Origin of the sequence: Rhodococcus sp. NBC_00294, assembly GCF_036163995.1 — a bacterium.
In the GTDB taxonomy this organism is placed as follows: Bacteria; Actinomycetota; Actinomycetes; order Mycobacteriales; family Mycobacteriaceae; genus Rhodococcoides.
Map to the genome: position 1 here is coordinate 3,940,297 of NZ_CP108043.1, position 57,200 is coordinate 3,997,496.

A 57,200-nucleotide genomic window follows, 5' to 3' on the forward strand; every position below is an offset into this window, starting at 1 on the left:
CGACGGGCAGATCGTCCCCCCGGAAGATGCCGGATCCGGCACTGGACCGGGACAGGGCGTCGGCCGCCAGAATCATGGCTCCGGTGGTCCACGTCGTCCTCTCGACGGGCCACCGCTTGCCGTCCGCGTAGACCAACCCGGTCCAGTACGACCCGTCGTCGTCCCGCAGGTGCTGCATGCTTCCGAGCAGGTCCGTCGCCACGTCGACCCGGTCCATCGCGTCGAGAGTCAGAACCAGCTCACACGTTTCGGCACCGGTGACCCACGGTCGGTCGTCGACACAGCGGATGCCGAGCCCCTCCACGACGAAGTCCGACCACCGGTCGTCGATGCGCCGCCCGGCCGCCGGTCCGCGCACGGCGCCGCCCAGGATCGGGTAGTACCAGTCCATGGAGTACGACGGCTTCGGCGTGAAAGCCGAGAGGTGATGCCGCAGAACGTGACCCAGCCGGCCGACGGCGACCTCCCAGTCCGGCTGCGGGTCGCCGATGTACGCCGCGAGGGCCAGCGCGCACCGCAGACTGTGGTGGATGCTGGCGTTCCCGGTGAGCAGGGCCTCGGCACGCGATCCGTTCGGCCCTGCGGCCCAGGCGATCTCGCCGCGGTCGGTCTGCAGACCGAGGACGAAGTCGACGGCGCGGCGCACGGTGGGCCACAGGGCCAGGGCGAAGTTGTCGTCGCCGGTGACGAGGAAGTGGTGCCACACTCCCACGGCGATGTATGCGCAGAAGTTGGTGTCGGCGCCGGCGTCCTCCACGACGTCGCCGCGCAGCCGGATCGGCCAGGTGCCGTCGCTGCGCTGCGTGCGCCGCGACCACTCGTACGCGGCGTCGGCCTCCTCGACGAGGCCCGCGGCGCTGAGCGCCATGGCCGATTCGACGTGGTCCCACGGGTCGAGGTGCCCGCCCTCGGACCACGGAATCGCCCCGGACCGGACCTGGACGGCGGCGATGCTGCGCGCACTGGCGAGACACTGCTCGGCGGACAGGATTCCGGGAACCGACGGGGTCACGTGATCAGTGAGCGCCACGTCCGGCCCCCGGTCCGCCGATCCCGGTCTCCGGCTTGCGCAGGTAGATCACCACGGACTTGCCGATGACGGGATTCAGGACCTGCTCGAGCACTCGGGTGGTGCGCGGGGCCTTCATCATGTCCCACACCAGCATCGAGTGATAGCCGCGCACCAGCGGGTGATCGTCGTTCCGCACCCCGACCGCGCACTTGAGCCACCAGTACGGAGCGTGCAGTGCGTGCGCGTGGTGGGTGTGCGTGACCTCGAGGCCCGCCGCGGTGAGCGACGCCGCCAACTCACTCCCACGGTAGATCCGGACGTGGCCACCCTCGTTCGCGTGGTACTCGTCGGAGAGGGACCAGCAGACCCGCTCGGGCAACCAGCGCGGGACACTCACCGCCACCGTGCCGCCGGGGCGCACCACGCGCGCGATCTCGGCGATGGCCGACGCGTCGTCCGGCACGTGCTCGAGCATCTCGGACACGATCACCCCGTCGAACCACTCGTCCGGGAACGGCAGGGACAACGCGTCGCCGACGACCGTCTCCGCCGTGGCGGACTCCGGTACCTGCTTCTCCTCGGCCATCGCGCCGAACATGACCTTGACCTCGTCGAGTTCGTCCGCGTTCTGGTCGAAGGCGGTGACATGGGCCCCGCGGCGGTACAACTCGTAGGAGTGGCGCCCCTGGCCGCACCCGATGTCGATGACGCGATCGCCCGCACCGAAGCCGAGCCGGTCGAAGTCCATCGTCAGCATGTCGTCTCTCGATTCCCTCGTCCACGGCGATCGGCGATCGCCTTCTCGTACTCCGCGACGGTCGCGGCGGCCACCGCCGGCCAGCCGTAGGTCTGCGTGGCCCGTTCCCGCCCGCGCTCGCCCATGGCGCGTCGGCGGGGCTCGTCGTCCAGCGCGCGCATCAGGGCCCGCGCCAGGGCGTCGCTGTCACCGGGAGGCACCAGATCGGCGCAGAGCCCGTCGGGCCCCACGACCTCGGGGATCGCCCCGGTGCGGCTCACCACGAGGGGGGTCGCGCAGGCCATGGCCTCGATGGTCGGGAGCGAGAAGCCCTCGTACAGCGACGGCACGCAGGCCACGTCGGCCGACGCCAGCACGCGCGCCAGTTCGGCGTCGTCGAGACCGCTCCGCGTCCGCACGATGTCGTCGATACCGAGATCGTCGATCAACGTCCGGGTCGGCCCTGCGGGGTCCACCTTCGACACCAGTTCGAGTTCGACATCCCGCTCGGTGCGCATCTTCGCGACCGCCTCGAGAAGGTGCCGCACACCCTTGAGGGCGACGTCGGCACTCGCGACGGCGACGATGCGGCCGGGAACTCGCGGCGCCGCGCCGGGGGTGAACACGGTGGTGTCGACCCCGAGCGGGACCACCGTTACCGCACCCGGAGCGACCCCGAACGCGTCCACGATGTCCACCGCGGACGAGCGGGACACGGTCAGCAACCGCGGGATCCGGCGCGCCACCCGCCGCTGCATGGTGAGGAAGCCGTACCAGCGCCGCACGGTGATCCGTCGTCGCCACGGCGCCGCCGCGAGGTCGAGGGCACGGTCGCGGGTGATGGGGTGATGAATGGTGGCCACGAGCGGCAACGGGATGCGCAGCAATCCGTAGCTCAGCGATTGGTTGTCGTGCACCACGTCGAACTCGTCGGCTCGCGCGCGCAGCATACGAGCGGCGCGCGCCCCGAACGTGCGGGGCTCCGGGAACCCGGCCGTCCACATGGTCAGCACCTCGGACACGTCGACCAGGTCTCGGATCTCGGAGGGCCGCGGGGTGCGGAACGGATCGTCGTCCCGATAGAGGTCGAGGCTCGGTACTCGCGTGAGCCGCACCCGCGGGTCGAGATCGGGATAGGGCTGACCGGAGAACACCTCGACCTCGTGCCCCTCGTCCACCAGCGCTCGACTCAGACGCGCGACGTAGACACCCTGACCGCCGACGTGGGGCTTGCTCCGGTAGGACAGCAGAGCGATACGCACGTGGGTCCCCCGAGCTGTCGCGGCAGTGTGATGGCAGACACCCTCGCCGCGGTGGAACCGGCGATCATGTCCCGATGTGTCTACCACCTTCCGTTCTTCTCGAATCCACACGACCGACGACCAGCACTGATTCACACTGGACCTCCCCGCCACCCGAGATCGAGGAGACGACGATGACCGGAACCGGCGACAGGGCGCTGCACATCTTCTCACCGGCGGGTCTGCCGTTCATCGATGTCCGGCGCGAGTTCGACGCACCCGTGTCCGCGGTCTTCCGGGCGCACGCGGAGCCCGAACTGGTGTCCCGCTGGCTCGGTCCCGCCGGCTACGAGATGTCGGTCGAGGAGTACGACTTCCGCGGCGGTGGCCGGTACCGCTACGTCCACCGTGATCCCGGCGGTGCGGAGTACGCGTTCCACGGCATGTTCCACACGGTGCGGACGAACGAGTTCGCCGTGCAGACCTTCGAGTACGAGGGCTTCCCCGACGTGGTGAGCATCGAGTTCCTCACGTTCGTCGACCTGGGTGACCGCTGCCGGCTGGAGGGCCACTCGGTGTACCCGACACTGGAGGCGCGGGACTCGATGGCAGCGAGCGGCATGGAGAAGGGCATGCGGGAGGGCTACGAGCGCCTGGACGATCTGCTGGGCTGACCGGGTGGTCACAGGCGCAGCGCGGGGTCCATCCGCTCGATCAGGGTGTCGAGAGTGATGGGCAGGTCTCGCACCCGGACACCGCACGCGTGGAACACCGCGTTGGCGATGGCAGCAGGCGACCCCACGATGCCGATCTCGCCGATCCCCTTGCTGCCCATCGGGTTCAGATCGTCGTCGTGCTCCTCGACCCAGATCGCCTCGATGTCGGCGACGTCGGCGTCCACCGGGACGTGGTACTCCGCGAGGTCGGCGTTGAGGAAGCCGCCGTGTCGTCGATCCACTATGCCCTCCTCCATGAGTGCCATGCCGATACCGAACACCATGCCGCCCAGGAGCTGTGACCGAGCCAACCGAGGGTTCAGCACACGGCCCACGGAGAAGACGCCCAGCATCCGCGTCACGCGGACCTCCCCCGTGTCGACGTCGACGTGCACCTCGGCGAAATGGGCGCCGAACGCCTGCCGCGCCAGCGCCGCACGCTCCTCGAGGTCGTCGGTGGTGTCCGCGGTGGCCGTCGCGCCCGGTGCGAGGTCTCCGTCCGCGCGCAGCGCACGACAGGCCTTGGTCACCGCCCAGCCCCACGACGAGGTACCCGAGGACCCGCCTGCGCCGGGCGCCGTGGGCAGCGCACTGTCCCCGACGTGGATGTGGACCCGGTCCAGCGCGACCTCGAGCGCGTCGGCGGCGATCTGGGCGAGCACTGTTCGTGCGCCGGTACCGATGTCCGACGCGGCGACGGACACGTCGACCGTCCCGTCGTCACGGACGGTCGCCCGCGCCGTGCTCGGCGACGTCATCGCGGGGTAGGTCGCCATCGCGACACCGGTCCCGACGAGGGTGCGTCCTTCTCGGCGTATCGCGGGCCGCGGGTCACGACCGGCCCAACCGAAGCGCCGCGCGCCCTCCTCGAAGACGGCGCGGACGGTACGTGAGCTGTAGGTCTGCCCGTCCGCGGGATCGACCGAGGGCTCGTTCCGCAGCCGCAACTCGACGGGGTCCGTTCCGAGCGCGTGGGCCAGTTCGTCCACCGCGCACTCCAGAGCGAACATGCCGGGCGCCTCACCGGGAGCGCGCATCCAGCGCGGTGTCCCGACGTCCAGCGCGACCGCGCGATGCGTGGTCGAGACGTCGTCGATGTCGTACACGTGGCGACTGCCCTCGGACGTCTGCTCCACGAACTCCATCACGGTGGAGGTCTGCTGGAGCGAATCGTGCAGCAACGCCGTCATCGAGCCGTCCGCGTCCGCCGACAGTCGGACCCGCTGGATCGTCGGCGTCCGGTAGCCGACGAAGTCGAAGGTCGACCGGCGTGGAACCGGAAACGAGACCGGCCGACCCACGACGGACGACGCCATGGCCGCGACGACCGCGTTCGGTCGCGTGCTCCCCTTCGATCCGAAGCCGCCGCCCACGTGCCGGGCGATGACGCGCACGGCGTCCGAGTCGACGCCGAAGAGCTCGGCGAGATCTCCGGCCACGCCGGACGGCGCCTGCGTCGAGTCCCAGACCGTGAGGGTCGACCGGTCCTCGCTCCACGCGGCGATCGACGCGTGCGGCTCCATGGGCGCATTGTGTTCGGGCGGCGTCGTGTAGCGGACGTCGACGCGCACCGCGGACTCCTCGAAGCGCCGCTCCGGTTCCCCGGTGACGACATCGGTGTCGAAGCCCGCGTTCACCTGCTCGGGTGCGTAGATGCCCGGGTGATGCTCCCGTAATTCGTTGTCGCACTGGCGACTCTCGTACGTGACGTCCAGAACGGAGGCCGCACACGCCGCCTGCTCCGACGTCTCCGCCACGACCACGGCGACGATCTGCCCGCGGTAGGCGACGACATCGGACTGGAGCACCTGCAACTCGCCGTCCCCGGCGGACCCGAGCGTCGGAGCGTTACCGTGCCACAGCACGGCGAGGACACCCGGAAGCGTCAGCGCCGAAGCACGATCCACGTCCAGCACACGCCCCGCCGGAACGGCGGCGCCGACGATCGCCGCGTGCGCTGGTTCTCCACCGACGTCCCGGTACTCCGCCGCGTACCGGGCGGCTCCGGTGACCTTGTCGCGGCCCTCGAGCCGCTCGACCGGTGTTCCCGTGACGGTCATCGGGTGGCCGCCTCGTCCGCGGCCGCGTCGGCGAGGGACATCACGGTGGAGGCCACCGTCGACGCGAGGAGTGACAACTTGTAGTCGTTGTCGGGGAACGTGTGTGCCGCGGCGAGCTCGCGCTCCATCGCAGCGATCACGCCGCTCCGGGACGGGATCGCCCCGAGCAGCTCGGACTCGGCGACCGTGGCCCGCCACGGCTTGTGAGCGGCTCCGCCCAGCGCGATGCGCGCCGTGGTGAACACCCCGTTCTCCACGACCACGACGGCGGCGACGGACACCCTCGCGAAGGCGTAGGACGCACGGTCCCGCACCTTCCGATAGGTCGAGCGCGCACCGGGTGGAAGCGGCGGTATGTCGAGGTGCGTCACCCACTCGTCCTGCCGCAGAGTCGAATCGCGTTCGGGTGCGGACTCGGGAAGCCGATGCAGATCGGCGAACCGGATCTCGCGTACTCCGTCGGTGCCGACGACGGTGACAGTGGGATCGAGCACCGCGAGGCCCACGGCCATGTCCGAGGGATGGGTGGCGATGCAGTGCTGCGATGCGCCCAGCACCGCGGCGTTGCGCCGATCGCCGTCCAGGGCCGAACAGCCCGAGCCCGGTTCACGCTTGTTGCACGCGGTGTCGACGTTCATGAAGTACGGACAGCGGGTGCGCTGGAACAGGTTCCCACCTGTGGTCGCCATGTTCCGCAGTTGACCGGACGCACCCGAGAGCACGGCGCGCGACAGGACGGGGAACTGCGAACGCACGACGGGGTCGGCGGCCAGATCGCTGTTGCGAACGAGGGCCCCGACGCGCAGACCCGGCACCCCACCGCCACTGCCGTCGTTCCACTCGATGTCCGCCAAGGCCAGACCCGTGATGTCGACGAGCCGGTCCGGGGTCTCGATTCCCAGCTTCATCAGATCCACGAGGTTGGTTCCGCCGGCCAGCACGCGGGTGGACCCCTCGGCGAGTGCGGACGCGATGGTCGACGCGTCGGCGGCACGGTCGTACGCGAATGTTCTCACCGGTCCGCGCCCGTCTCCGTCGTCGTTGCAGATATACCGTCGATGTTCTCTCGCACGGCATCGACGATGTTGGGGTAGGCGCCGCACCGACAGATGTTGCCGCTCATCCGTTCTCGGATGTCCGCGTCCGAGGCCGTCGGCACGCCGTCGAGGTCCTCGGTGACGGCGCTGGGCCATCCGTTCTTCACCTCGTCGAGCACGGCGACGGCAGAGCAGATCTGACCGGGGGTGCAGTAGCCGCACTGGAATGCGTCGTGCGCGAGGAACGACGCCTGCACGGGATGCAGGTCCTCGCCGTCGGCGAGCCCCTCGACGGTGGTGATGTCGTCGTCCTGTGCCGCGACGGCCAGCGTCAGGCAGCTGACCACGCGCCGACCACCGGACAGCACCGTGCACGATCCGCACTGACCGCGGTCGCACCCCTTCTTGGACCCGGTCAGCCCGAGCCTCTCACGCAGCGCGTCGAGGAGGGTCGTCCGGACGTCGCACTCGATCCGGTGCTCCTCGCCGTTGACCGTGAGGCGTACTCCGACATCTCCTGTGACGAGGCTCATGCTCCGGGCTACCCTGCGCTCCCGCCACCAAACCGCCCCCGGTGCCGGACTTACAGAGGCAGTGCGGTCTCGCGCACGGCGCCGGGCGCGTCGACCGGGGGCACGATGCGTCGGAACCACTCGGTGCCGAACGCGGACGCGAGATCCTCGTCCGACATGGGGATGAACGGGCCGAAGTCACCGATCTGCGACTCGTGCACCACCATCGCCGCACGCTTGGCGGCCAGGACACCGGACACGTCCACCGCGGTGGTGAGTTCCGACTCGGGCAGGCCGAACGCCTCGATGTCGAGCTGCGAGGCGTCCTCGTTCTCGCCCGGATCCCAGTTGGGGTTCGCCGTCATCATCTCGCGCATGCGATCACGGTTCATCGTCGCCTCGTAGACGAACGGCACCTCGGCGATGGCCGCGGCGCGCACCCCCACGTGGTGCACCTGCACGTGGTCGGGATGGCCGTAACCACCGTGCGAGTCGTAGACCGTCAGGACACGGGCCTGCTCCTCGACGAGAACGTCCGCGAGCCGCCGAGCGGCCTCTTCGACATCCACGTTGGCGAAGGCGTGCGGGTTCGTGTTGCCCTCGGTCCCGGCCATCCCCGAGTCCGCGTATCCCAGCACGACCACGCGCTGTGCCCCCAGCACCTCGGCCGAGCGCTCCAGTTCACGCTGCCGCCGATCGTGCAGCGACTCGCCCTCGGTCAACAGGCCGTCGGGCACCTCACCGAGCGCACCGTCGGTCGCCGTCACCAGCACCACTCGGTGGCCGGCGTCGGCCGCCGACCGCATGATCCCGCCGGTGCCGAACACCTCGTCGTCGGGATGGGCATGGAAGCACACCAACACACTCATCGGCAGATGGTCGCACGGGCGCGGTGCGCGGGCTCGATCACGTCCGGTGTCGACCCCTCACGTCGCGTACCTGCGCAGCGCGGCGATGCCGTCGCGGGGATCGATCCGCTCGTCGACGCGCAGCACCTCGGCGTCGAGGTGGAGCGCACCGAACGGGACGGCCTCGTCGGCCCGCAGCGTGCGGGCGGGAGAGACACCGAACACCGAGAGCGCGTCGGGCTCCGGCGCGATCATGGTGGGCGACGAGTCCGCGACCACGGTGACCTCCGGGAGATCCCCGACGAGCAGCGTCTCCAGGCTGCCGTCGCGCACCGCTGCGCAGACGTCGTCGAGACCGTCGATCGCGAGCCCGGACCCCCGGCCCGTCTCGGCCGACCACCTCCGGGCGGCGTCGTCCATCGCGGCGAGTCGTCGACGCTCGACCTCCTCCTCGATCGCGTGCGCCAGTTCCTCGTCGTGGTCCCCACTTCCGCGTGCCCCGATGTCGAGCTCGACCACGACGTCCGCCGTGCGTTCCGGGAGCGCGCCGCGCAGATCGGATCGCGAGCGCACCTCCCCGGCGACGAACGCGACGTCGAGCCGTCGCTCGTCGATCAGGTGCGTCACCCGGTCGGCCACGGCGCTCACGTTGCGGCGCGCGGCGTCGTCCGTACGGCGCTGCGGGGTGCCGTAGCCGGCGGACTCCGCCCCGGCTGCCTGGTGAACGGGTCCGGACACGGCGTCGACGGTCTCCTCGTGCACTCCGCCGGGTCCGTGCACGGTGATGTCGGCTCCCGCGTGATCGACCCACGCCACCAGGTAGGTCAGGTCCACGGGGCCGTGGTCGACGAGGGGAACGAGGTAGGGCAATTCCGACACCCGCACCTCCGTCCGGACGGGCGGGCCGAGGAGGCGCTCGTCGACGAGCACCGTCGCCCCGGCAGCGATGAAAGCGCGCCCACTGCGACCGACGGCGGGCGGTGCGTCCAGCACCGCGGACCGGAGGGCCTCCACGGCCTCGTCCGGTGCGGACCGCTCCCGCAACTCCTCCTCGATCCCGCGCCAGCTGAGCTCGAGGCGCGTTCGCGCGTCCTCGGTGTCGTGCGAATCCTCGAAGTACACGGACACGAAAGGTCCGGTGTACTCGGTCAACGCACGGAGTGAGTTCGGATACATCGGTTCCTCCCACGGTGTGTCCGACGGGTGTTCGGTCGACTCGTCCGGAGGTCTGCCCGTCAGGACGGACGTCAAACGACCGGGATTGCCGCCCTCGCTTCCGGGGAACGCGATGCGTCATGACGAAGAAGAACGAGACGGTGGACGACGTGTGGGACGACTGGAAGGACGCGGTCAACATGACCAGGAAGGAGCTCGAGGACTGGCTGACGACCGACGAGTCCCGCTCCGTCGGTGACTCGAAGGACGGTGAGTCGACGGGGCACGAGATGGGGCGGCGCATCACCTCGATCCTGGACACGAAGAAATCCGATCTCACGGACGACGACGTCGCCGCGATGCGAAAGGTCGTCGGATACGTGCACCGACATCGCGCCCAGGGCCCCTCGAAGGACGTGGAGCACTCGCGGTGGCGCTACTCGCTGATGAACTGGGGAAACGATCCGATGAAGTGACCTCGGCGTGAGATGTGGGACAAGCATTCGGAGCTGAACGCCGTCCGGATGTTTTTTTCCTTCGATCCGGGTTATCCGAGCGGTATGTCCCAGTCCTGTTCGGTGCTGCTGTGGCACGTGCACGGATCGTGGACGTCCGCCTTCGTCGCGGGTCGACACCGGTACCTGCTCCCGGTGAACGACACCGGTGACGAGTGGGGGCGCGGACGGTGTGGGCGACCCTGGTCGGATTCCGTGATCGACGTACCGGTCGATCGTGCGCCCGCGCAGGATGTCGACGTCGTCGTGCTGCAACGCCCGCAGGAGCTCGAGCTGGCGGAAGCGATTCTGGGTCGACGACCCGGCCGCGACGTCCCGGCGATCTACGTCGAGCACAACGCGCCACGACCGAGTCCCGTGCACTCCGTCCACCCGCTGGCGGATCGGAGCGACATCCCTGTCGTGCACGTGACCGAGTTCAATCGCCTCATGTGGGACACCGGCGTCGCGCCGACGACGGTGATCCCGCACGGCATCGCCGACCCCGGTCCGCTCTACACGGGCTCGCTGCCCCGAGCCGTCACCATGATCAACGACCCGGTCCGACGCGGACGCGTGGTGGGAACCGACCTCCTCGGCCCGCTGGCCGGCGCCGCACCGCTCGACGTGTTCGGGATGGGAACCCGCGAACTGGACGAGCCGACCGCGAACGTCCGCGGCCTCGGCGACGTGCAGGGCCACGAGCTGCACCGCGAGATCGCTCGACGCCGCGTCTACGTGCACACCGCACGATGGACGTCGCTGGGACTGTCACTGCTCGAGGCGATGTACCTGGGCATGCCCGTCGTGGCGGTGGCGACGACCGAGGTGGCGGCCACTGTGCCGCCCGAGGTCGGCGTCCTCTCCAACGACGTCGACGTCCTCCGCGCCGGAATCAGCGAACTCGTCCACGAGCCGATCGCAGCCGAGCTCGCCGGCAAGGCGGCACGCAGCTTCGTCTCCGCACGACACGACCTCCCGACCTTCCTCGACCGATGGGACAGCGCACTCGCCGCCGTCCTCCCCTGAAGCCGCTCACCCGACCAGACCATCTCCACCCGCTCCACCGACCGAGAGGGACGTCGTTCAGTCACCAGCGACGTCTCGGAACGCACGATCCGAGGGACGGATTCCTCATGCGCATCGCCATGGTGTCAGAACACGCAAGCCCGCTCGCCGCGCTCGGCGGAATCGACGCGGGGGGCCAGAACGTCCACGTCGCGGCGCTGGCCGCGGCCCTGGTCGACCGCGGCCACGAGGTGTCGGTCTTCACCCGGCGCGACTCCCGCGACCTCCCCGACGAGGTCACCGTCGATCACGGCTACCGCGTCGTGCACGTTCCGGCAGGTCCGCCCGAGCCGGTACCGAAGGACGAACTACTGCCCCACATGGGCGACTTCGCCTCGCACCTGGCCGAGCACTGGACGCGAGACCGACCCGACGTGGTCCACGCCCACTTCTGGATGTCGGGGCTCGCGACCCAGCTCGCGGCGCGTCCGCTCGCGATTCCCACGGTCGTGACCTTCCACGCACTCGGTGTGGTCAAGCGTCGGCACCAGGGCACCCGCGACACGTCGCCGCCGAGCCGACCGAAGATCGAGCGGCTCATCGCACGCGGAGCCGATCACGTCGTCGCGACGTGCTCGGACGAGGTCACCGAACTGGTCCGGATGGGCATACCGCGCCGGCGGGTGTCGGTGGTGCCGTGCGGCGTGGACCTCGAGAAGTTCCAGCCGGCGCCGGTCAGCTCTCCCGACCCCGCGCGTCGGCGGCGGCTGGTCGCCGTCGGCCGACTGGTGCCTCGCAAAGGATTCGACCTGGCGATCGCGGCCCTCGCGTCGATTCCGGACACCGACCTCATCATCGCCGGCGGCGAGCGCAGCGACGTCTCGGACGACGACGAGGCTCGACGCCTGAAGCAGATCGCCGTCGCCCACGGTGTGGCCGACCGCGTCCGCCTGGTCGGACAGGTCTCCCACGAGACGATGCCCGACCTTCTCCGCTCCGCCGACATCGTGGTCTGCACTCCCACGTACGAGCCGTTCGGGATCGTGCCGCTCGAAGCGATGGCGTGCGGGATCCCGGTGGTGGCCGCCGCGGTCGGTGGCTTCCTCGACACCGTGATCGACGGTGTCACCGGAGTTCTCGTCCACCGACGCACGCCTGCCGCCGTCGCCGACGCCGTCCGTCGCCTGCTGAACGACGAGGGTCGGCGGACCGGCTACGGCATGTCGGCCGCCGATCGCGCTCGTGCGCGGTACTCGTGGGAGCAGATCGCCGTCGACACCGATCGGGTCTACCGGTCACTGCTTCCGGAGCCGGCCGCCGCCGACACCGCGGACGGATCGGGGGACGACCAGCTGGACCGGGTGTGAGGCCCGGTCGAACCCGATCTCGTCAGCCCCCGAACTTGTCACCCCACGTAGCGCCGCGCCACCGACCGCGACTGCGGCTCCTCGAGGAGTACGAGGCCCCGTTCGACGAACGGCGGCACCACTGTCCGCTCGCGTGCCACCCATCCGGCGGACCGCATCGCCTCCCACACCGCCGACGCCGTCGCGCGGTCCCGGGGGGCGGACCGCACCACCGCGACGGTACGGCGGAGTGCGCTGCGCACCGGCCGGCGTAACCACAGCGTCCACAGAGTGTTCCGGATCCCGAGCTGACGACGGCGGGTGGAGTCGCGGCTCACCGACGGTTCGTGTTCGATGACCATGCCCTCCTCCCAGACCATCCACCAGCCGGCCGCGGCGAGGTCGAGGGCCAACAGTTCCTCCTCGCCGCCGAGCCACATCTTCTCGCAGAATCCGCCCACTCTCCGGAACGCCGACACGCGAATCATCGTCAGCCCCGCCATGATCCCGAGAAGAGCAGGACCGGGAAGCCAGGCGGGACCCTCGATCGGGCTCTCCCGGAACTCGGGAGTGATCGGATCCTCGACCAGCGACGGCGCGACCAGACAGCGGCCCGTGACCGTCGCCAGGGCCGGATAGGCGTCGAGTCGCACCGCCCCCAGTGTCAGTGCGCCCTCCTGCCAGCGCGTGTCGTCGTCGCAGAAGGCGACGTACGGCGTCGTCACGAGATCCACCGCACGGTTCCGGGCCACCCCGCCCAGGTTCTCCGACAGGGCGAGAAGCCGTACCTCGGGGAACAGTTCCCGCACCATGTCCGCCGTACCGTCCGTGGAGGCGTTGTCCACCAGGATGATCGGGGCCGCGTCCGAGATCGACGTCATGTGTTTCAGCGTGCGGTGAAGCTCGTCCCGTCGGTCGTGAGTGATCATCACGACGGTGACACGATCGGCTGTCTCGGTCATGCTCGAACCTCCTCGTCGGGGTGCCCGGACGCCGCCGGTGTGGTCTCGAGAGCGCGAGCGGCCCGCTCGACGTCCGGGGGCAGGGTCTGTCGGTGCCACAGTGCGGTCGGGGCACGGAGCGCCGCGCCCACGAGAGCCGGCGTCACGCGAGGATCGACGAGTGCGCGCGCCACCAGCGTCGTCACCGACCGGACGCACTCACCCACCGGTCGGCGCATCAGTGCCGTGAGAACTGCATTGCGCGACTCCAGGTTCCGTCGGGCGATCGTCGCCATGCGTCGGGTCGACGGGTGGTGGTGTGCGATCACGTCGCACACGTGCACCACCCGATGACCCGCCGCCACCAGATCGAAGGCGAGCAGGGTCTCCTCACCGCCGAACTGCAGGACCGGAGAGAAGCCGCCGACGGCCAGGAAGGCTCTGCGCCGCACGATCGCAGCGCACGCGAGAAATCCCAGCACCGGCGGACCGGGGTCGTCGACGTCGGCACTGCCGGACGCCAGAGGGCTGACGTGCAGGGCCGCGTTGACGGGGTCGTCCCGACACTCGGGGCCGACCACCGTCCGCGCTGCGACGAGGGCGATGTCCGGATGGACGTCGAAAATTCGTTCCGCGGTCGTCAGCGCCGCCCGCTCCCACCACGAGTCGTCGTCCGCGAAGGCGACGAACTCGGTCTCGGCGGCCCATACGCCCCGATTGCGGGCCGCGGCACCCTCGTTGCGCGACAGTGGAATCGAGCGCACGTCCGCACCCTCTTCGACTGCCCGCCGTACCACGTCCGCGGTGCCGTCCGAGGAGGCGTTGTCCACGACGATCACCGGCGGTCGCGGCCGCAGCCGCGTCAGGTGGTGCAGCGTGGTGGCCAGTTCGTCCGCACGGTTGCGTGTCGCCACCACCACCGTGGTGCGCGACCTCTCCTCGCAACCGCTCGTCTCACTGCCCGACACGCGCCCGGTCTACCCGGAACGGGTCCGGACAAACGCGTTTGCCGGGTGCACTCACGGGTATCTGCCGCGCCATGTCCAAGGGAGCTGGATCGAATCGAACTGGCAGGTCGTCGAGAAGCGCGGTCGTGTTCGGCGGCGCGGGATTCGTGGGATCACATCTCTGCGAGGCTCTTCTCGCCGACGGCACCGCGGTGGTCTGTGTGGACAACCTCGTCACGGGGTCGCTCGACAACATCGAGCACCTCCACCGCGAGGCGCGGTTCCGTGTCGTCGAGCACGACATCACGGAACCGCTGCCCCGGTCGATCACCCGTGCCGACCCGGGACAGGTCTTCCATCTCGCGTCCGCGGCCTCCCCCGACGACTATCACCGGCTGCCTCTCGAGACGTTGCACGCGGGTGCCGTCGGAACCGAGCGGGCTCTCGAGCTCGCCCGCGAGCACCGTGCCCGGTTCCTGCTGGCGTCGACGAGTGAGGTGTACGGCGATCCGCTGGTCAGCCCGCAGTCCGAGTCGTACCACGGGAACGTCAACCCCACCGGTCCGCGCAGCGTCTACGACGAGGCGAAGCGCTACGCCGAGGCGCTCACCGCGGCCTACCGGCGCACGCACGGCGTCGACACGGCGATCGCCCGCATCTTCAACACGTACGGCCCGCGCATGCGCCGCGACGACGGGCGGATGATTCCGAACTTCGTGTGCCAGGCCCTGGAGGGCCGCTCGCTGACCGTCACCGGCTCCGGCCTGCAGACCCGGTCGGTCTGCCACGTGGACGACACCGTTGCCGGGCTGCTCGCACTGGTCCGGTCGGCGCATCCCGGGCCCGTCAACATCGGCAACCCGGACGAACGGACGGTGCTCGAGATCGCGCGCGCCGTGGCCGAGGTCGTGGGGTGCGACCTCACCGTGGCACCGTGCCCGCCGGTCGAGGACGACCCCCAGCGCCGCTGCCCCGACATCACCGTCGCGCGCACTGCTCTCGGATGGAGCCCGACCGTCGACCTGGCGGACGGTCTCACCCGCACGGTCCGGTGGTTCGCCGACACCGCTCCGTCATCACGACCGAATCCGAACACGGTGTTTACCGGCGCGGCCGGCGGGTAGATCGGGCCTCACCGGCGCGGCCGGAGGATCGATCGGACGAAGAGGAGGTGAGTCATGCGCGTGCTCGGGATCAACGCGGTGTTCCACGATTCGGCCGCCGTGGTCATGGTCGACGGCCGCACGGTGGCCGCGGCGGAGGAGGAGCGCTTCTCCCGACGCAAGCACGGGAAGCGGCCGGTTCCGTTCTCCGCGTGGGAGCTTCCCGAGGCGGCGATTCGCTGGTGCCTCGATCACGCCGGCCTCGACGCGTCGGACATCGATGCCGTCGCGTACTCGTACGACCCCGCCCTGGTGGACCACGACGCCGTGCACGGAGATCGCCACGGTGGCCTCGATCCACGGTGGGAGGAGCTGCGTACGACCTATGCCGAGCGCGCTCCGCACTTCCTGTCCACCGTTCTCGGCGGGGCACCCGTGGGGTCGTTCCACCATGTGCGGCACCACGTCGCGCACGCCGCGTCGGCGGGGCTGCTGGCTCCGTTCGGCGGCTCCTGCGCGGTACTGGTGTCCGACGGCCGGGGCGAGAGCACCTCGATGCTGTCCGGCCGCTACATCGACTCCAAGCTCGAAGTGCATGCCACGCAGAGCCTTCCGCACTCCCTCGGACTGCTGTACGAGGACCTCAACGAACACCTGGGGTTTGCTCGCTCGAGTGACGAGTACAAGGTGATGGCACTGGCCTCGTACGGACGGCCCCGGCACCTCCCTCTGCTGCGTCGGTTCGTCCACGTCACCGACGACGGCGGCTTCCGCACCGAGTGGATCGACTGGGAGCAGCTGGTGCCCCGCCGTGCCCCCGACGCGCGGTTCGACGAGCGCCACGCGGATCTGGCCTGCAGTGTGCAGGCCGTCGTGGAGGAGGTGCTGCTCGCCCTGACCCGCGAACTCGCCGACAGGACCGGCGAACACCGGTTGGCCATGGCCGGCGGAACCGCACTCAACTGTGTGGCCAACACCCGTGTGCTCGCCGAGGGTCCGTTCGACGATATCTGGGTCCAGCCGGCCGCCGGTGACAGCGGAACCGCGTGGGGCGCAGCAGCGACGGTGGCCGCCGAGGCCGGTGACACCATCGCGCCCATGACGACGGCGGCTCTCGGTCGCCGATGGAGCGACGACGAGATCGCCGCCCAGCTCACCGTGGCCAAGGTGCCGTTCGAGCGGCCCGTCGACATCGCCTCCGCCGCGGCGGAGGTGTTGGCGGACAACGGAATCGTCGCGTGGTTCCAGGGCCCGTCCGAATTCGGTCCCCGCGCGCTCGGCCACCGCTCGCTGCTGGCCCATCCCGGTCATGCCGGAAACGTCGAGCGCCTCAACGACGTGAAGGGGCGCGAGCAGTTCCGGCCCGTGGCACCCATGGTGCTCGCGCATCGCGCTCCCGAACTGTTCTCCCGCGGTCCGATTCCCAGCCCCTACATGCTGTTCGTGCACGACGTCGACCCGGCGTGGCGCGATCGGCTCCCGGCCGTGACCCACGTCGACGGCACCGCGCGCATCCAGACCGTGGAGGACGGTTCGGGGCCGACCGCGGCGATGCTGCGCGAGTTCGATCGCCGGACCGGCATCCCGGTCGTCGTCAACACGAGCCTCAACACCGCGGGCCGACCCATGGTGGACAGCCCGCACGACGCCCTCGAGCTGTTCGGATCCTCTCCCGTCGACGCGTTGGCCATCGGACCGTTCCTCGTCCGGCGAAGCCGATGAGCGCGCCGGCCCACAGCGAGCCGACGTGGTCCGTCGTGATCCCGACGATCGGTCGGCCCGGCCTGGCCACACTGCTGCGTGCGCTCGACTCGGGAACGGGTCCGACACCGGACGTCGTGGTGGTGGTCGACGACAGGCCGCGCAGTGCGACCGAGCCCCTCGACCTCCCCGCACTCGATCTCACCGTCCGACCGGTCCGCTGCGGTGGGCGTGGACCAGCCGCTGCACGCAACGTCGGCTGGCGCCACACGAGCAGCGAGTGGGTCGCGTTCCTCGACGACGACGTGACGGTCGCGTCGACGTGGCGGGACCACCTCGTGCGCGACCTGCGCGGACTGCCGTCGTCCGTGGGGGCGTCGCAGGCCGTGATCGACGTGCCACTGCCGACGGACCGTCGGCCCACCGACGACGAACGCCGCACCGCGGCGCTGTCCACGGCGCGGTGGATCACTGCCGACATGGCGTATCGACGCACGGCGTTGCGCACGGTGGACGGCTTCGACGAGCGGTTCCCACGGGCGTACCGCGAGGACTCGGACCTGGCGGTCCGCGTTCGCCGTGCCGGGTACGACATCGTCACCGGCACCAGGATCACCACGCACCAGCCCGCCGTGAGCGCGGACCCGTGGGCGAGTCTGCGCGCGCAACGTGGCAACGAGGACAACGCGCTGATGCGCCTGAAGTACGGCGGCGACTGGCGCTCCGAGATCGGTGAGGGTCCGGGCATGATGCCCCGCCACGTCGTCACGACGCTGACGGCCGTCGTCGCCGTGCGATCCGTGTCGAGGGGCCGGCGAAGGATCGCCGCCGCCGCCGCGTCGGCCTGGGCGACACTCACCGCGGAGTTCGCGGCGCGCCGCATCGCCGCGGGACCTCTCTCGTCACGGGAGTGCGTCTCGATGGCCGTCACGTCGGTGCTGATCCCGCCACTCGCCGTGGCGTACCGGGCACGCGGGGAGCTGCGTCATCGTCTCGTCCGGTCGGACGCGTCCACGGGTCCGGCGCGGGCCGTGCTGTTCGACCGCGACGACACCATCATCGTGGACGTCCCCTATCTGGCCGATCCCGACGCGGTGACACCCGTCGACGGGGCGCGCGAGGCCCTGGACCTGTTGCGCGACAACGGTATCAAGGTCGGCGTGGTGAGCAATCAGTCCGGCGTGGCCCGCGGTCTGGTGGCACCCGAGCAACTGGACGCGGTGAATGCACGCGTCGAGACGTTGCTGGGTCCGTTCGACACATGGCAGGTGTGTCCCCACGGCGAGGCCGACGGGTGCGGGTGCCGCAAGCCCCGCCCCGGCATGGTCGATGCCGCCGCACGGGAACTGGGCCTGTCCCCAGCCGACTGCGTCCTCATCGGGGACATCGGCGCGGACATCGGCGCAGCACAGGCTGCGGGTGCACGCGCGATCCTCGTGCCCACGCCCCGCACCCGTGCGGACGAGGTGGACCATGCTCGCCGTCACGCCGCGGTGGCGCCCACCGTGGCGGCCGCCGTGTCGGCCGTGATCGCAGGTGCCGTGTGAGTGGGCGAAGTTCGGAAGGCAGACGGGTGCTCGTGGCTCGCCTGGACAGCATGGGCGACGTCCTGCTGACCGGCCCCGCGGTGCGTGCGATCGCGCGGGAGGACTCGGTGACCATGCTCGTGGGTCCCGGCGGGCGCGCTGCGGCGGAACTCCTTCCGGGCGTGCAGGAGGTGATCACGTTCACCGCACCGTGGATCGTTCTCGATCCGCCGGCCGTCGACCGCGCCGAGATGGATGCGCTGGTCTCGAGACTCGCCGACGGAGCGTTCGACCGGCTGCTCGTCTTCGGCTCGTTCCACCAGTCGCCGCTCCCGCTCGCGCTGCTCGGCCGACTCGCCGGGATCCCGTGGATCGGCGCGCACTGCGAGGACTACCCCGGCTCGTTGCTCGATCTGCGTCACCGAGCACCCGACGAGGACGTTCCGGAAGCGGAGCGTGCCATGTCCCTGGTGCGCGCGGCCGGGTACGAGTCCGGTGGCAGCGCCCTGTCGGTGCGGCGCCCACTGCCGGACACCTCGCACCTGACCGGTCCCGAGAGCTACGTCGTCGTGCATCCCGGCGCCGCCGTGGCGGCCCGTCGGCCGGGACCGGACCACAGCCGGGCCATCGTGTCCGCGCTCGTCGCGGAGGGTCATCGCGTGGTGGTGACGGGAGCCGCGGAGGAGGCCCGGCTCGCAGCCCACGTGGCCGACGAGGACGCGGCGAATCTGGCCGGACGCGTCGACCTCGCCGAACTCGCGGACGTCCTCGACCGCGCCGACGTCGTGGTCGCCCCCAACACCGGGCCGGCCCATCTCGCGGCGGCCGTCGGCACCCCGGTGGTCTCTCTCTTCGCGCCCGTGGTGTCGTCCGTCCGATGGGCGCCCCACGGGGTGCCTCGCGTCGTTCTCGGCGATCAGACTGCGGCGTGCCGGGGTACGCGAGCGCGGCGCTGTCCGGTGCCGGGGCACCCCTGCCTGGACGGCATCGACCCGGGCGACGTGGTCGAGGCCGTGCATCGCTTCACCACCCGGCGCACAGCCGTTCCCGCACCAGATCCCACACCCATTCCCACACCCGGAGGCGGACGATGATCGAGGAACACTTCGCAGCCCTGCAGACCGCGGCCCGGCAGGCGTCGGGCGCGGCCCCGGTCCTGTCCCGGTGGGCGGCCCACCTCACCACCGTGTTCGACGGCGGTGGTCGGCTCCTCGCGTGCGGCAACGGCGGGAGCGCCGCGGAGGCGCAGCACCTCACGGGCGAACTCGTCGGCCGCTTCCGGCACGATCGACACCCGCTGTCCGCCATCGCCCTGCACGCCGACACCTCGGCCACCACCGCCATCGTCAACGACTACGGCGAGGAGGAGGTCTTCGCGCGCCAGGTCCGTGCCCACGGCCGCTCGGGGGACGTCCTCGTCGCGCTGTCCACCAGTGGCTCGAGCCGGAACGTGCTCGCAGCGGCGAAGGCTGCGCAGGAGATCGGCGTCACCGTGTGGGCTCTGACGGGCCCTCCTCCCAACGAACTCGCCGCCACGGCGGACGACGCGATCGCCGTCGAGGCACCCACCGTCGCGACGGTCCAGGAGATCCACCTGGCACTGGTGCACGGGCTGTGTCTGGCGCTCGACACGGCACTGGGAGTGCGGACGTGAGTGCGGCGCCTGATCCCGGTCCGCTGGTGATCGTGGGCGACACGTTGCTCGACGTCGACGTCGAGGGTGTCGCGGAGCGGCTCAGCCCCGAGGCGCCCGTTCCCGTCGTCGACGTCGCCCGGAGCTGGTGTCGCCCGGGTGGTGCCGGGCTCGCCGCGCTGATCTCGGCCCGCCACGGCGTGCCCACGGTGCTCGTCACCGCGGTGGGAGTCGACGCCGGTGCGGACACCGTGCTGGACCTGCTGGAGCGCGACGTCGAGGTGGTGACGATGCCGCTCGACGGTACGACGGTGCGCAAGACCCGTGTGCAGGCGTCCGGACAGCCCCTGCTGCGCCTGGATTCCGGCGACGGGCGGGCGTCCCGCGCCGACGTGCCGACCCGGGTGTCCGACGCGATCGCCTCCGCGGGAGCCGTTCTCGTGTCCGATTACGGCCGCGGCGTGGCGGCCAACCCGTCACTACGGGCATGTCTGGACGCAGCGGCCGAGCGCGTTCCCGTCGTGTGGGACCCCCATCCTCGAGGGCCCGCGCCGGTGCGCGGCACCATGCTCGCGACCCCCAACCTGGACGAGGCTCGGCGAGTCACGGGCGCGCAGGACCAGGAGGCGGTGCTGGACCGGGTGGCCGCGGCTCTGCACGCCGCCGGTGTCGCCGTCACCACCGGTTCACGTGGCGCAGTCCTCGTGGAGGGCGACGATCGCACCGAGGTACCCATCGGCGCGGACGTCGGCGCCGCAGGGCGGGGCGCCGACACGTGCGGCGCCGGTGACCGGTTCGCGACCGCGGCCGCAGCCGCGCTGCTGGGCGGTGCCACCCTGCTCGCCGCCACCCGGGCGGCCGTCGACGCGGCGGCCCGCTTCGTCGTGTCCGGCGGCGCCGTCGGCTTCTCCCGATGCGAGGGCGAGATCCCCGCTGCCGCGCTCACGACCGTTCCCGAGGACGCCGAGACGACGATCGACCGCGTCCGACGTGCCGGCGGTCGGATCGTCGCGACCGGCGGGTGCTTCGACCTCCTGCACACCGGCCATGTCTCGTTGCTGCGTCAGGCCCGACTGATGGGCGACGCCCTGGTGGTGTGCCTGAACTCCGATGCCTCCGTCGCCCGCGCCAAGGGACCTGCGAGACCGGTGGTCTCGCAACGAGATCGAGCGCGCGTGCTGCTCGAACTCGGCAGCGTCGACGCCGTGGTGGTGTTCGACGACGACACCCCCACCGCCGTCCTCGACCGCCTACGACCCGACGTCTGGGTCAAGGGATCCGATTACGCGGAGGCGACGTTGCCGGAGGCGGAGACCGTCCGTCGTCATGGCGGCGACATCGTGCTCGTCCCCGTGGTCGGCGGGTACTCGACCACTCGGCTCGTCGACGCGGCACGTGCACGCCCTGCCTGACCCGTCCACACGATCGACCATGGAAGGAACTCTCATGACCCCCACTCTCGGAACCGTTCTCGTCACCGGTGGTGCATCCGGCCTCGGCGCCGCCGTCGTCGACGCCGTCCTCGACGCCGGTGGCACACCGCTGGTCATCGACCGCGTCGCACCGGAATCCGGTGTCGAGCACGTGGTCGCCGACCTCGCCGACTCGGCGGCCGCGGAAGCCGCCACCCTGGAGCTCGTCTCCCCCGCCGGCCGTCTCGACGGGGTGTTCACCGCCGCCGGCGTCGATTCGTGCGGTCCCCTGGGCTCGGTGTCCACGAAGGACTGGGAACGGGTGGTGCACGTCAATCTGCTCGGCACCGTCGCCGTCGTGCGCGCCGCCCTCCCCGCGCTGACCGAGTCGCACGGACGCGTCGTCACGTGCGCGTCCACGCTCGGCATCAAGGCCGTGGGTGACGCCACCGCCTACTGCGCCTCCAAGTTCGGCGTCGTGGGCTTCACCCGAGCCCTCGCCGCCGAGACCGCCGGCGAGATCGGCGTGACGCTGCTGATCCCCGGCGGGATGCACACCGCATTCTTCGACGGCCGCACCGAGCAGTACAAGCCGCCGGCCGACGCCAAGTTGAACCGGCCGGAGGACACCGCCGCGTCGGTGATCTTCGCTCTCTCACAGCCGGCGGGCTGCGAGATCCGCGAGCTGGTGGTCACCTCCTCCACCGAATCGTCCTGGCCCTGAACCTCTCCCGCATCCTCGTCCTGCGCGCGCTCGGTCTCGGCGATCTGCTCACCGCGGTGCCGGCGCTCCGAGCCGTGCGCACGCAGTACCCGGACGCGCACCTCGCCCTGGCGATGCCGGACCGGTATGCCGACCTCGTCGCCCTGGCGCACGGCGCGGACGGTACCGCGTGCGTGGACGAGGTGATCGACACCCGCGGCCTCACCGGACCGCCTCCGGGTCCGACCCCGGACCTCGCGATCAACCTCCACGGGCGAGGACCGCAGAGCATCGACGTGTGCGTCGCCACCGGCGCACCGTCGATCCTGACCCACGCCCACCCCGATCGGGGACTCGCGGGCCCACCGTGGATGCAGGAGCTCCACGAGGTCGACCGATGGTGCCGCCTGACGGAGTACGGCGGCGCGTCGGCGGACCGGCGGGATCGCCTGATCGCTCGGCCCGCCGACGTGCCCGTGACGCGGTCCGTGGTCGTGCACCCCGGCGCGGCGTCGCTCTCACGCCGATGGCCTCCCGACCGGTTCGCCCGTCTGGCAGCACGACTCGACCGACAGGGCCACCGGGTGGTGCTCACCGGAGTGGCCGAGGAGAGGGGTCTCTGTCGGGCGATCGCGGACCAGGCGGGACTGGGCGCGGACGCGGTCGCGGCCGGAGAGCTGGACCTCGTGCACCTGGCAGCGCTGGTGTGCGATGCCGACCTGGTGGTGAGCGGAGACACCGGTGTGGCGCATCTCGCGAGCGCCTACCGGACGCCGTCCGTCGTACTGTTCGGTCCCACCCCGCCGCGCTGGTGGGGTCCGCCGTCGGACGGGCCGCACACGGTGCTGTGGAGCGGACGCACCGGCGATCCGCACGCGGACACGGCGGATCCCGGCCTGCTCGACATCTCGGTGTCCGACGTGCTCACCGCCGTGCGCGACCGGCTCTGACGGCTCGAAGCATCACCGGCGCAGGGCTTCTCGCGGCTTGGCCAGTACCTTGTGGCCGGTCGCCTTGACCACGTCGGGCAGGACCGCGTCGACCGCGGCCATCGCCTTCGACATCACCGACGCCGCCACCACCCTGCGCGAGCCGGCCTGCATGGCGTCGTATCCCGCACGCGCGACGTCCGCCGGGTCGTCCTTGCTCGACCGGCCCATGGCGGTGTCGTCCATGCGCGCGCGGTGGAAGAAGTTGGTCTCGACGGGTCCGGGCATCAGCGACGTGACGGTCACGGGTGACTCACTGAGTTCGCCCTGGATCCCCTCCGCGAACGACTGCAGGAACGACTTGGACGCGTTGTAGACGGCCTGGTACGGGCCGGGCATGGTCGAGGCCACCGACGAGGTGATGAGCACACGGCCCTCACCGGCGCGAATCATGCCGTCCAGCACCACCTTCGCGAGATGCACCGTCGAACGGACGTTCAGGTCGACGACGGCGAGACTGTCGTCGAGCGGCACCTCGGCGAACGCGCCGCCGCGACCGATACCGGCGTTGAGAGCCGCGGCCACGAGGGGGCGGCCCTGCGCCCGCAGCGCGTCGGCGACGCGCTCCACACCGTCCGGCGTCGCCAGGTCCGCGGTCACGGGGGTCACCGACACGCCGGTCGCGCTCAGTTCGGTCGCGACCACGTCGAGGCCGTCGGATTCCGCCACGACGACGAGGTCGTGACCGTCGCGCGCGAAGAGTCGGGCCAGCTCGCGCCCGATGCCGCTGGAGGCACCGGTCACGAGCGCCAGAGGTCGGGTGTCGCCGGGGGTGGACGAGGTATCGGTCATGTCGGTCGACTACCCACCGACCACGCGACTATGCGAGTGCCCGCACGACATCGACGAGCAGATCCGCCACCACCGGGCGCACCCGCGCAGCCGCCTGCGCCGCCTCCGTGCGACCGGAGTCGGACAGACACCACGCCGTCCATCGGGACAGCGACGCTGCGTCCACGTCGTCGGCGGCGAGCACCGCCGGCCACCCCCACGCCGTGGCCTGCGCGGTCACCTTCGCTCCCCCGGCCACCGGGTCGATCGCGAGAGCGGGAATGCCGTCGGACAGCGCGAGCACCAGTCCGTGCAGGCGCATCGTGACGACGACGTCGAGGCGGCGCACCACCGACTCGACCGCAGCCGACGTCGACGGTGATCGCCACGACCGCGGATCGAGCCGGGTGTCGAGATCCAGCACCGCCAGATCGTGCCGGGAGGCGAGCCAGTCGTCGAGAACGGCAGCGACCGCCCCGTGTCGGCGACGCGTCCCGTACTCGCGCTGACCGGACGTCGTGAACACCCCGACGACGGGCACGGCTCCGGGTGCCGCCGCGGCAGCCAGGTCCGGAACGGGTGGGGCGTGGCACCTCGCCCCACCCGACTCGCCGGCCGGGACGTCGATGTCTCTGGGAAAGACCTCGTCGAACCCCGTGTACGCCGCACCGGCGACGTCGACGACGCTGACTCCCACCGCGTAACGGCGGCAGTGCGCGAATCTGCGGTGCAGCGCCTCGATCTCGCTCCCGCTCACCGGCCCGCACACCCACAGCAGATGGGTGTACTCGCTCGGGTCGACGTCGGCGAGAGGGACGTCACGGCCGGCTCGGGAGCCGAGCGGGGCGCGGCTCATGACCGTGCTCCAGGCGATGTCCACCCGGTGCCCGGCCGCGGCCACCGCGTCCGCGACAGCCCACATGGCCTTCTGGTCCCCGGCCGTGCACTCGCCGTTCTCGACACTCGACCAGCCCACGACGAGAACGCGTCGGCCGCCCGTACCGATGCTACTCATCGGGGCTCGATACCCTGGAAAAACCCCGTCAAACTCCCCACCCGGCGCTCGGAGCCGGTGTGGCATCGGTCGGACTCGGCTGCTTGAATGGCCTTTCTGGACCGAACACCGAAAGGCAGGACATCCGATGTCGATCGCCGAGAACACCACGGACGCATTCCGTGTCGACACCGAATGGCACGACGACGCAGCGATCCTGACAGTCGTGGGCGAACTCGATCTGGCCACCGCGCCGATTCTTCAGGACGCGGTGGACGCCGTACGGACCACGGCGTCGAGCGCGCTGATCATCGATCTGACGGGTGTCGATTTTCTCGCGTCGGCCGGTATGACCGTGCTGGTGACCTCGCATCAGGCGGTGGGCGACGACGTCGCCTTCGCCGTCGTCGCCCGCGGTGCGGCCACCGCTCGCCCCCTGCAGTTGGTCGGTCTCGACGAGACGTTCCCCGTGCTCGACACCCGCGAGGCGGCGCTCGCGGCCGTCACCACGTCCGGTTCGCCCGTCGACGACCTCGCATGACCAGCGCTCCCGGTGTGAGGACCGGGCACGCGTGGGGTACTCCTCCCCTCGTGATCGACGACGCGACGACTGAGCACCACCAGCCCCCCACCCAGTTGTCCCTCACCGATCTCGACGCCGAACCGCAGCGCATCACCGACGCACGCGTCCGCTTCGGTGCGTGGTTGACGCACACGCCGTTCGACACGGCGCGGACGTACGACATCGTGCTCGCCGTCTACGAGGCGATGGCCAACGTCGTCGAGCACGCCTATGCCGCCACCACCGGTCGACGCGTCTTCGACCTCCAGGCCACCTACGACTCCGCGCGGCTCGAGGTCGCCGTCCGTGATCACGGGACGTGGTCCGACTCGTCGCCGGGGCCCCTCCGTGGCCGCGGTCTGCCGCTGATCGAGACCCTGTCGGACGACGTCACGCTGTCGTCCGCCGACTCGGGCACCACCGTGACCATGGCATGGGACGTGGCACCGACATCCGGCATCGACACCGACGATCAGGTCTCGTAGACTCGTACGCGATTGCTGAGGCTCCCCGTGAGTCTCTCCTCCTCCAGCCCCGGGGAGAGCATTACCGCTCTCGTCTCACCGGAGGCTTCGTGACTGCACTCTCGTCCCACGCGTTCGACTCCCCGCGCCGTGCCACGTCGAGAACGGCGATCGATGCCCTCGATCTCGGTCCCGACCTCGCGCAGGCCGCCGAGGCGGCACGCCTGGCCGCGTTGGCCCGGTACGACGTCGAGCACACCGCCGCCGACGGCGCCTTCGACCGCATCGCCCGCCTCGCGGCCCGCTGGTTCGACGCGCCGTACGCGTCCGTGTCCATCATCGATGCCGACCTGGTGCGGTTCACCGCCACCTACGGCGACGGGCTCCCGGCCCACACCGAACGTCACGACGCCCTGTGCACGATGGCGATGACGCACGACGGGCCTTTCGTCGCGTCGGACACCCTGGCGAACCCGGCCACCGCCGGTAGTGCCTTCGTCCGCGGCGATCTCGGCATCCGCTTCTACGCCGGCGCCCCCATCGTGACTGCCGACGGCTTCCGGCTCGGCACGGTCAACGTCTACGACGTGGTGCCGCGTACGGTGTCCGACGATCGCGCGGACATCCTGATGGAACTGGCCGACATAGCGATGGACGAGTTCGAGTTGCGACTGTCGGCCGCGACCACCGTGCGCGCCGAGCGGGAACTCCGCACGCGCGCCGAGGCGGACTCCGCGATCATCGGTGACTACGCCGCCGTGCTGCAGCGCACGCTGCTCCCACCCTCCCTTCCCACCATCGAGGGTCTGACGCTCGCGTCGCACTACCACGCCTCGTCACCGCTGCAGGTCGGCGGCGACTTCTACGACGTCTTCGCGCTGGGCAAGGACCGGTGGGCGTTCTTCCTCGGCGACGTCCAGGGCCACGGCGCCGGCGCCGCGGCCGTCACCTCGCTGGTCCGCTACACCCTGCGGGCCGCGGCGCTGCACCACGACGATCCGACGGAGGGGCTCGCCGAGCTCAATCGACTGTTGTTGATGGACACCTCGCATCAGCGTTTCTGCACCGTGCTGTTCGGTGTGATCACCCCGGATCCTCGCGGCGGTTTCCGCGTCACACTGGCGACGGGCGGGCACCCGCCCGCCCTGCTCCTCGATCCCGCTCGCGGCGAGGTGCACGAGATCCGTTCCAGTACAGGCATGTTCGTCGGCGCTCTGCCGAACGCGACCTTCAGTGCGTGCAGTTTCCGGTTGCAGGAGGGGCAGACACTGCTGCTCTACACGGACGGCATCACCGAGGCACGTCCCGACGGGCGCACCATGTTCGGCGAGGACGGTCTCGCGCAGTTCACGCAGGCCCGCCTCGGACTGTCCACGACGAAGATGGTCGAGGATCTGGTCGCCCTCATCCCCGACCTCTCTCCGATCGACGACATCGCCCTACTCGCGCTGGGCGCCTGACCGGGCGTGGTCGCGCAGCAGGCGTAGCGCGCGTTCGATGGTCGCGGCCAGGACGTCCTTCGGGTCGCCCTCGAAGACCACGCGCTCCGCGCTGGTCGTCCCGTGGTCGGCGATGCCGAACCAGACCGTTCCGGGTTCCACGTCCTCGTTCGTCTCCGGTCCCGCCTCACCGGTGACGGCCACGGCGAGATCCGCGCCGAGCGCCGACGCCGCTCCGCTCGCCATGGCCGTGGCGGCCTCCTCGCTCACCACGGGGCCGCGGGGTACCTGCAACAGCGAGTACTTCACCTCGCTGGCGTAGGCGACGATCGACCCGCGGAACCACGTTCCGGACGACGACGCGCGGCCCAGGTTGGCAGCGATGTTCCCGGCGGTGAGCGACTCGGCGGTGGCGATACGGAGGTCGCGTTCGAGTGCGAGTTCCGCGATCTCCGAACAGAGCTCGGCGAGATCCTCGTCGGTGTCGACGCGCTGCTCCGGTTCGGCCGCCTCGCCCTCGATGAGTTCCTCGGTCTCGACGTGGTGAGACATGTGTCTTCCGTTTCCTCTCTCAGTGCTGCACGGACCGGTAGTCCTTCCCGCTCCGTCCGGTGACAAACATCCCCGGCACGCGCGGAGGATCGGCGCTAGCGTTGAGTCATGCCAAGCCTTCGCGACACCATTCGAACCGAACTCGAGGTCCGTCCGACCATCGATCCCGCAGCGGAGATCGACACGCGGGTGGGCTTTCTCGCCGACTACGCCGTCGCCACCCGAACTGCCGGCTTCGTACTCGGCATCAGTGGCGGACAGGACAGCACACTCGTGGGACGCCTGTGCCAGCTCGCCGCGGAACGCGTTCGCGCCGGCGGCGGCGACGCGACGTTCATGGCCGTACGACTCCCCTACGGTGAGCAGGCGGACGAGGCCGACGCGGCGATCGCGCTCGATTTCATCCGCCCCGACACCACGGTGACGGTGGACATCAAGCCGTCCGCGGACGGCGCAGGCGTGGCAGCTGCCACGGCCCTCGGAGTCGATCGACTGCGCGACTTCGTTCGCGGCAACATCAAGGCACGCGAGCGGATGGTCGCCCAGTACGCGCTCGCGGGCGAGCGGAACCTGCTCGTCGTCGGTACCGATCACGCTGCCGAGGCCGTGACGGGGTTCTTCACCAAGTACGGCGACGGCGGTGTGGACCTCACGCCGCTGACCGGCCTGACCAAGCGCCAGGGTGCGGCCCTGCTGCGCGAACTCGGTGCCCCGGAGAGCACGTGGAAGAAGGTACCCACGGCCGATCTCGAGGACGACCGGCCGGCGCTGCCCGACGAGGAGGCACTGGGTGTGACGTACGCCCAGATCGACGCCTACCTCGAAGGCGAGGACGTGCCCGACGAGGCCGCCGCCACCATCGAGAACTGGTTCGTCAAGACCCGGCACAAGCGCACCACTCCGGTCACCCCCAGTGAGACGTGGTGGCGCTGACCGTCTCGGTCGGTCGGTGTGATCGTGCTCCGAACGGGTAATCCCCCTCACAGCGCTCGAGAAGTGAGGCGTCGACGCATTGCGGTGTTTCGACAGGAGATGAACAGATGGACATCGACACGGTGGTCTGGACCGAGACCGGTCCGCGGCAGGAATGGTGGGAGGCCGTGATGGCACGGTGCGGAGCGGAGACTGCACGACCGGTTCCCCTCGACTCGGCACCCTCCCGCCGAGAACGACCGGACCATGCCGACACCCCGACCAGGCGTGCGGGCTGACCGGACCGACGAACGACGAAGCCCCCGAGGATCGATGATCCTCGGGGGCTTCCGTGTGAGTGGATCAGGAGATGCCGACGATGTCCTTCGCCAGCGCTGCCAGACGAGTCTGCGCGGCGGAGACCACCGAGTGGCGGTTCTTGTTGCGCTCCTCGTAGGCGACCACGGTGCGCAGATCTGCCGGATCGGTCAGTTCCTTGATCTCGGCGACTGCTGCGGCGACGTTCAGACCGTCGTAGTCGGCGATGGGAAGTTCGTGCTCCTCGAGCGTCCCGCCGGCCGCACGGGTGCGGTGGATCGCGTCGGCGACACCGGTCGCGCCGCCGTCACGAGTGACCTCCTCGGCCGTCTCGAGTGCCGCGTCGCGGCTCGCGGTGACAGTGTCGACGGCCAGTTCGGTCGCGCGCTGGCCGCGGCCGATGAGGGTGGACACCTTCGCGGGAACGTCCTTCGCCGTGCCGACGACGCGGTCGACACCTCGCGACGACCAGGTGACCGGCGTGTTGATGAGACGCACGGCAGCACCGGTGGCGGCCTGGATCGGCGTGCGACGCAGTGCGGCCGGTCCACCGAGGGCGTCCTCGGCGAGGACGGTGGTGAGCCACTCGACGGTCGCCGTGTGGGCGGTCACGAGATCGTCTGCGAGCGACACGACGCCCGGCGTGGACGCGGTCGTGGCGAGAGCCTTGACGTAACGGGCGCGGTCGAGCAGCTGGTGCTCCAGCGCGAGATCGCCGAGAAGGGCCTCGTCGAACGGCTGCGCCTGCTCGCCGATGGCCTTGAGCAGCGCGGTGAGGCGCCCGACGACGGGTGCGACGACGCCGGGGAAGCCGCCGAGTTCACGAATGGCGGCATCGACGCGAGCAGCGCGATCGCGTCCGTTCGACGCGTTCTGCAGCAGTTCCTCGCGGACAGCTTCCGTCCGAGCCTGTGCGACGCGGGTCTCGGCCACCTGAACCTCGGTGTTGGTGAGCGCGAGCAGAGCGCGAAGCTGGGCGACGAGCGTCGCCCGTTCGGTGTGTGCGGTGGTGCTGACCATGTGATGTGCCCCCTGTGATGGAAGTTGAGTCTCGGTGCAAGAGCAGCCGGAACGACCGCTCCGTGTCATTCGGTGACAGATCATGGTTACCCGCCGGTACAACGGGGAAAACGCAGTGTGACGAGGCACATTCCCCGCGATCGAAGGAGTTCTCATGGCCGACGAACTGGACGAGACGATGCTCGACTCCGTGCAGGAGAAGATCGACGAGGCCAAGCAGGCGGCGGGAGACATCCCCGAGCGGCGTGAGGGCGGGCCGGATCAGGACGATCTCCACGATTCCTCCGACGGTGCCGCCGAACAGACCGGCGACGCGGCGGAGGCGACACTCGACGAGTTCCGCAACGCCGACGGTGACCGTGACGAGGGCATGACCGAGGGCGGCGGCGGAGGTCAGGGCGCCGCCTGAGTGGGCTGAGCGATCCGTCTCATCACGTCGGCGACCAGTCCGCTCCGCGATGCGTCGACGGTCTGTGTGCAGAGATCCGCGTTCACCGCGGATCTCTGCACACAGGTTCTCCGCCCGCGCGACGTGCGCCTCAGAGCTGCTCGAGGTGGCGGTCGAGGGCGTCGAGTAGCGGAACCTGCCCGCTCAGCAGCCGACGCCGCGCGGACTTCCGATCACACCACTCCACGCGGTCGACCTCGGGAAACACCAGCCGTCGCCCCGATCTGGGTGGCCACTCCATCTCCACACTGTTGCTCACGGCGGTCGAGGGGTCGAGTTCGCCGCGCACGGCGAACGCACGAACCGACTTGGCTCTGGACTGCGCGACCGTGCCGAGATCGATCCAGTCCCCGTCGGGCACCGGGGACCCGAGTTCCTCCGCGAACTCTCTGGCCGCCGCTGTGCGCGCATCCTCGGTGTCGGCGTCGTACTCGCCCTTCGGTATGGACCAGGCGCCGGCGTCCTTGCGCGCCCAGAAGGGTCCGCCGGGATGAGCCAGCAGCACCTCCAGCTCGCCCCCACCCCCGCGGAACAGCAGCACACCGGCACTCGTCCTCATTCCGGGATTCTGTCCGATCACGTTTTCTCGCGATCGTGTCGGGTACGCGGTCCGCTGCACGAAGCCTCCGTTCCACAGAGCAGTCAAGGAGCCGACACATGACAGACGTCGCGTCGCAAGGGTCGACACCGGCAGACGACCGGGACATCCTCACCAATCGTCAAGGGCATCCCGTCTACGACAACCAGAACCAGCGCACCGTGGGCTCACGCGGTCCGGCCACCCTCGAGAACTACCAGTTTCTCGAGAAGGTCAGCCATTTCGATCGCGAGCGCATCCCGGAGCGCGTCGTCCACGCCCGCGGAGCCGTCGCCTACGGCTATTTCGAGGCCACCGGGAAGTGGGGTGACGAACCCATCGAGAGGTACACCCGCGCGAAGCTGTTCGCCGAGGCCGGCAAGCGCACGGACCTCGCCGTCAGATTCTCGACGGTGATCGGCGGGCGCGATTCGTCCGAGGCCGCGCGTGACCCCCGCGGCTTCGCGATCAAGTTCTACACCGAGGACGGCAACTGGGACCTCGTCGGGAACAACCTGGGTGTCTTCTTCATCCGTGACGCCATCAAGTTCCCGGACGTCATCCACTCGCTCAAGCCGGATCCGGTGACGTTCCGGCAGGAGCCCGCGCGCATCTTCGACTTCATGTCGCAGACGCCCGAGGCGACCCACATGCTCGTGAACCTGTTCTCCCCCCGCGGGATTCCGGCCAACTACCGGACGCAGCAGGGTTTCGGAGTGAACACCTACAAGTGGGTCGACGCCGAGGGCGAGACTCACCTGGTGAAGTACCACTGGATCCCGAAGGCGGGAGTCGCGTCGCTCACCGAGGCGGACGCCGCCGCGATCCAGGCGAACGATCTGGGCCATGCGAGCAAGGATCTGTACGAGCACATCGAGCGCGGCGATTTCCCTGAATGGGAACTGCGCGTGCAGGTGATGAGCGACGACGAGCATCCCGAGCTGAACTTCGACCCGCTCGACGACACGAAGGTGTGGCCGGAGAACGAGTTCCCGCCGAAGGTGGTGGGCCGCATGGTGCTGGACCGCAACGTCTCGAACCACTTCGCCGAGAACGAGCAGATCTCGTTCGGCACCGGTGTGCTCGTCGACGGCCTGGACTTCTCCGACGACAAGATGCTGGTCGGCCGGACCTTCTCGTACTCGGACACCCAGCGCTACCGCGTGGGGCCGAACTACCTGCAGCTGCCCGTCAACCAGGCGAAGAACGCGCGGGTGTCCACGAACCAGCAGGGCGGCCAGATGCAGTACTCGGTGGACAACACCGGCAGCAATCCGCACGTGAACTACGAGCCCTCCATCACGGGCGGTCTCCGTGAGGCCGAGTACCCGACGCACGACGAGCAGGGTCCGGAGATCCACGGCCGCCTCACCCGCAAGCGGATCGATCGCACCAACGACTACGAGCAGGCCGGTCAGCGGTACCAGCTGATGGACCAGTGGGAGAAGGACGACCTCGTGGCGAATCTCGTCGCGAACATCTCGGAGGCGACGCGCGAGGTGCAGGAGCGGATGGTCTGGCACTTCTTCATGGCCGACGACGAACTCGGCGCCCGCGTGGGAGAGGGGCTGGGCATCTCGGCCGACGACGTCCGCGGACTCGAACCGCTCGCATCGCAGACCCTGTCGGAGGAGGAGGACCGGCGGCGCGCGAATCTCGGGAAGAACGGCCCCCGCGACGTCGCCGACCTGCAGATGACGCACTGCGTGCCGAACGAACGCGCGACGACTGCCGGATGACGTCGCCATGACGCAGGTGTGGACAGCGTCACTCCGCGGGGTTATCGTCGGAGACGCAAGCCGAACAGGTCGTAGGACGAACTCGAGGCAGGTGGTGCGTATCAACACGGTGACGACGAGACACGTGTTCATTCCGACGCGAGGACGATCACGCGGAGCCTGTTCTCCGGATCGACTCGCACCATCCACATCAACCTGACAGAACCCCGGCGCCGTATCGGCGCCGGGGTTCTTCGTCGTTCGGGTCGGCCGATCAGCCGGCGTCGGGGTCCAACGTCTCCTTGATCTTGCCCATGACGCCCTTCTCCGTGCCGAGAGCCGCGTTCGACGGTTCGCCGAGTCCGCCGTCGTAGGTGGCGTAGAGCTTCGGGTCCGGCGGCGGTCCACTCTGCTTGTTGCCCAGCGGCTGCGGATCGGCGAGGAACCTGTTCTCGTGGCGGCCGTCAGGTGCAGTGCCGTGCGCCCACCGGCCCTTGTCCGACTCGGTGCCGTCCGACAGATGCCACAGCGTGCTCGCGTGCTCGTCGTACTCCTCGTCGAACAGGTCGTTCGGCGCCACCACACCCTCCAGACCGTCCGCCTGCAGCTCCTCGATGGCCGCGAGCCACATGTTCTGGTGATACGTGTCGCGGGCGAGGTTGAACTTGAGCATGTTCTTGACACCGGGATCGTCGGTCATGTGCCACAGGCGTGCGGTCTGCACGCGGCCCTGCGCCTCCGCCGCGACGTTGGCGCGGAAGTCCGCCAGCAGGTTGCCGCTGGCGACGATGAAGCGCCCGTTCCACGGGACACCGTTGCTGTCGGCGAGGGTGGGTCCGCCACCGGACACGATGGCCTGCTGCGGATCCATCCCGCCCAGCACCGCGGCGACGACGGGATCGGCGGCAGCGTTCTTGGTGGACTCGGTGGCCGGTGCGCCCTCGAGGAGCCGCGCGACCATGGTCGCGATCATCTCCACGTGACCGATCTCCTCGGTCGCGATGTCCATGATGAGGTCCTTGTACTTGCCTTTCATGCGACAGTTCCATCCCTGGAACAGGTACTGCATCGTGACGGTCATCTCGCCGTACGCGCCGCCGATCAACTCTTGCAGCTTGCGGGCGTAGACGGGATCCGGCTTCTCCGGCTTCACGTCGAACTGGAGGTGGTCGGTATGACGGAACATGAAGGCTCCTGACAGTGCTCGGGGTCGTGCTCTTGTCGCGCCCCGGCTACCCGGAGGCGGACCCGACAAACGACCCGGATCGCCGGGTCGTGCGCGTGGGTAACGGCCCCGCGAACGGGTAGCCCGGTGCGATGAGCCCTGACCTGAACGACCCTGCGGCACCGGGCGACTCCCCCGGTCTGCGTCGCGCCGTCACCGGCAAACTCCTGTTCGTCTTCATCCTGGGTGATGTTCTCGGAGCGGGCATCTACGCACTCGTGGGCGAGATCGCCGGCGAGGTCGGCGGTGCCGTGTGGGTGCCGCTGCTGGTGGCACTCGCGATGGCCATGCTCACCGCGGCCTCGTACGCCGAGCTGGTGACCAAGTACCCGCGTGCAGGTGGTGCCGCCGTGTTCGCCGAGCGAGCCTTCGGACGGCCGGTGGTGTCGTTCCTCGTCGGGTTCTCGATGCTGGCGGCGGGTGTGACGAGCGCGGCCGGGCTGTCCGTCGCCTTCGCCGGTGACTATCTGGGCGCCTTCCTCGACGTCCCGACGGTTCCTGCCGCGCTGGTGTTCCTCGCCGTCGTCGCTCTCCTGAACGCGCGTGGCATCAAGGAGTCGATGCGGGCGAACGTGGTCATGACCGTCGTCGAGGTCAGCGGACTCGTCCTCGTCGTCGTCCTCGCCTGCATCGTGCTCGGTCGCGGCGACGGCGATCTCGGCCGCACCCTCGAGTTCACCGATGCCGTGAACCCTGCCGTGGCGGTCCTCGCGGCGGCACTGCTCGCCTTCTACTCGTTCGTGGGGTTCGAGACCTCGGCCAACATGGCGGAGGAGGTCCGGGACGTGCACCGCGTCTACCCTCGCGCGCTCTTCCTCTCGCTGGCGACGGCCGGTGCGGTCTACGTCGCGGTCGGACTCGCGGTGAGCGCGGTGGTGCCCGCGAGCGACCTCGCGGACACCTCGGCGCCCCTGCTCGCCGTCGTCTCGGCGGCCGACGTCGGTGTCCCCGACAGGCTCTTCGGACTCGTGGCGTTGATCGCCGTGGCCAACGGCGCCCTGCTGACCATGATCATGGCCAGCCGACTCACCTACGGGATGGCCGGACAGCGACTACTGCCCGCCGTCGCGGGCCGGGTGTTGCCACGTCGGCAGACTCCCTGGGTGGCCATCGTCGCGACCACGGTGGTGGCGATGATTCTCGCGGCCACCGGGACCGTCGCAGCGCTCGCGGAGACCGTCGTCCTGCTGCTCCTGATCGTGTTCGTCAGCACCAACCTCGCCGTGCTGGTGCTGCGCAAGGACCAGGTGGACCACCCGCACTTCCGCACCCCGGTGATCCTTCCGGTGCTCGCTCTGATCAGCTGCGGCGTGCTCGCGACGCAGCAGACCGCGCAGACGTGGCTGCGTGCCGGCGTGCTGCTCCTGGTCGGCGGCGTGCTCTACGCGGCGATGCGGTGGACACGGAGTTTGAGAAGTCCCGAAATCGTCAACACGTGACCTGTCTCCTGTAGAACGGGGACGTTCGATGTGTGTCCGACGCCGGAATTCCGGCGTCCGGTCGTGACGACTGAAAGGTAGACGATGGCTATCAACGACGACGACATCACCACTTCCGGAGCAGCAGGCGGCGAAGGCCCCGCCGACGGCGGCTCCAACCCGAACGGTCACGACGGCGGCGCCGACGGCACCGCGTCCAGCACGGAGGGCCCCGCCGACGGCGGCTCGAACCCGGGTGGACACGACGGCGGCGCGGACGGCTCTGCGGCCAGCGGCGAGGGCCCGGCCGACGGCGGCTCGAACCCCGACGGCCACGACGGCGGTGCGGACGGTACGGCTTGAGCCGACCGACCGATGACGAGCGCGGACCGGGAGACCGGTCCGCGCTGCGTCGTCTTCTGAGCATCGATCCCCGCGCCTTCGCCGAGGACCACTGGGGACGCGCGCCGCTCCTGACGCGTGCGGCCGACCTTCCCGCTCCGTTCACCGATCTGCTGTCGACGGACGCCGTCGACGAGCTGGTGTCCGAACGCGGCGTGCGCACACCCTTCGCCCGGATGGCCAGGAACGGCGCGCTGACCGACCGCGGGCAGTTCACCGATTCGGGTGGCTTCGGGGCCGAGGTGACCGATCAGCTCGACTCCGCCGGAATCCTGGCGGCCTTCGCGGACGGCCACACCCTGGTCCTGCAGGGACTCCATCGACTGTGGCCTCCCCTCATCCACTTCACCGGCGACCTGGTTGCCGATCTCGGCCACCCGGTGCAGGTCAACTCGTACATCACCCCCGCGTCGTCGCGCGGATTCGATCCCCACTACGACGTGCACGACGTCTTCGTCCTCCAGATCGCCGGCGAGAAGCGGTGGATCCTGCACCCCCCGGTGCACGAGCACCCGCTGTCGAACCAGCCGTGGTCGGACCGCAGGGACGCCGTCGCCGCCATGGCGCGCACGGACCCGCCCCTCGACGTCGTTCTGCGCGAGGGTGATTCGCTGTACGTCCCGAGGGGCTGGATCCATTCCGCCGAGGCCCTGGGTGACACCTCGATCCATCTGACCGTCGGAATGTCGGCCTTCACCCGGTACGACCTCCTGCATCACGTGCTGGGCACCCTCGCGGACGACGCGAGCTTCCGGGCCCCGCTGCCCGTGGGGCTCGATCTGACCGATCCGGACGCCGTCGTACCGCACGTGCGCGCGCTGATCGCAGATCTGACCGCGACCCTCGCCGACACCGACGGCCGCGACGGTCGAGCGCGGACGGCGGCAGAGCGTGTCGGCCGTCGCTTCGTCGAGGTCACGCGGCCGGCCCCGGTGCGTCCTCTCGAGACCGTGCGCACGATGGCCGGCCTGTCCGCGGCCACCGTGGTGACGTGGCGATCCGGGCTCGCCGCGCGGGTGACGCAGTCGCCCGAGTCGGTCGCCGTGACGACGCGGACCAAGACGATCACGCTGCCCTCGATCGCGGCGGACGCCGTTCGGCAGCTGCACAGCGGGAAAGACTGCGCGGTCGGCGACCTCACGGGTCTCGACGATCAGGACGCGATCGTCGTGGTGCGTCGCCTGCTCCGCGAGGGTCTCGTCGTCGCCCGATCGTGACGACGCCGGTGAGCACCACCGCGGCGTGGCGCCCGTGCAGCGACAATGCTCGTGATCGGGGAGACACGTTGGCGGGAAGCGGTTCTCGCGGAGAACGATGGTTCCTCGTCGAGGTCGCGGGAAGTTGGGGCCCGTCGGCGTTCCTCGATTCCCCGTCCGTCCTCGATCCCGTACTGGGTGGAGCGCTCGTGCGCCGCATCGAGAGTGCCGGATTCCGCCCCCTCGCCGTCCGGGAGCCCGGCCGTCGCCGAGGCCGCGGCCGGTGGCGGTGGGCGTCGGTGGACGCACGGCCGGGGCACGAGAGGGTGCACCGGGGCGAGGTGTCCGACGCGGCCGAACTGCTCGACGTCCCGCTCGACGGATCGTCGGGTACCGCGTCGACGGAGACCATCGTGGCCGTGTGCACCCACGGCAGGCACGACCGCTGTTGCGCCGTCCGCGGTCGCACGATCCTCGCCCCGGCCGTGTCGGCGTACCCCGGCGAGGTGTGGGAGTGCTCGCACCTCGGTGGCGACCGGTTCGCCGGCACGATGATCGTCCTGCCGCACGGTCTCTACTACGGCAACGTCGACGACGCGGACGTCGTCCGCATCCTGCGCCGCCACCACGACGGACTCGTCACCCCGGAGTTCCTGCGCGGCCGCAGTGCGCTCTCGGGGGCCGTGCAGGTGGCCCAGCACGCCGCACGAACCGTCCTGCAGGACTTCGCCATCGACACCCTGCATCCCCTGTCGGAGGCTCCCGGCCCGGACGGTCGGCGACACGTCCTCCTCGACCACCACGGGGACACCGTCGAGGTGGTCCTCCAGGAGTCTCGGTCGGCGCCGATCCTCACCACGTGCCACGCCCGCGTCGCCGGGCCGGTGCGCACCCACGAGGTGGTGTCCGTCCGCCCGTCTCGACCCCGCTGAGCGACCACTACTCTGGACCGGAGGCCGGTCGTACATCCGGAAGGGACACGTGTGGAACTCGTAGTACTGCTCGATGAGGACGGCCGTGCCATCGGCACCCACGACAAGGCCACTGTGCATCACGACGCCACACCGCTGCACCTGGCGTTCTCGAGCTACGTGATCAACCGCGAGCGCGAGGTACTGGTGACACAGCGGGCGCACGACAAGCGCACCTGGCCCGGAATCTGGACCAACACGTGCTGCGGACACCCCGCGCCGGGTGAACGTCTCGACTCCGCGGTTCTGCGGCGCCTCGATCACGAACTGGGTATCGGTGCGGACAGCGCAGCTCCGGTGCTCCCGTCGTTCCGGTACCGCGCCGTGATGGACAACGGCGTGGTCGAGTACGAGATCTGCCCGGTGTTCCTCGTCCTGCACGACGACAGGACCGTCGATCCGCGACCGGACGAGGTGGCCGACTACCGCTGGGAACCATGGAACGAGTTCGTCGCGACCGTGTTGGCGGGCGAGAGCGATCTGTCGCCGTGGTGTCAGGACCAGGTCCGTCAGCTGCACGCCCTGGGTTCCGACCCTCTGGCGTGGCCCACCGGCGGCACCGAGTCCCTCCCACCCGCGGCACGCGTCGCGTGACGCACGGGTCGGGACGACGCGCGGTCGAGACGGGTGCACCACCGCGCGGCAACGTGCTGATGACGGCGGTCGACCGCATCTCGAACGCCCTGGGTCGGTCGTCGATCTTCGCCGACATCGACTTCGACGACGAGGCGCATCCCTGGTTCCTGTCCGCGGAGGAGCGCGCCAACCCGGACACTCGCATCCGCGCTTGGACAGAGGGCAACCGTTGCGTCGCTCTCGTGCACGGCGACACCTACTTCCGCGTGCTGAACGAGCACCTGGCCGACGCGAAACCGGACGATCTGGTGTTGTTCACCGATTGGCGCGGCGACCCGGAGCAGGTGCTCACCGACCGCGGTCCGACGGTCGAGGACGCGCTGACCGGTGCCGCGACGCGCGGTGTCGTCGTCCGAGGTCTGCTGTGGCGTTCGCACGCGGAGGGCCTCGGATACACCGGCGGCAAGAACAGTGCCCTCGCGACCGCCCTCGAGGACGCGGGCGGTGAGTGCGTTCTCGATCAGCGCGTTCTGACGTTCGGGTCCCATCATCAGAAGCTCGTGGTGATGCGCTCCGCGTCGCGTCCCGACGGCAACGTCGCCTTCGTGGGCGGGATCGATCTGGCCCGGTCGCGACGGGACGATGCGCACCATCACGGCGATGCCCTGAGCCGACCGTTTCCACCGGAGTACGGGGAGACCCCCGCCTGGCACGACCTGCAACTCGAGATGCGCGGTCCGGCCGTGCGCGACGTCGAGGACACCTTCCGGGAGCGCTGGGAGGATCCGGCGGCACTGTCGCGGCTGCCGTGGCACGTGGTGAGCGACGTCGTCCGCCGGCACCGGCGCGAGCCGTCCGAGCTGCCCACTGCCCTCCCCGACCCGGAGGCGACAGGAACGTGCTCGGTGCAGTTGCTCCGCACCTACCCGCGTCGCCGACCGTCCTACCCGTTCGCGCAGGACGGCGAGCGCAGCGCGGCCCGTGCGTACGCCAAAGCCCTCGGTCGCGCCGAGCGCCTGATCTACATCGAGGACCAGTACCTGTGGTCCGTGGACGTCGCGCGGGTCTTCGCGCGTGCGCTGCGGCGCTCGCCCAGGCTCCGCATGATCATCGTGGTACCCCGGCACCTCGACGACGACAGTGCGATGACCATCCCGCCGTCGCTCCTGGGTCACGCCGCCGCGTTGGATCTACTACGCGACGCGGGCGCCGACCGGGTGCTCGTCCTCGACGTGGAAAACGACGACAGTGTGCCGGTCTACGTGCACTCCAAGGTCTGCATCGTCGACGACGTGTGGGCGGCCGTCGGTAGCGACAACTTCAATCGCCGCTCCTGGACGCACGATTCGGAACTCACGGCGGCCGTGGTCGACGAGGAGCGGGATGCGCGCGAGCCCGTCGATCCCGGTGGCCTGGGTGACGGTGCGCGGGTGTTCGCCCGAGATCTCCGACTCGAGCTCCTCGCCGAACACCTGTCCCGTGGGAGCGGCGCGGACGCCGACGTCGCCGACCTCCTCGACCCGGACGACTGCTTCGACGCGGTCGCCGAGCAGGTCAGCGAGCTCGACGCGTGGCACGACGGGGGCCGCGACGGTGATCGCCCGCGGGGACGGTTGCGCATGCATGCCATCGAGGTGCCGCCGCTGTGGAAGCAGCGGGTGTTCTCGCTCCTCTACCGGCTGGTGGTCGACCCCGACGGCCGACCACTGCGGCTGCGGTTGACGCGCCGCTTCTGACGGTGCGGCCGCGCAGGATTCGCACGCCCACTCGCGGGTACCTGGGCGTTCGTGAGCCCCGACACCGTCCCACCGCCCGACATCGATGCGGCCGCGCGGGCGCTCGGTCATGCCGAACTGCATCCGAGACAACGTGACTCGATCGATGCCGTCGTGTCCGGACGAGACGTGCTGGCACTGCTGGCGAGCGGTTTCGGCAAGTCGGCCATCTATCAGGTCGCCGCGTCGCTGCTCGACGGGCCGACCGTCGTCCTGAGCCCGCTCATCGCGTTGCAACGCGATCAGGTGGACGGTCTGCGTCGTCGGTCGACACACGTGCGGGCGGTCGCGGTGCACTCCGAGCAGAGCGACACCGAGAACGAGCGTTCGTGGGAGTCCCTCGCTCGCGGTGAGGCGACCATCGTCTACCTGACGCCGGAAGCAGCCTCGCGGAACGAGGTGCAGGATCGGCTGCGCGCACTCGGCGTCGCGTGCGTCGCCGTCGACGAGGCCCACTGCATCGCCGCCTGGGGCCACGATTTCCGTCCGGCCTACCTTCGTCTCGGTCACGTGGCCGAGGCGATCGGGCGCCCGCCGATCATCGCCGTCACCGCGACGGCTCCCCCGCCGATCCGTGACGAGATCACGACGCGCCTCGGCATGCTCGATCCGTTGACGGTGGTCGGCTCCTTCGATCGGCCCGAGATCCGGCTGTCCGTCGTCCGGCACCACGACGCGGACGTGGCACTCCGGGCGGCCGTGGACGATGTCGTCCGGCGCTCGGAGTCCGGCGGCCGGTCGGAATCAAACGGGCAGGCCGGAACCGGTCTCGTGTACACCGCCACTCGCGCGCAGGCGGAGGAGTTCGCGGCTCTGCTGGCGGAGCGCGGCCTCCGAGCGCTCGCGTACCACGCCGGTCTGCCGCGGTCCGCGCGCGACGAGGCGCACGAGGCGTTCGCGGCCGGGACGGTCGACGTCGTCGCGGCCACGTCGGCGTTCGGGATGGGCATCGACAAGCCCGATGTCCGGTTCGTCGTCCACACTGCACCGCCCGATTCGCTGGAGCGGTACTACCAGGAGTTCGGCCGCGCCGGTCGCGACGGTGCGGACGCCGCTGCCGTCCTGCACTTTCGCGCCGAGGACCTGGGGCTGCCGTCGTTCTTCGCCACTCGCCGACCGCGCCGAGATGCGCTCGAGGCGGTGCAGGGGGCGCTGCGGCCCGCCACGGAACCGATGTCGACCGAGTCACTCACGGGGTTGCCCGACCTGTCACCGCGCGCTGTGGAGACCGCCCTGGAGCTGCTCGATCACGTCGACGCCGTGCACCACACGGACGCCGGGTGGGTGCCCGGCAGCCTCTCGACGACCGAGGCCGTCGAGCGCGCACTGGAGGCGGCTCGCCGGCAGGAGACGGCGGCGCGATCGCGGGTGGAGATGGTGCGGACCTACGCCGAGACACGGCGATGCCGACGACAGGTGCTCCTCGAGTACCTCGGCGAGGTGACGGAGCAACTCTGTGGTCGGTGCGACACCTGCGAGTCCGGCACCGCGGCCGAGTCCGACGTCAACGGCGGTGACACGAGCTACCAGCCCGGCGACACGCTGCATCACCGCGACTGGGGCGCGGGGAACGTGGTGTCGGCCGAGGCGGACCGCGTCACCGTGCACTTTCCCGAACACGGTTACCGCACTCTGGCGACCACGATCCTGGAGGAGCGCGACATCACCGAGTGACAGCCTCGAAACGGACCTTCGACGACCTGCGGGAGCTGAGAACCGGGACCGACCACGACGGACGCGCGAGACTCGGACCGCAGGTTCGTTTAGCGCGTCGACCTGGCGGTTCCGAGCGCGGATCGACTGGGAAGACCGTAGATTCGCGCATGACAGACATCCCCGGGGGAGGGTGTGCCGTCGCTCCTTCCTGCCCGTCGAGTGTGAGGTTGCTAGACCACATGACAGACCTGAAGCCCTTCTTCAAGAACGTTCAGTCGCACTACGACCTGTCCGACGACTTCTTCGCGCTCTTCCTCGACCCCACGTGGACGTACAGCTGTGCGTACTTCGAGCGCGAGGACATGACGCTCGAGGAGGCACAGCTCGCGAAGATCGATCTGGCCCTGGACAAGTTGGGCCTCGAGTCGGGCATGCGCCTGCTCGACGTCGGCTGCGGATGGGGAACCGCGATGATCCGCGCCCGCGAGCGGTTCGATGTGGACGTGGTCGGCCTGACGCTCAGCGAGCACCAGTTCGGACGCGTCCAGTCCCGTCTGGACGACCTCACGGGCGACCGCAAGGCCGAGGTACGCCTGCAGGGCTGGGAGGAGTTCGACGAACCGGTCGATCGGATCGTCAGCATCGGCGCCTTCGAGCACTTCCGTCGCGCGCGCCACGTCCCGTTCTTCGAGAAGGCGCACGCGCTGCTCCCCTCCGACGGAGTCATGTTGCTGCACACCATCGTCGGCTACGGACTGGACGATCTGGAGGAGAAGGGTGTCGCCGTCGACAAGCGCGACGCCGTCTTCATGCGCTTCATCCTCCGGGAGATCTTCCCCGGCGGGGAGCTCGAGCGCCCGGGCACCATCCAGGAACGCGCGACGTCCGTCGGGTTCTCGGTCGACCGGGTGCACTCGTTGCAGCAGCACTACGCCCGCACGCTGGAGATCTGGACGGAGAACCTCGAGGCCCGCAAGGACGAGGCCATCGCGATCGCCGGCGACGAGGTCTACGAGCGCTACATCAAGTACCTCGGCGGATGTGCGAAGCAGTTCCGCCGCGGAACCATCGACATCATGCAGTTCACGCTGTCCAAGTAGAACCACGCCGTTTGGAACCATGTCGGCGGGGAAGCCGCCGGCATGGTCTCCCACGGCAGCTACACGTTCGTCGGTAACGCGACCGGGTTGGTGAGCTACGGCGACATCACGCTGCTCACCGATCCCAACTTCCTGCACGCCGGCGAGCGTGCCTATCTCGGTCACGGTCTGTTCTCCACACGCCGTCTCGATCCGGCCGTCTCGATCGACGAGTTGCCACCGCTGTCCGCGATCGTGTTGTCGCACATGCACGGAGACCACTGGGACCGGCGCGCACAGAGCGGGCTCGACCGGTCGCTGCCGGTGTTCACCACGGGTCACGCTGCCTCGAAACTGACCCGTCGCGGCTTCGAGGCGGCGACCGGACTGTCGACGTGGGAATCACGACGCCTGCGAGTCGGAGAGCAGGTCGTGACGATCACGGCGATGCCCGGTCGGCACGGCCCCGTCTGGGCACAGCGTCTGCGGGTGCTTCCGCCGGTGATGGGCACGATGCTCGAGTTCGGATCCGCGGAGTCCGACACCGTCGACCTGCGCGTGTACGTCTCCGGCGACACCCTGATGGTCGACGAGCTCCGGGAGATCCCCACGCGCTATCCGGACATCGACACCGGTGTCGTGCACCTCGGTGGCACCACCCTGCCGTTCGGGCAGAACCCGCGCTGGGGAGCGATGGTGACGATGGACGGCCGCCAGGGCACCGACGCCGTGCAGCTCGTCGACCCGGCGCAGGTACTGCCCGTGCATGTCGACGACTACGGTGTCTTCGCCTCTCCCCTGTCCGACTTCTCCCGCGAGATGCGCGCGCGAGGTCTCGGTGACCGCATCACCTACGTCGGGCGCGGCGAGACGGTGCCGCTGAGACGGTGACGTCGGCAGGGTTTTCGCGCCTCGGGACGCGGGTAGGCCACCTGGACACGAGACCCGACGTCAGGACCAGAGAGAAGGAGGCAGTCGTGCCCACCACGAACGACGACGGCAAGCCCATCGAGTCGGAGTTGCCCTCCACCCTGCAGAAATCGGACGAGAAGGCGCAGCGCACCTTCGCGAAGACACTCGACTCCGCGGAGGAGGAATACGACGACGAGCAGCGGGCGCACCGAGTCGCCTACTCCTCGCTGAAGCACAGCTACGAGAAGGTGGGCGACCACTGGGAGCCGAAGGACGAGAAAGGCCCCTCCGACGAGCGCGCCGAGAGCGGCGGCCCGAATCCGAAGGGCCGCAGCGCGGGCGGCGTCGACGCGAACGCGTCGAAGAAGCATCTCGAGGAGGTCGCTCGCGACCTCGACGTTCACGGCCGCTCGACGATGACCAAGGACGAGTTGGTCGACGCCATCGACAAGGAGAACAGGAAGCAGACCGCGAAGAAGCGGTGACAGGTCAGCGGAACGCCTGTTGTCCCGTCAGCGCCTTACCGATGGACAGCATGTGCATCTCGCTGGTCCCCTCGTACGTGAGCACGGACTCCAGGTTGTTGGCGTGCCGCAGAGGTGAGTACTCCAGAGTGATGCCGCTACCGCCCAGGATCGTGCGGCACTCGCGGGCTATGGCGATGGCCTCGCGGACGTTGTTGAGCTTGCCCAGACTCACCTGATCCGGCGTGATCTCACCGCGGTCCTTGATCCTGCCGAGGTGGACGGCGAGAAGGAACCCCTTGCCGAGCTCGAGGGTCATGTCGGCCAGCTTCTGTTGCGTCAGCTGGAAACTCGCGAGCGGCCGGTCGAACACCTCGCGAGAATTCGCGTACGCGATGGCGGTCTCGAGGCTGTCCCGCGCTGCGCCGAGAGCGCCGAACACGATGCCGAACCGCGCCTCTCTGAGGCAGGAGAGCGGAGCTCCGAGGCTGGTGGCACCGGGCAGCATCGCCGACGACGGGAGCCGGATGTCGTCGAAGACGAGTTCCGCTGTCACCGAGGCGCGCAGCGACAGCTTCTTACCGATGGCGTGCGCGGCGAATCCCGGTGCGTCCGTGGGCACGACGAACCCACGGAAGCCCTCGTCGGTCCGCGCCCACACCGTCGCCACGTCGGCCAGGGTGCCGTTGGTGATCCACATCTTGGAGCCGGAGAGGATCCAGTCGTCGCCGTCCCGTCGCGCACGGGTGCGCATCCCGGACGGGTTGGAACCGAAGTCGGCCTCGGTCAGTCCGAAACATCCGATGGCCTCCCCGGTGGCGAGACGCGGGAGCCATTCCTGCTTCTGCTCCTCCGACCCGTACCGGTGGATCGAGAACATGGACAGCGAGCCCTGCACGGAGACGAAACTCCGGAACCCGCTGTCACCCGCCTCGAGTTCCATGCACGCGAGGCCGTAGCTCACCGCGTTGGTCCCGGCGCAGCCGTACCCCTCGAGGTGCATGCCCATCAGACCCATGCCGCCGAACTCGCGAGCGATCTCCCGCGGCAGCGCGCCGGCCTCGAACCAGTCCCCCACCTCGGGCTTGAGCCGCTTGTCGACGAACGCGCGGACCGTGGCCGCGATGTCCCGCTCGTCCTCGTCGAGCAGGGAGTCGGCGGCGAAGAGATCGAGTGGTCCGACGGGTGCTGCGGTGGTGCGCGGTGCGGTGGTCGTCATCCTGTCGAACCTACCCGGATCCGGGCCTGTACTCGATGAGTCTCGCGCTGTTTCCGACGACGATGACGGACGACGCGTTGTGCAGGATCGCCGCGAGTACCGGTGACAGCGCTCCGCCGGCACTCACGGCCAGCCCGATCGCGTTGACCGCGATCGACATGGCGTAGTTCTGGCGGATGACGGCCACCGAGCGCCGCCCCAGCGCGCGCACGTCGAGCAGTCGCGCCAGGTCGTCCCCGGCGAGAGCGACGTCCGCGGTCTCCACCGCGACGTCGGTCCCGGCGGCGCCCATCGCGATGCCGATGTCCGCGGCCGCGAGCGCCGGCGCGTCGTTGGTGCCGTCGCCGACGACCGCGACGATGTGGCCCTCGGCCTGCAGGGCGCGGACGACGTCGAGCTTGTCCTCGGGCATGACCTCGGCGCGCCACTCGTCGATACCGAGCTCGGCCGCGACGGCGGCGGCCGTGGCCGGGTTGTCCCCGGTGAGCATCACGATGCGGTGCACACCGTCGGCCCGCAACGCGCGCAGTACCTCGGCGGCGTTGTGGCGGATCTCGTCGCGCAGACTGACCAGCCCGACCAACACGCCGTCGACCGCGAGGAGCAGAGGCGTCTCGGCACGGTGCTGCAGACGGGACACCCAGTCGGACGCCTCCTCGGAGACCTCGACGTTCTCTCTGCGCAGCAGCGACGCACCGCCCAGCAGCAGCGTCCGGCCGTCCGAGACGGTCCGCATGCCCAACCCGACGAGCACCTCGCACTCCTCGTGCGGTGGAATCTCGATGCGACGTTCCTCGGTACTGCGAATCACGGCTTCCGCCAACGGATGCCGAGAGTGGATCTCGGAGCTGGCCGCATAGGCGAGCACCTGCTCCGGCTCCCACGCGTCGTGGAACGCGATCACGTTGGTCACCACCGGGCGCCCGACCGTCAGCGTTCCCGTCTTGTCGAAGACGACGGCGTCGACACGGCCTGCCTGTTCGAGGTGGGACCCGCCCTTGATGAGGATTCCGCGCCGGGCACCGTTGCCGATGGCAGCGCTGATGGCGGTGGGGGTGGACAGACCGACCGCGCACGGGCACGCGACGAGCAGCATGGTCATGGCCCGGCGGACGTCACGGGTGACGAGCAGCGTGGCGGCCGAGAGCAGGAACGACGCGGGCACGAAGCGACGGGAGAAGTTGTCGCCCACCGTCTGGATGGGCGCGCGATCCTCCTGCGCCTCTTCGACCCGGGCGATGATGCGGCCGATCGCCGTGTCGCGACCCACGGCCGACGCGCGGACGACGACGCGGCCGCGCAACACGACGGATCCGGCCGACAGCCGGGTCCCCACGGTCACAGTGACCGGCAGCGTCTCGCCGGTGATGGCGGACTGGTCGACGACGGCGTCGCCCTCGATCACGGTGCCGTCGACCGGGACTCCGACGTGATCGTGCACCACGACCTCGTCGCCGACCTCGAGCGAGTCGATGTCCACGGAGACCTCGGCACCGTCACCGGTCCGGATCCACGCGGTGTCGTGGGTGCCGCTGAGCAGATCCGAGATGGCACGCCTGGTGCGGCGCAGCGTCAACTCCTGGAGGTACTCGCCGATGTTCAGCAGCCACAGCACGGTGAGGGCGACGACGTTCTCACGCAGGACGAGGCTCGCGACCGTCGCCGCGGACACCAGGGCGTCCGTTCCGGCCGCGCGGCCTCCCGTGAGGGACCGCACGGCGCCCTTCAGGAAGGGATAGCCGGTGAAGACGGTGACCCCGGTGGCGACGAGCCGACTGGTGGGGCCCAGCACGGGAGGTCGGCGCAGCGCGTACCGGCGCAGGCCCAGCAGGACCAGGGCCGCTCCGCCCACCGTCATGCGCAGCAGCTCGCCGGTACCGACGTCTGCCGACCGTGGTGTGCGCACCGCGGCCTGGCCCGGCGTGAGCGCGGTCGCCGCGGGTACGGCCGTCAGCGCGGCCAGCACCGACGCGGCGTCGGTACGGGAGCGGGAGTACCAGACGACGACGGACGCCGTCCGAGGGAACGCGTGCACGGCGCGGACACCGGGAACGGCGTCGAGAAAGTCCTCGACCGCGACCGCGCGGACGTCACTGCCGGCGATCCAGTCGAGTCGGACGCGCATCCTGCCGGCGCCGTGGGACAGGACCTCGGGTGCTGCGGGTGTCGGCGTCTCGGCGGGATCGGTGTCCGTGCGAGCGGCGACCGCGGTGCTCACGTCGGCGCTCAGTGGTCGTGGCCGTGACCGACGTCGGACGCCGCCGGGGGCCGCACCTCCTCACCCATGCGATCCTTCGCCTCGGCGACCACGTCGGAGACCGCGAGACGGGCGGACTCGGCCTTGACCTCCGCCTTGCGCACCCCCCGCAGGCTCACCTCGGTGACCCGGACGGCAGCCTCGCGCAGCGGTGCACGCTCGACGACCTTCTTCACACCGTTGTAGGCCGCGACGCCCACGACCCCGGTCACGACGGTGGACGCCGCCTTGGCGATGACGGGAAACATCATGGTGGGACTCCCTCTGCACCGCACTGCGAGCAGCTGCGGATCGGTGACGGTGGATCGCCTGCGAGGACGACGTGCAGCGATCATAGCGTTACCGACAACCGTTGTCGGATCGGACGGGCGACGTCGGCCGGTTTGCCCCCATCGTCACGAACCCCTACTGTCTCGACGACAACGATTATCAGTATCGACAGAAGGCGGAGGAACACCACCGTGCTCGAGGTCGAGGACCTGACCGTCCGGGTCGGCGTCACCACGCTCGTGACCGGCATCTCGTTCGATGTCGTTGCGGGACACCGTGTCGCACTGGTCGGCGCGTCCGGCTCCGGGAAATCCGTGATCGCATCCGCCGTCGTCGGCGTCACTCCTCCCGACCTGGTCGTCGCCGGTCACGTGCGCATCGGTGGTCACGACGTGGCGGGCACGCCCGTCCCCCGCCGTCCCCGTGACGCCCGGGCGGCGATGGTCTTCCAGGACGCGTCGTCCGCACTCGCCCCCTTCCGCACCGTCGGACGGCAGCTCGATCTCGCACTGCGCCATCGCGGCGAGGCGAGTCGGCGACGTGCCGATCGAGAGGAACTGTTGCGGGGCATGGCTTTCACCGATCCCGAGCGCATCGCGGCAGCGCGTCCGGCCCAGCTCTCCGGCGGGCAGCGTCAGCGTGTCTGCATCGCGATGGCTCTGGCCTCGAACGCCCCGGTGATCGTGGCCGACGAGCCCACCACGGCACTCGACGTGGTCAGCCAGAGCACCGTCGTCGCGACTCTCGTCGCCGCGACCGGCGGCGATCGAGGACCCGCCCTGCTGTTCGTCACGCACGACCTAGCCGTCGCCGCCGCTCTCTGCGACCGCGTCGTGGTCGCCGACCGGGGAACTATCATCGAGACAGGCACCGTCACAGACATTCTCGCAGCACCGCGCCATCCCGTCACGGCGAGGCTCGTCTCGCGCGCACGGTCCGCCGACGCGGCGCTGCACTCCGCCCCGGTCGCATCGTGACGTCGGGATCTCCCGGTCTGCACGGCCGCGCACTGACGCGCCGGTACGACGGACACACGCTCGCGGTCGACGACGTCACCGTCTCCCTCGCGCCCTCGGAGCGAATCGCACTCGTCGGCGCCTCCGGCTCGGGCAAGTCGACCCTGCTCCGGATGCTGCTGGCGATGGAGACACCCGACTCCGGCGAGGTGACACTCGACGGCGCCGCGATCCGGCCGGGACCGGCCCGCTCGACCCGCTGGTTCCGCCGCGAGGTGCAGTACGTTCCGCAGGATCCCGGTTCCTCACTGGACCCGCGTCGCACCGTGCTCGACTCGGTCGCCGCACCGCTGCGGTGGCTGCGGTGCGAGGGCGATCACCGCGCTCGCGCCCTCGCGGCCCTGGACTCGGTGGAGGTGGCCGCGTCGATGGTCGGCGCCCGCACCGGTGAGCTCTCGGGCGGCCAGAGACAACGGGTGGCCATCGCTCGCGCCCTCGCGTGCCGACCCCGCTACCTCGTCGCCGACGAACCGGTCAGTGGACTCGACCTGCCCCTGCGAGATCTCGTCCTGGATGTCCTCGAGACCGTGTGCGACCGCGACGGCACCGCGTCGCTGCTGGTGACGCACGATCTCGCCGTCGCCGCCCGCACGAGTGACCGTCTTCTGGTCATGGCCGACGGCGTGATCGTCGAGACTGGCTGCACCACCACGGTTCTCGGGTCCCCGCAGCACACCCACACCCGCGCCCTGGTCGATGCGGTACCTCGTCTTCCCGTCCGCGCGCACCTGTAGTTCGTTCCGTCCGACCTTCCCTCGAAAGAATGCCCATGATGCGGTCCCCCCGCCGAATGCTGCCCCTCTCCGCCGTTCTCACCGTGTCGGTGCTCGCGCTGTCCGGCTGTTTCGCGGCATCACCGTCCGCCGACGACGGGAGCGGCCGAGTGCGTGTGGCGATGCTGCAGCCGCCGCGCTCCGGGCTGACCCCGCTGAGCGACGACGCCTTCAAGTTGTCCCGATGGTCGACGGCCGAGACCCTCGTCGTACTGGACGATCTCGGCGAGGCACAGCCTGCCCTCGCCACCTCATGGACTCGCGTGGACGACACGACCTGGAGCATCGACCTGCGGCCCGACGTCCGGTTCCACGACGGGACGCCGCTCGACGCCGCCGCGGTGGTCACCGCACTCACCGCGGCCACCACCGCCTCGCCGAAGCCCCGCATTCTCGACGGTGTCGACATGACCGTCGAGGCGGACGGCACGGACACCGTGACCGTGCGCACCGCGACGGTGGATCCGCTGGTACCGCAACGACTGTCGAGCCCCCAGCTGGCCATCCTCTCGCCGGGCGCGTACGCGGGCGGTGGTCCCGTCGATCCCGTCGGACACGGCACCGGTGCGTTCGTGCTCACCGCCGTCGACGGCACGTCCACGGCGACACTCGATCGCAACGACGACTACTGGGGTGGTCCGGCGAAGGCCATGGGCATCGACGTGAGTTTCGTCCCCGACGGCACGGCCCGGGCCGCGGCGCTGCGGAACGGTACCGCCGACATCGTGGAGGCGGTGCCGGTGTCGCAGGCGGCGCTGGTCGATCCGGCTCTCGTGCACGAGGTGCCCATGCCGCGCACCAACACCCTCTACCTGAACAACAGGACGGGCGCCTTCGCCGACCCGTCGATGCGCGCCGCAGCGCGGGAGGCCGTCGACGCCGATCGACTCGTCGACCAGGTCTACGAGGACCGCGCCGACGTGGCCCGCGGACTGCTGGGTCCCGCCCTGCCGTGGACGGCGGACCGGCCCGCACGCACGACCGCCCCGGCCGGCGATCCCGCGGGGCGACGGATCACCTTGGGCACCTTCACCGATCGCGCGGAACTGCCCGAGGTGGCGGTGTTGTTGCAGCAGGAGCTCGAGGCCCGCGGTTTCGTGGTGGAGCAGGTGGTCCGGGAGTACCAGTTCATCGAGGCAGATGCTCTCGCCGGCGCGTTCGATGCGTTCGTCCTGTCGCGGGCGACCGTGCTCGACTCGGGTGACCCCGTCGCCTACCTGTACTCCGACTTCGCCTGCGCCGGTTCCTTCACCATCGCGCAGTTCTGCGACCCCGCCGTCGACGCCGCTCTGTCCACCGCCTCGGCGACCGAGCCGGGAGCAGCGCGCCGAGCCGCCGTCCTCGAGGCGGAGCGGCTGATACTCGAGCGCGATGCGGTGGTGCCGATGCTGCACGAGCGCGTCGTGCAGGGTGAGGCCGCGTCGGTGTCGGGTGCAGCGCGCGATCCGCGGGAACGGATGTTGGTCACCACCGAGACCACGGTCGGATGACGTCCGGCCGCGTCCTCGTCTCCGCCTCTCGCCTGCTGTCCGTCGCGGGCGTGATCGTGGTGGTCGCACTGCTGCCGTGGCTGTCGGGCCGCGACCCGGCGTTGTCGATCCTGCGTGCGCGCTCCGCGGACCAGGAGCCGACACCCGCCGCACTCGCCGCGATCCGCGCCGATCTGGGACTCGATGCGGGTCCGATCACGCTGCTGCGCAGGTGGTTCGGCGGAGTTCTGCGGGGCGATCTCGGCACGTCGTGGAACACCGGCAGGCCCGTCCTTCCCGGCGCCCTCGACGCGCTCGCCGTCTCGACGACCCTGATGGGGTTCGCCCTCGCGGTGGCCTGTGCGGTGGCGACGGTGATCGTGGCTCCGGCACTGCGCGCCGGGCTACGGGGGCGGCCCACCCGCTCGTCGGGTGTCGGCGCCTCGGTTCTCACCTCGGTGCCGGAGTTCCTGCTGGCGTCCGTCGCGGTGATCGTCGGCAGTGTGTGGCTGTCGCTCCCGTCCTACGGCTGGACCGGCCCGACCTCGGCGATCCTCCCGGCTCTCGCACTCGGTCTCCCGGCCGGCGGGCTGCTCGGCCGTCTGCTCGCCGATGCCGTGTCGGTGTCGTTCACCGAGGCATGGGTGACCACGTGGACGGTCGCCGACGTGGACCGCGGCACGCTCGCCCGTGCGGTGCTGCGTCGCGCGGCCTCGTCGCTCACGTCCCAGATCGCCCTCGTGATGGTGGGTCTGCTCGGTGGAGCTGTCGCGGTCGAACGCGTCTTCGCCATCCCCGGGATCGGACGATCGATGCTCGGACACGCTCAGTCGCAGGACCTTCCGGCGCTGCAGGCCGACATCCTGCTGCTCATGGGGGTCAGCGTGTTCATCGGTGTGGCCGCGCAGGCCGCCCGCCGGGCACTGCTCGGCCGGTCGGTGCACGATCACGCCGTCCCGGTACCCACCGCACGAGTCGCCGTGGGTCGGTTCCCGCTCGCCGTGCCCGCCGTCGCCGCGAGTGCGTTGGGCACCATGGTGCTCGTCGGCCTGCCCCGCGACCCGTTCGCCACCACGCGAGGCAAGTTCCTGCCACCGTCCCTCGCGCATCCCTTCGGCACCGACGCGTCGGGACGCGACGTGCTCGCCCGCGTCGCTCACGGTGCGGCGCACACCGTCACCGTGTCCGCGACGGTCGCACTGGGATGTGTGCTGGTGGGTCTGATTCTCGGTTCGGCGGCATCGGTGTTCACCGGTCCGATCGAGGTGACCAACGCCGCGCCACCGGTCATCGCCGGCGTGATCGTCGCCTCCGTCGTGGGCCCCGGCGCCGCGGCGGCAGCCGTGGCTGTCCTGCTGGTCTCGTGGGCACCCCTGGCCGCGCACACTGCAGCGCTGTCGGCCGAGGTCGCGGCCAGGCCGTACGTCGCCGTCCTGCCCACCCTCGGCGCGGGTCGACTGCGCGTGCTGTTCGGGTCGGTGCTGCCGGCGGTCGGTCCCGCCGTTCTGCGTCACGGGGTGGTGCGGCTGCCGGGTATCGCCCTGGCACTCGCCGCCCTGGGCTTCCTGGGGCTCGGACCGCAACCACCCAGTCCCGACTGGGGTCTCGTGCTGGCCGACGGGGTGTCCACGGTGGAGCGGGCGCCCTGGGTGGCCCTCGCGCCCCTGGTGAGCCTCGTACTGCTGTCGGTCACGGCGGTCTCGATGTCGAGTGCCGTCCGGTCCCGCCGTGGGCGTCGGTCCACCGACGGTCCCGCCGCGCAGGCCGACCGTCCCACCCCGGTCTCCGCGTGCTGAGGGCGTCTCGCCGCGGTCGAGTGCTCCCCTGGCACGACCTCCGTGCGGCCACGCCCACCGTGAGACTGCTCGTCCTCACGCAGATGGCCTTCAACATCGGCTTCTTCATGGTGCTGCCGTACCTGTCCGTGCACCTGACGTCCGACCTCGGTCTCGGCGCCGCGCTGGTCGGTGTCGTGCTCGGAGTCCGCACGTTCTCGCAGCAGGGACTCTTCGTCGTCGGCGGAACGCTGGCGGACCGCCTCGGCGTCAAACCGGTGGTGCTGACGGGCTGCGTCCTGCGCGTCCTCGGATTCGTGGGACTGGCTCTGGCCCAGAGCCTTCCGGCCGTCCTCGCAGCCACGGCGCTCACCGGCGTGGCCGCGGCGCTGTTCTCGCCGGCCGTCGAGAGCGCGGTGGCGCTGGAAGCGGGCGAGGGTGAACGCGCGGGTGGCCAGTCCCGCCTGGACGCGTTCGCGTTGTTCACCGTGTTCGGCCAGATCGGCGCGTTCACCGGTCCGCTGCTGGGCTCCGCGCTGCTCGCGGTGGACTTCCGACTGACCTGCCTCGTCGCGGCCGGGGTCTTCGTCGTCATCACGCTCGCGCACGTGGTGCTGCTGCCAGCTCGACGCGCCGAGTCGACCACGGACACCTGGCTCGACGACTGGCGGGAGATCGCCCGCAACCGTCTGTTCCTCGTCTTCGCCGCCGCGATGAGCGCGCAGCTCGTCGCGTACAACCAGCTCTATCTCCTGCTGCCGCTGCGGGTCGAGCAGGTGTGGGGATCGCAGGCACCACTGGGATGGTTCTTCGCCGCGGCGTCGGCACTCGTCGTCGCCGGGCAGATGAGCGTGACCCGAGCACTGCGCCGGTTCCCGCTGGTAGGTGTGCTCCCACTGGGTTTCGCCGTCATGGCGACCGCGTTCGCCGCGGCGGCCGTGGCCGCACTGCTCGGCACCGAGGGTGCCGCAGGGCTCGTGGGGCCCGCCGCGTTCGTCGTGCTGCTGACGGTAGGTCAGATGATCGCCATGCCGTTCGCGCGCGACCTGGTCCCGCGGATGGCGCGGGAGCGCAGCACGGGCTCGTACTACGGTCTGCTGGCCTCGCTGGGCGGGATCGGGGTGCTCGTGGGGTCGGTCGCGCTCGGCGCGATCATCGACGCGATGCCGGACACGCCTGCAGGCGAGGCGGTTCCGTGGGCGGCCGCGGCGGTCCTGCCGCTCGCGGCGGCAGTGACGTTGCGCTCGGTGGCTCGCCGACTGGTACCGGTGACCCCGGCGATCACGCCGCCAGAACCAGATCGCGGCCCGTCAGCACCTCCGTCTCGCGAGTGATGCGTGCCCACACGTCCTCGGTCACGTCGTCCATGATCGAGAACCGGTCCCACCACATCATGCGGGTCCGGTAGCGCTCGTCGGGGTACGCGGCCGGGGCGATGTTCTCGGCCACGCGGCCGCCGCCGGACTCCCACCGTCGCAGCACGTGATCGGCCGCCGTGGCCATGACGTACCGGGCGCCCGTGAAGACCATCGTGGGCAGCGCCGTACGGGACAGCAGCGCGGAGAGCGCACCGGGATGCTCGGCGTCCGCGGAGACGAACGCGGTCTTCATCTCCACGACACCGGCGGGCAGTCGACCGTGGATGAGTTCCGCGACGTCGGGCCGAGCGGCGTTGCCCTCCCACTCCACCAGAGCGTGCGACTGGTCCACGCTGAGGTACGGGCCCTGGCCGCGGACGCCGGCGACGACCTGCCCCGCACGGTCCACGGCCGCGTAGAACACAGCGGTGTCCGCACCGTCGGCGACGCTCTCGACGTCGAGCGCGACGCCCACTCCGTGGCGCTCGTAGGACCGCGTGGCGCAGGCGAGGTACTCGTCCCAGAGCCCACGATCGGCGGACGGGGAACTCATCACCAGAACGGTCCCACTATCACGATCTGCAAGGCGCGTGCTCCCTTGTGTGATCAGGCGGGTGGGGGCGAGCAGAGTCGTCGACATCGGACACCTCTCGGACAGAGTTGTCGGATCGCCGTCCGGCGCCCCGACCAACAGACCACGGACTCGCCGGACGACGAATCCACACACTTATTGTCCCGCTTCCCGAGCAAAAAGTGGATTCCGCCCCGAAATCGGTGACGTGCGACGGATGTGCCCTTTTCGAGGCCCGAGAACGAACCGCAGGTCATTGACCCGTTACGACAACCTATATCCGAGTTACCCGTTCGTATTCCGGGTCGCTTTGGTGACTCCTCGTAGAACTGCACCGACGAAGCAGACTGAATTTCGTGAAAAGCCACGAACGGCGGGTCGGCGATTCGTGGCGAATTCGCGCTCCACGACGGCCACTCGGGCGCTCTCACAGCGCCACACCGACACCTCGGAACGCAGTCAGCCCCGGACCACACCTCCCGAGAGGTACGGTCCGGGGCTGCTGGAGACCCGGGAGTGGAGCGCGGGAACGGCTCGCCTATCGGCCGGCGCGGCCGAACAATGGTCGTCTGCCGGCCGTCTCGCGACGCGACGACGTGGCTGCGGAGAGGGAGTCCGCGAGCATCAGCTCGACGGTGCGCTCGGCATCGAGCTTGTTGTCGCCGATACCCCCCGTGGCGCCACGCTTGGCCCATCCCACGACGTAGGCCCCGGCCACCGGGCGGTCCTCGGAGTCCACGACGCGACCCTCGACGTTGCGCACGGTTCCGCGGTCCACGTCGAAGGGAAGTCCGGGCAGGGCGGACCCGCGATACCCGGTCGCCTGCAGCACCAGATCGGCGGGAATCGAGCTCGCGATCCCCGCGTCGGACGTGCCGGATCCGCGGACGTCGAGCGCTCCCGGGCGTACCGCCACCGGTGCGCGCCCGAACGAGAAGACGATGCGCGGCGCGCCGTCACCCGTCTCGGCCTCGTCGGCGCGCGGTGCGGCGGCGAGCGGTGCAGCGGACGCGGACAGCGGCAGCGCCGCCAGGACCGAGGAGAGATCGTCGTCGCCCGCGACCAGAACGGGCACCGATGTGCGATCGACGAGCGCCTGGCACTCGGACCGGGTGAAGGCGGCGACCTCGGGACCGCGTCGACCGAGCACGGTGACCTCCCGCACCGCACTGTCCCGTAGCGCCGCGAGCGCGTGGGCCGAGATGTCCGTGTCCACGAGGTCCTCGACGGGAGCTGTCAGAATTCGCGCCGCGTCGAGCGCCACGTTCCCGTTGCCGATCACGACGACGCGCGTCACGCCGCGCAGATCCACGGCGTCGGCGGGGACGTCGGGGTGACCGGTGTACCAGCCGACGAGGGTGCGGGCACTCATCGGGACGACCTCGGACTCGAGGGGAAGCTGCCTGTCCTGATCGGCACCCACCGCGTAGACCACCGCGTCGAAGGTCCGCGAGAGTTCCTCCACCGTGACGTCGACCCCGACCTCGACGCCGAGGCGCATCGTCACGCGCGAGTGCACGAACAGCGACCGAAAGTGTTCACCGATGCGCCGGGTACTCGTATGATCCGGTGCCACACCGTATCTCGCGAGACCACCCGGCACGGGCAGCTTGTCGAAGAAGGTCACCGCGGCATCGGTCTGCCGCAGGAGCGCCGTCGCGGTGTAGCAGGCGGCCGGCCCGGTTCCCACCACGGCGACCCGTTTCAGCGACACGGAGCCTATGTCCGCCGGCGGGAACGTCGGTGCGCCCCATGCATGATCGACCGGCCGGTCCCGGTAGTAGTCGGCGTTCAATTCCGCGTAGATCGCCTGCGACGGCGACAGCCGCGACACCCGCGTGATCGCGTCCACCGGGCACGCGTCCGCGCAGGCGCCGCAGTCGATGCAGGACCGCGGATCGATGTACAGCAGGTCGGTCTTGC

Annotated in this window: 54 protein-coding genes (2 of these 54 only partly in view); 33 read left to right on the forward strand and 21 right to left on the reverse strand. The window is 70.1% G+C overall.

The features are described 5' to 3' along the window. The 3 genes in view from OHB23_RS18380 to OHB23_RS18390 are tightly spaced (at most 4 nt apart) and all read right to left on the reverse strand, a layout consistent with a single transcriptional unit that may run on beyond the window. Positions 1-1,012, reverse strand: the 5' portion of a protein-coding gene (locus OHB23_RS18380) for a prenyltransferase (RefSeq protein ID WP_328810089.1). 68 nt of this gene lie to the left of the window's left edge; only the first 1,012 of its 1,080 coding nucleotides appear in the window; the start codon lies at positions 1,010-1,012; the stop codon falls past the left edge of the window. Between the two features lie 4 nt (positions 1,013-1,016). Further along, on the reverse strand, positions 1,017-1,769 hold the full coding sequence (locus OHB23_RS18385; RefSeq protein ID WP_285188372.1) for a class I SAM-dependent methyltransferase: 753 nt from the start codon (positions 1,767-1,769) through the stop codon (positions 1,017-1,019). After that, positions 1,763-3,010, reverse strand: coding sequence for a glycosyltransferase family 4 protein (locus tag OHB23_RS18390; RefSeq protein WP_328810090.1), 1,248 nt, complete (start codon positions 3,008-3,010; stop codon positions 1,763-1,765). Before OHB23_RS18390 ends, OHB23_RS18385 begins: the two co-directional genes overlap by 7 nt. A 173-nt stretch (positions 3,011-3,183) precedes the next feature. On the opposite strand from OHB23_RS18390, the gene OHB23_RS18395 reads away from it, so the two are divergent. After that, positions 3,184-3,663: an SRPBCC family protein gene (locus OHB23_RS18395; RefSeq protein WP_328810091.1), complete on the forward strand. Its 480-nt coding sequence runs from the start codon at positions 3,184-3,186 to the stop codon at positions 3,661-3,663. An 8-nt stretch (positions 3,664-3,671) separates the two neighbouring features. Here the strand turns inward: OHB23_RS18395 and OHB23_RS18400 are convergent, their stop codons facing one another. The 5 genes from OHB23_RS18400 to OHB23_RS18420 are packed head-to-tail and all read right to left on the reverse strand — an operon-like array spanning position 3,672 to position 9,338. After that, a complete protein-coding gene (locus tag OHB23_RS18400) occupies positions 3,672-5,765 on the reverse strand; it encodes a xanthine dehydrogenase family protein molybdopterin-binding subunit (protein ID WP_328810092.1) in 2,094 nt (697 codons plus the stop codon). Then, a complete protein-coding gene (locus OHB23_RS18405) occupies positions 5,762-6,781 on the reverse strand; it encodes an FAD binding domain-containing protein (protein ID WP_328810093.1) in 1,020 nt (339 codons plus the stop codon). Before OHB23_RS18405 ends, OHB23_RS18400 begins: the two co-directional genes overlap by 4 nt. Beyond that, positions 6,778-7,335 carry a 2Fe-2S iron-sulfur cluster-binding protein gene (locus OHB23_RS18410; RefSeq protein WP_328810094.1) on the reverse strand — a complete coding sequence of 186 codons (558 nt, stop codon included), beginning with the start codon at positions 7,333-7,335 and terminating at the stop codon, positions 6,778-6,780. Before OHB23_RS18410 ends, OHB23_RS18405 begins: the two co-directional genes overlap by 4 nt. 50 nt (positions 7,336-7,385) lie before the next feature. Then, positions 7,386-8,183, reverse strand: a complete 798-nt coding sequence (locus OHB23_RS18415) for a PIG-L family deacetylase (protein ID WP_027503965.1) — start codon at positions 8,181-8,183, stop codon at positions 7,386-7,388. Between the two features lie 57 nt (positions 8,184-8,240). Next, positions 8,241-9,338 carry an Rv2629 family ribosome hibernation factor gene (locus OHB23_RS18420; protein WP_328810095.1) on the reverse strand — a complete coding sequence of 366 codons (1,098 nt, stop codon included), beginning with the start codon at positions 9,336-9,338 and terminating at the stop codon, positions 8,241-8,243. Positions 9,339-9,457: 119 nt separating this feature from the next. On the opposite strand from OHB23_RS18420, the gene OHB23_RS18425 reads away from it, so the two are divergent. From OHB23_RS18425 to OHB23_RS18435, 3 genes are all read left to right on the forward strand, one after another. Next, a complete protein-coding gene (locus OHB23_RS18425) occupies positions 9,458-9,793 on the forward strand; it encodes a DUF3140 domain-containing protein (RefSeq protein ID WP_328810096.1) in 336 nt (111 codons plus the stop codon). Positions 9,794-9,877: 84 nt separating this feature from the next. Then, positions 9,878-10,840 carry a glycosyltransferase gene (locus OHB23_RS18430; RefSeq protein ID WP_328810097.1) on the forward strand — a complete coding sequence of 321 codons (963 nt, stop codon included), beginning with the start codon at positions 9,878-9,880 and terminating at the stop codon, positions 10,838-10,840. Between the two features lie 107 nt (positions 10,841-10,947). After that, positions 10,948-12,186, forward strand: coding sequence for a glycosyltransferase (locus tag OHB23_RS18435; protein ID WP_328810098.1), 1,239 nt, complete (start codon positions 10,948-10,950; stop codon positions 12,184-12,186). A 38-nt stretch (positions 12,187-12,224) separates the two neighbouring features. On the opposite strand, the gene OHB23_RS18440 is transcribed toward OHB23_RS18435, so the two are convergent. Continuing rightward, complete coding sequence (locus OHB23_RS18440; RefSeq protein WP_328810099.1) at positions 12,225-13,127, reverse strand: glycosyltransferase family 2 protein; 903 nt, start codon at positions 13,125-13,127, stop codon at positions 12,225-12,227. Further along, the gene (locus tag OHB23_RS18445; RefSeq protein ID WP_328810100.1) at positions 13,124-14,074 is read right to left on the reverse strand and encodes a glycosyltransferase family 2 protein; all 951 of its coding nucleotides are present in this window, start codon (positions 14,072-14,074) and stop codon (positions 13,124-13,126) included. Before OHB23_RS18445 ends, OHB23_RS18440 begins: the two co-directional genes overlap by 4 nt. A gap of 71 nt (positions 14,075-14,145) precedes the next feature. Here OHB23_RS18445 and OHB23_RS18450 point away from each other — a divergent pair, with 71 nt between their 5' ends. The 8 genes from OHB23_RS18450 to OHB23_RS18485 are packed head-to-tail and all read left to right on the forward strand — an operon-like array spanning position 14,146 to position 23,081. Further along, positions 14,146-15,177: a GDP-mannose 4,6-dehydratase gene (locus OHB23_RS18450; protein WP_222638218.1), complete on the forward strand. Its 1,032-nt coding sequence runs from the start codon at positions 14,146-14,148 to the stop codon at positions 15,175-15,177. A 54-nt stretch (positions 15,178-15,231) separates the two neighbouring features. Continuing rightward, a complete protein-coding gene (locus tag OHB23_RS18455; protein WP_328810101.1) occupies positions 15,232-16,878 on the forward strand; it encodes a carbamoyltransferase family protein in 1,647 nt (548 codons plus the stop codon). Further along, the gene (locus OHB23_RS18460) at positions 16,875-18,404 is read left to right on the forward strand and encodes an HAD-IIIA family hydrolase (RefSeq protein WP_328810102.1); all 1,530 of its coding nucleotides are present in this window, start codon (positions 16,875-16,877) and stop codon (positions 18,402-18,404) included. The genes OHB23_RS18455 and OHB23_RS18460 overlap by 4 nt, the downstream gene beginning before the upstream one ends. A 32-nt stretch (positions 18,405-18,436) precedes the next feature. Beyond that, positions 18,437-19,477, forward strand: a complete 1,041-nt coding sequence (locus OHB23_RS18465) for a glycosyltransferase family 9 protein (RefSeq protein ID WP_328810103.1) — start codon at positions 18,437-18,439, stop codon at positions 19,475-19,477. Then, on the forward strand, positions 19,474-20,037 hold the full coding sequence (locus OHB23_RS18470) for a D-sedoheptulose-7-phosphate isomerase (RefSeq protein ID WP_328810104.1): 564 nt from the start codon (positions 19,474-19,476) through the stop codon (positions 20,035-20,037). Before OHB23_RS18465 ends, OHB23_RS18470 begins: the two co-directional genes overlap by 4 nt. Further along, a complete protein-coding gene (locus tag OHB23_RS18475; RefSeq protein WP_328810105.1) occupies positions 20,034-21,428 on the forward strand; it encodes a PfkB family carbohydrate kinase in 1,395 nt (464 codons plus the stop codon). Before OHB23_RS18470 ends, OHB23_RS18475 begins: the two co-directional genes overlap by 4 nt. A 34-nt stretch (positions 21,429-21,462) precedes the next feature. After that, the gene (locus OHB23_RS18480) at positions 21,463-22,152 is read left to right on the forward strand and encodes an SDR family oxidoreductase (RefSeq protein WP_328810106.1); all 690 of its coding nucleotides are present in this window, start codon (positions 21,463-21,465) and stop codon (positions 22,150-22,152) included. A 56-nt stretch (positions 22,153-22,208) separates the two neighbouring features. Then, a complete protein-coding gene (locus OHB23_RS18485; RefSeq protein ID WP_328810107.1) occupies positions 22,209-23,081 on the forward strand; it encodes a glycosyltransferase family 9 protein in 873 nt (290 codons plus the stop codon). Between the two features lie 12 nt (positions 23,082-23,093). Here OHB23_RS18485 and OHB23_RS18490 read toward each other — a convergent pair whose 3' ends face one another. Continuing rightward, on the reverse strand, positions 23,094-23,912 hold the full coding sequence (locus tag OHB23_RS18490; protein ID WP_328810109.1) for an SDR family NAD(P)-dependent oxidoreductase: 819 nt from the start codon (positions 23,910-23,912) through the stop codon (positions 23,094-23,096). Positions 23,913-23,940: 28 nt separating this feature from the next. Next, entirely contained in the window at positions 23,941-24,906 is a 966-nt protein-coding gene (locus OHB23_RS18495; protein WP_328810110.1) for a polysaccharide pyruvyl transferase family protein, read from the reverse strand. Between the two features lie 127 nt (positions 24,907-25,033). Between OHB23_RS18495 and OHB23_RS18500 the strand changes: the two genes are divergently transcribed. From OHB23_RS18500 to OHB23_RS18510, 3 genes are all read left to right on the forward strand, one after another. Continuing rightward, on the forward strand, positions 25,034-25,426 hold the full coding sequence (locus OHB23_RS18500; RefSeq protein ID WP_051612937.1) for an STAS domain-containing protein: 393 nt from the start codon (positions 25,034-25,036) through the stop codon (positions 25,424-25,426). After that, positions 25,423-25,932 carry an ATP-binding protein gene (locus tag OHB23_RS18505; protein ID WP_328810111.1) on the forward strand — a complete coding sequence of 170 codons (510 nt, stop codon included), beginning with the start codon at positions 25,423-25,425 and terminating at the stop codon, positions 25,930-25,932. The genes OHB23_RS18500 and OHB23_RS18505 overlap by 4 nt, the downstream gene beginning before the upstream one ends. Before the next feature lie 89 nt (positions 25,933-26,021). Further along, positions 26,022-27,371 (forward strand): PP2C family protein-serine/threonine phosphatase, encoded by a 1,350-nt coding sequence (locus tag OHB23_RS18510; protein ID WP_328810112.1) that lies wholly within the window; start codon positions 26,022-26,024, stop codon positions 27,369-27,371. Here the strand turns inward: OHB23_RS18510 and OHB23_RS18515 are convergent. Further along, the gene (locus tag OHB23_RS18515) at positions 27,351-27,902 is read right to left on the reverse strand and encodes a CinA family protein (protein ID WP_081821031.1); all 552 of its coding nucleotides are present in this window, start codon (positions 27,900-27,902) and stop codon (positions 27,351-27,353) included. The two genes, OHB23_RS18510 and OHB23_RS18515, sit on opposite strands and share 21 nt — an antisense overlap. Before the next feature lie 108 nt (positions 27,903-28,010). On the opposite strand from OHB23_RS18515, the gene nadE reads away from it, so the two are divergent. Further along, positions 28,011-28,835: an ammonia-dependent NAD(+) synthetase gene (gene nadE / locus OHB23_RS18520; RefSeq protein WP_027503969.1), complete on the forward strand. Its 825-nt coding sequence runs from the start codon at positions 28,011-28,013 to the stop codon at positions 28,833-28,835. 342 nt (positions 28,836-29,177) lie between these two features. Here the strand turns inward: nadE and OHB23_RS18525 are convergent, their stop codons facing one another. Next, positions 29,178-30,152 carry a ferritin-like domain-containing protein gene (locus OHB23_RS18525; RefSeq protein ID WP_328810113.1) on the reverse strand — a complete coding sequence of 325 codons (975 nt, stop codon included), beginning with the start codon at positions 30,150-30,152 and terminating at the stop codon, positions 29,178-29,180. 154 nt (positions 30,153-30,306) lie between these two features. On the opposite strand from OHB23_RS18525, the gene OHB23_RS18530 reads away from it, so the two are divergent. Further along, on the forward strand, positions 30,307-30,561 hold the full coding sequence (locus OHB23_RS18530; protein WP_027503971.1) for a hypothetical protein: 255 nt from the start codon (positions 30,307-30,309) through the stop codon (positions 30,559-30,561). Positions 30,562-30,691: 130 nt separating this feature from the next. On the opposite strand, the gene OHB23_RS18535 is transcribed toward OHB23_RS18530, so the two are convergent. Next, positions 30,692-31,159, reverse strand: coding sequence for an NUDIX domain-containing protein (locus OHB23_RS18535; RefSeq protein ID WP_328810114.1), 468 nt, complete (start codon positions 31,157-31,159; stop codon positions 30,692-30,694). A gap of 98 nt (positions 31,160-31,257) precedes the next feature. On the opposite strand from OHB23_RS18535, the gene OHB23_RS18540 reads away from it, so the two are divergent. After that, the gene (locus OHB23_RS18540) at positions 31,258-32,916 is read left to right on the forward strand and encodes a catalase (protein ID WP_222638228.1); all 1,659 of its coding nucleotides are present in this window, start codon (positions 31,258-31,260) and stop codon (positions 32,914-32,916) included. A gap of 253 nt (positions 32,917-33,169) precedes the next feature. Here OHB23_RS18540 and OHB23_RS18545 read toward each other — a convergent pair whose 3' ends face one another. Continuing rightward, positions 33,170-34,081 carry a manganese catalase family protein gene (locus tag OHB23_RS18545; RefSeq protein ID WP_027503974.1) on the reverse strand — a complete coding sequence of 304 codons (912 nt, stop codon included), beginning with the start codon at positions 34,079-34,081 and terminating at the stop codon, positions 33,170-33,172. 131 nt (positions 34,082-34,212) lie between these two features. On the opposite strand from OHB23_RS18545, the gene OHB23_RS18550 reads away from it, so the two are divergent. The 10 genes from OHB23_RS18550 to OHB23_RS18595 all read left to right on the forward strand — a co-directional run bounded on the left by OHB23_RS18550 (position 34,213) and on the right by OHB23_RS18595 (position 44,590). Beyond that, positions 34,213-35,559 carry an APC family permease gene (locus OHB23_RS18550; protein ID WP_328810115.1) on the forward strand — a complete coding sequence of 449 codons (1,347 nt, stop codon included), beginning with the start codon at positions 34,213-34,215 and terminating at the stop codon, positions 35,557-35,559. A gap of 84 nt (positions 35,560-35,643) precedes the next feature. Continuing rightward, positions 35,644-35,901 (forward strand): hypothetical protein, encoded by a 258-nt coding sequence (locus tag OHB23_RS18555; RefSeq protein WP_027503975.1) that lies wholly within the window; start codon positions 35,644-35,646, stop codon positions 35,899-35,901. Continuing rightward, complete coding sequence (locus OHB23_RS18560; RefSeq protein WP_328810116.1) at positions 35,898-37,157, forward strand: cupin domain-containing protein; 1,260 nt, start codon at positions 35,898-35,900, stop codon at positions 37,155-37,157. Before OHB23_RS18555 ends, OHB23_RS18560 begins: the two co-directional genes overlap by 4 nt. 8 nt (positions 37,158-37,165) lie before the next feature. Continuing rightward, positions 37,166-38,068: a sucrase ferredoxin gene (locus OHB23_RS18565; protein ID WP_328810117.1), complete on the forward strand. Its 903-nt coding sequence runs from the start codon at positions 37,166-37,168 to the stop codon at positions 38,066-38,068. Between the two features lie 51 nt (positions 38,069-38,119). Beyond that, complete coding sequence (idi, locus tag OHB23_RS18570) at positions 38,120-38,701, forward strand: isopentenyl-diphosphate Delta-isomerase (protein ID WP_027503978.1); 582 nt, start codon at positions 38,120-38,122, stop codon at positions 38,699-38,701. A gap of 59 nt (positions 38,702-38,760) precedes the next feature. Further along, the gene (locus OHB23_RS18575; protein WP_328811675.1) at positions 38,761-40,419 is read left to right on the forward strand and encodes a phospholipase D family protein; all 1,659 of its coding nucleotides are present in this window, start codon (positions 38,761-38,763) and stop codon (positions 40,417-40,419) included. Positions 40,420-40,470: 51 nt separating this feature from the next. Further along, positions 40,471-42,132 (forward strand): RecQ family ATP-dependent DNA helicase, encoded by a 1,662-nt coding sequence (locus tag OHB23_RS18580; protein ID WP_328810118.1) that lies wholly within the window; start codon positions 40,471-40,473, stop codon positions 42,130-42,132. A gap of 221 nt (positions 42,133-42,353) precedes the next feature. After that, complete coding sequence (locus OHB23_RS18585; protein ID WP_328810119.1) at positions 42,354-43,214, forward strand: cyclopropane mycolic acid synthase family methyltransferase; 861 nt, start codon at positions 42,354-42,356, stop codon at positions 43,212-43,214. A gap of 42 nt (positions 43,215-43,256) precedes the next feature. Continuing rightward, entirely contained in the window at positions 43,257-44,084 is an 828-nt protein-coding gene (locus tag OHB23_RS18590) for an MBL fold metallo-hydrolase (RefSeq protein ID WP_328810120.1), read from the forward strand. A gap of 86 nt (positions 44,085-44,170) precedes the next feature. Further along, positions 44,171-44,590, forward strand: a complete 420-nt coding sequence (locus tag OHB23_RS18595; RefSeq protein ID WP_222638235.1) for a ChaB family protein — start codon at positions 44,171-44,173, stop codon at positions 44,588-44,590. Positions 44,591-44,594: 4 nt separating this feature from the next. Here OHB23_RS18595 and OHB23_RS18600 read toward each other — a convergent pair whose 3' ends face one another. The 3 genes from OHB23_RS18600 to OHB23_RS18610 form a co-directional block, all read right to left on the reverse strand. Next, on the reverse strand, positions 44,595-45,788 hold the full coding sequence (locus OHB23_RS18600) for an acyl-CoA dehydrogenase family protein (RefSeq protein WP_328810121.1): 1,194 nt from the start codon (positions 45,786-45,788) through the stop codon (positions 44,595-44,597). 10 nt (positions 45,789-45,798) lie between these two features. Beyond that, entirely contained in the window at positions 45,799-47,913 is a 2,115-nt protein-coding gene (locus OHB23_RS18605) for a heavy metal translocating P-type ATPase (RefSeq protein WP_222628871.1), read from the reverse strand. A 101-nt stretch (positions 47,914-48,014) separates the two neighbouring features. Continuing rightward, positions 48,015-48,296, reverse strand: coding sequence for a DUF1490 family protein (locus OHB23_RS18610; protein ID WP_056447595.1), 282 nt, complete (start codon positions 48,294-48,296; stop codon positions 48,015-48,017). A 210-nt stretch (positions 48,297-48,506) separates the two neighbouring features. On the opposite strand from OHB23_RS18610, the gene OHB23_RS18615 reads away from it, so the two are divergent. Genes OHB23_RS18615 through OHB23_RS18635 form a run of 5 tightly spaced genes read left to right on the forward strand, consistent with a single transcriptional unit; the run spans position 48,507 to position 54,682 of the window. After that, positions 48,507-49,292 carry an ABC transporter ATP-binding protein gene (locus OHB23_RS18615; protein WP_328810123.1) on the forward strand — a complete coding sequence of 262 codons (786 nt, stop codon included), beginning with the start codon at positions 48,507-48,509 and terminating at the stop codon, positions 49,290-49,292. Continuing rightward, positions 49,289-50,065, forward strand: coding sequence for an ABC transporter ATP-binding protein (locus OHB23_RS18620; RefSeq protein WP_328810124.1), 777 nt, complete (start codon positions 49,289-49,291; stop codon positions 50,063-50,065). Before OHB23_RS18615 ends, OHB23_RS18620 begins: the two co-directional genes overlap by 4 nt. Positions 50,066-50,100: 35 nt before the next feature. Continuing rightward, positions 50,101-51,594 carry an ABC transporter substrate-binding protein gene (locus OHB23_RS18625; RefSeq protein WP_328810125.1) on the forward strand — a complete coding sequence of 498 codons (1,494 nt, stop codon included), beginning with the start codon at positions 50,101-50,103 and terminating at the stop codon, positions 51,592-51,594. Then, a complete protein-coding gene (locus OHB23_RS18630; protein WP_328810126.1) occupies positions 51,591-53,369 on the forward strand; it encodes an ABC transporter permease subunit in 1,779 nt (592 codons plus the stop codon). Before OHB23_RS18625 ends, OHB23_RS18630 begins: the two co-directional genes overlap by 4 nt. Further along, positions 53,363-54,682, forward strand: a complete 1,320-nt coding sequence (locus OHB23_RS18635; RefSeq protein ID WP_328810127.1) for an MDR family MFS transporter — start codon at positions 53,363-53,365, stop codon at positions 54,680-54,682. Before OHB23_RS18630 ends, OHB23_RS18635 begins: the two co-directional genes overlap by 7 nt. Here OHB23_RS18635 and OHB23_RS18640 read toward each other — a convergent pair. Further along, positions 54,630-55,259 carry a hypothetical protein gene (locus tag OHB23_RS18640; protein ID WP_328810128.1) on the reverse strand — a complete coding sequence of 210 codons (630 nt, stop codon included), beginning with the start codon at positions 55,257-55,259 and terminating at the stop codon, positions 54,630-54,632. The two genes, OHB23_RS18635 and OHB23_RS18640, sit on opposite strands and share 53 nt — an antisense overlap. A 556-nt stretch (positions 55,260-55,815) precedes the next feature. After that, positions 55,816-57,200: the 3' portion of a 4Fe-4S binding protein gene (locus OHB23_RS18645; RefSeq protein ID WP_328810129.1), read on the reverse strand. It continues 100 nt past the right edge of the window; the window shows 1,385 of its 1,485 coding nt (coding positions 101-1,485); its start codon lies beyond the right edge, outside the window — the gene reads right to left on this strand; its stop codon occupies positions 55,816-55,818.

Bases quoted from the DNA above. Each gene is read 5' to 3' on its own strand.
- OHB23_RS18385 (WP_285188372.1), bottom strand. From the start codon at position 1,769: ATGCTGACGATGGACTTCGACCGGCTCGGCTTCGGTGCGGGCGATCGC.
- OHB23_RS18395 (WP_328810091.1), top strand. From the start codon at position 3,184: ATGACCGGAACCGGCGACAGGGCGCTGCACATCTTCTCACCGGCGGGT.
- OHB23_RS18400 (WP_328810092.1), bottom strand. From the start codon at position 5,765: ATGACCGTCACGGGAACACCGGTCGAGCGGCTCGAGGGCCGCGACAAG.
- OHB23_RS18410 (WP_328810094.1), bottom strand. From the start codon at position 7,335: ATGAGCCTCGTCACAGGAGATGTCGGAGTACGCCTCACGGTCAACGGC.
- OHB23_RS18415 (WP_027503965.1), bottom strand. From the start codon at position 8,183: ATGAGTGTGTTGGTGTGCTTCCATGCCCATCCCGACGACGAGGTGTTC.
- OHB23_RS18420 (WP_328810095.1), bottom strand. From the start codon at position 9,338: ATGTATCCGAACTCACTCCGTGCGTTGACCGAGTACACCGGACCTTTC.
- OHB23_RS18425 (WP_328810096.1), top strand. From the start codon at position 9,458: ATGACGAAGAAGAACGAGACGGTGGACGACGTGTGGGACGACTGGAAG.
- OHB23_RS18430 (WP_328810097.1), top strand. From the start codon at position 9,878: ATGTCCCAGTCCTGTTCGGTGCTGCTGTGGCACGTGCACGGATCGTGG.
- OHB23_RS18435 (WP_328810098.1), top strand. From the start codon at position 10,948: ATGCGCATCGCCATGGTGTCAGAACACGCAAGCCCGCTCGCCGCGCTC.
- OHB23_RS18440 (WP_328810099.1), bottom strand. From the start codon at position 13,127: ATGACCGAGACAGCCGATCGTGTCACCGTCGTGATGATCACTCACGAC.
- OHB23_RS18450 (WP_222638218.1), top strand. From the start codon at position 14,146: ATGTCCAAGGGAGCTGGATCGAATCGAACTGGCAGGTCGTCGAGAAGC.
- OHB23_RS18455 (WP_328810101.1), top strand. From the start codon at position 15,232: ATGCGCGTGCTCGGGATCAACGCGGTGTTCCACGATTCGGCCGCCGTG.
- OHB23_RS18460 (WP_328810102.1), top strand. From the start codon at position 16,875: ATGAGCGCGCCGGCCCACAGCGAGCCGACGTGGTCCGTCGTGATCCCG.
- OHB23_RS18470 (WP_328810104.1), top strand. From the start codon at position 19,474: ATGATCGAGGAACACTTCGCAGCCCTGCAGACCGCGGCCCGGCAGGCG.
- OHB23_RS18480 (WP_328810106.1), top strand. From the start codon at position 21,463: ATGACCCCCACTCTCGGAACCGTTCTCGTCACCGGTGGTGCATCCGGC.
- OHB23_RS18490 (WP_328810109.1), bottom strand. From the start codon at position 23,912: ATGACCGATACCTCGTCCACCCCCGGCGACACCCGACCTCTGGCGCTC.
- OHB23_RS18495 (WP_328810110.1), bottom strand. From the start codon at position 24,906: ATGAGTAGCATCGGTACGGGCGGCCGACGCGTTCTCGTCGTGGGCTGG.
- OHB23_RS18500 (WP_051612937.1), top strand. From the start codon at position 25,034: ATGTCGATCGCCGAGAACACCACGGACGCATTCCGTGTCGACACCGAA.
- OHB23_RS18505 (WP_328810111.1), top strand. From the start codon at position 25,423: ATGACCAGCGCTCCCGGTGTGAGGACCGGGCACGCGTGGGGTACTCCT.
- OHB23_RS18515 (WP_081821031.1), bottom strand. From the start codon at position 27,902: ATGTCTCACCACGTCGAGACCGAGGAACTCATCGAGGGCGAGGCGGCC.
- nadE (WP_027503969.1), top strand. From the start codon at position 28,011: ATGCCAAGCCTTCGCGACACCATTCGAACCGAACTCGAGGTCCGTCCG.
- OHB23_RS18525 (WP_328810113.1), bottom strand. From the start codon at position 30,152: ATGGTCAGCACCACCGCACACACCGAACGGGCGACGCTCGTCGCCCAG.
- OHB23_RS18530 (WP_027503971.1), top strand. From the start codon at position 30,307: ATGGCCGACGAACTGGACGAGACGATGCTCGACTCCGTGCAGGAGAAG.
- OHB23_RS18535 (WP_328810114.1), bottom strand. From the start codon at position 31,159: ATGAGGACGAGTGCCGGTGTGCTGCTGTTCCGCGGGGGTGGGGGCGAG.
- OHB23_RS18540 (WP_222638228.1), top strand. From the start codon at position 31,258: ATGACAGACGTCGCGTCGCAAGGGTCGACACCGGCAGACGACCGGGAC.
- OHB23_RS18545 (WP_027503974.1), bottom strand. From the start codon at position 34,081: ATGTTCCGTCATACCGACCACCTCCAGTTCGACGTGAAGCCGGAGAAG.
- OHB23_RS18550 (WP_328810115.1), top strand. From the start codon at position 34,213: ATGAGCCCTGACCTGAACGACCCTGCGGCACCGGGCGACTCCCCCGGT.
- OHB23_RS18555 (WP_027503975.1), top strand. From the start codon at position 35,644: ATGGCTATCAACGACGACGACATCACCACTTCCGGAGCAGCAGGCGGC.
- OHB23_RS18575 (WP_328811675.1), top strand. From the start codon at position 38,761: ATGACGGCGGTCGACCGCATCTCGAACGCCCTGGGTCGGTCGTCGATC.
- OHB23_RS18585 (WP_328810119.1), top strand. From the start codon at position 42,354: ATGACAGACCTGAAGCCCTTCTTCAAGAACGTTCAGTCGCACTACGAC.
- OHB23_RS18590 (WP_328810120.1), top strand. From the start codon at position 43,257: ATGGTCTCCCACGGCAGCTACACGTTCGTCGGTAACGCGACCGGGTTG.
- OHB23_RS18600 (WP_328810121.1), bottom strand. From the start codon at position 45,788: ATGACGACCACCGCACCGCGCACCACCGCAGCACCCGTCGGACCACTC.
- OHB23_RS18605 (WP_222628871.1), bottom strand. From the start codon at position 47,913: ATGCGCGTCCGACTCGACTGGATCGCCGGCAGTGACGTCCGCGCGGTC.
- OHB23_RS18610 (WP_056447595.1), bottom strand. From the start codon at position 48,296: ATGATGTTTCCCGTCATCGCCAAGGCGGCGTCCACCGTCGTGACCGGG.
- OHB23_RS18625 (WP_328810125.1), top strand. From the start codon at position 50,101: ATGATGCGGTCCCCCCGCCGAATGCTGCCCCTCTCCGCCGTTCTCACC.
- OHB23_RS18630 (WP_328810126.1), top strand. From the start codon at position 51,591: ATGACGTCCGGCCGCGTCCTCGTCTCCGCCTCTCGCCTGCTGTCCGTC.
- OHB23_RS18640 (WP_328810128.1), bottom strand. From the start codon at position 55,259: ATGAGTTCCCCGTCCGCCGATCGTGGGCTCTGGGACGAGTACCTCGCC.